Source organism: Nitrosospira sp. Nsp2, assembly GCF_003050965.1.
Lineage (GTDB): Bacteria > Pseudomonadota > Gammaproteobacteria > Burkholderiales > Nitrosomonadaceae > Nitrosospira.
In genome coordinates this window covers 519,044-576,714 of record NZ_QAOU01000002.1, presented here as the reverse complement: position 1 = coordinate 576,714, position 57,671 = coordinate 519,044, and the positions used below count along the sequence as shown (strand labels likewise).

The following is a 57,671-nucleotide window of genomic DNA, read 5'->3' as shown; positions in this document are numbered from 1 at the left end:
GAGTTCGAGATATCAGCCAGCGTTCCGACGGGGAATAAGGCCGCAAATAATGCTACCGCGGCGCCGGTTACCAGCGTGACGACATGTGGCGTGTGGAAACGCGGGTGTATGTGAGAGAAAACCGCAGGCATCAGTCCATCCCGCGACATGGTGAACAGGACCCGGGTTTGACCGTAAATCATCATGAGCACTACCGAAGGGAGGGCAATAATTGCCGCGGAGGCTACCCAGTTCCCTACCGTGGGGTATCCCACTTCGCGCAGCACGAACGCCAGGGGTTCCTTGGACAGGGATAGTTCGCCCCCGGGCTGAGAACCGACCGCCCCCACAGCGGCATAGGCGACTACCAGATAAATCAGTGTGCAAACCGTCAATGAGCCGATGAGACCGATCGGTACATTGCGGTTAGGATTTTTCGTTTCTTCCGCTGCGGTCGAGACGGCGTCAAAACCTACGTAAGCAAAAAAAATGGAAGCGGCTGCACCGAGCACCCCGACGCCGGAAAACGGCGTCCCCCAGCCATTGGGAAGCATAGGTTCGAAGTTGACGGAATTTACCGCCGGTAGGGCGAGGACGATAAATGCCGCGAGCGCGACAATTTTCACTATAACCAGAAGTGCAGTGAATTTGGCGCTTTTCCCGGTACCCGTGATTAGCAGCAATGTGACCAAAAGCGAGACCAGAAATGCCAGTATATTAAAGCCGCCTGCGGAGGTTGTGGCCGTGGTCGCGCCCGGGGTAGTATCCCCCGCCAAAAGAACCGTGTCGAAAGGCCCTGCGGTCAGGAACAAAGGCAGTCCATAGCCTATTTCGTGCAAAAACCCGTTGATGTAGCCGGACCATCCAACGGCGACCGCGGCGGCCGCGATCGCATACTCCAGAATGAGCGCCCAGCCTACCATCCAAGCGATCAGTTCGCCAAATACCGCATAGGAGTAGGTGTAGGCCGATCCCGCGACTGGCACCATTGCCGCAATCTCGGAGTATACAAGGGCTGTCAGCGCGCATACGAACCCAGAAATGACAAACGAGTACATCATTCCCGGGCCGGCCTTCTCTGCGGCGACCGAAGTCAATACAAAAATACCGGTACCGATGATCGCGCCGATCCCGAGCATGGTGAGGTCAAATGCGCCCAGTTGTCGCTTAAGCCCCTTTCTCTGCGCTAATTCAAGTATATGGTCGAGGGATTTGACGCGCTCAAACAGCATGTTTTCTCCAGTTATCGAGGCGTACGACTCGCCTTTTGTTTTTTTAGTCAAGCGCGACTGCTGTCTCACAAGGACGGTATTCTAAACCAGAGGAAACCACGGCGATAAAATGCTTTACCATCGGGTGCGCAAAAAATGGCCTAAACAGGGCGCCAACGGCTCAGAATGGCGGGGCTGTCGTCGTTTTATAGACGGGCGTATCGATTTGGTTTGGCTACTTTTTCTTCGACATCCTTGCGTACTCGGGCAGGGATGCGACTCGCCACAAATACCACGACGCTATCGTTCGATAGGGGCTGCACGGCAAGCCTGCTTTTTCCATCTCCTTGCGATTGGGAAGCGTATTCAGGGATTTCAGAAACCGGTATCCCTCGCGTACCCCAAAATCGTCTACGGGCAGAATATCCATGCGTCCCAATGTATGCATAAGAAACATTTCAACTGTCCATCGGCCGACGCCGGGCAGGACGATGAGCCGGGCAATCAGCTCATCGTCCTGCATTTGGCTGGCGACCTCAAGGGAGGGAACCAGCCCGCTCAGGGCGCCTTCCGCGATGTGCTGGACAGTGGCGATCTTTCGCGATGAGAAACCGCAACTGCGCAAATCTTCAGTTCTCGTCGCCAATATTTCGTCCGGGGACGGAAAGACTATTTCGGACTCACTGTCCGAATACAAGTCCAGGAACCTGGCGATGATAGCGTCCGCCGCTCGTGCGTGAAGTTGCTGGTAGGCGACAGCGCGGATTAAAGCCTCATACGGCTCACGTGCAGGTTTGGACCGATGCATGCAAGGGTCAACGTGTTTTATCAATCGCGACCAATCCTCGTCAACTGAGGAGAGGTGGCTCACGGCGTGCGGGTAGAGCTCAGCCAGATTTTCTGCGCCCATAATGAAGCGGCTTACTCCTCAAGCCGATGTGGATAGGGTAGGAGAAGTCATCAGCGGTACGTCCTGCTGGTTCGGATTTTACCAAAACTGAAGCCTGGTCACCCCAGCCGGGCATCAGGCGCCCCCTGCATCACCATCGAGCCCCAAGCCTCTGGTGCAGGGAGGGAGTGGTTTTGCATCAGATGTTTGAGACGGCAACGTTGAAGCGGGCAGGTGAGCGCTTCAGCCAAATTGACCATTGGGGGGGGCGGAGTCGGAGTAAGCAGGGCAGGCCCTGCTTTGTGGTTGGTCGCTACGGGGACGGCTTAGTGTGAGCTCGCTGAAGCTTTACCAGTGCTATGAGACGACCGGGCGATCCCGGCAAATGGCCCGACCACAACCGGGTCCCCAGGCCATATGCCAAAGTCCAATTACATACGACGCCGCAGGAATCTGATCCCTGCCACTCCGGCAATAAGAAGCGCTAACGTCCCGGGTTCAGGGACAGCACCAGAGGGGACGGACGCAAGACCGTATTGGAGATGATCAATTTCCCAGTCAGTGCTACTGAGTGAAGTAATGCGTATGGAACCGATCCCGCTGGCGCTGGTTACGCCAAAGAAACGGTCTTCAGCCGTTTGTCCTCCAAATAGTCCATCCCCGACAGCGGATGGACTTATAAATCCGAGAGAATTATTTGCGGCATCAAAGGCTTCGAAAGTGACAGTATCAAAACCGTCTTGCACGCTGGCAAACCCGACATCCGTCCACACCAGCCCGGCATGAGTGGGCAAGGCGCCCAGCAGTACGGCACTGAAGGTGAAGGTCAAGCTTGAACCGCCGTTTGAGTACCACGTATGGCCAGCCGTGCCCGAACCATCTACGGAGCCGTCATCTGCATCCACCGAGTCGGTCAAGGCAGCAGGCGACAAAACTATTCCAGCCGAAGCGATGACGCCCGGAGTGTTAAGCAAACTGTCCTCGAAGTCTTCGACGTGGAAATAGCTGAACGGGGTGCCGGCGAAAGGGCTATCGGCTGAGGAAAGATAGGGGGTGGGTCCTATCATCGCGCCATTCGCTGCCAACGGTCCCGCCATCATTATTGCGATCAGTGAAACGGTACTCAGGTTTTTCATATTATTGTTCTCCCCAAAGCGAAATTCACCTATATAAGGTATATAAGCATGTTCTGTGCCAAAGGATAAGAATCTGAATGGCTGCATGTTTTTTTTTCACTTGGCTCTGCGGCAGGCAGCCTGTAATTATTCTCGACACATCCGCTGCTTTTAAAAGGGCGCGAAAAGGGCTTATAAGCGAGAATATTTATCCTTGCGCGGCGGCAGATTCCAGCTTGGAGCCGCCGTGGAATCGGCATTTTCGCGGGAGTTGGATTCTCAATACCGGCAATCGGGGTGCTAAGATGAGGGGCCGAGTCGGGAGAACGGAATGATGATCGACATCAATACGAACCCGATATTTTTACGTAGCGGCAGTAAGCTCTTCCGAACGGCGAGTTCGCTGGCTTGCAGAAGCTGAAGACGCAAAGGGCCGAAAGTGGCAATCGCATTCCGGTCTATGGATTCCATGGGTTGACGCGGATTGAATCTTTCCGCAAGGTATCAACTTACGGTGTGCCAAGCATCGTTTGAAAAACTCGTGTGCGACTGATCGAGGCAGCGAAAAAGTCGGACCTTCTGCGCCTTATATCTGGACAAGGAGAATGACAATGACAATGACGCGTGTCAGGGCATGGGCCTCGCATGGGGCAAAGCAGAAACTCGAACCCATTGACTACGAAGCAGGTCCGCTAGGCCCGGAGGAGGTGGAGCTCCGGGTCGAATTCTGCGGCCTCTGCCATTCCGATCTTTCCATCCTTAACAATGATTGGGGGATGTCTCAGTATCCCGTCATACCTGGGCATGAGGCGGTAGGCCGGATCAGTGCCGTCGGCGATCAGGTCAAGGGTTTGCGGATCGGCCAGCGTGCCGGCTTGGGCTGGACCAGCGCGAGTTGCATGTATTGCCATCAATGCATGACCGGCAATCACCATCTCTGCGGTCAATCAGTCGCCACAATCGTCGGGCATCCCGGCGCCTTTGCGGAAAAGGTCCGTTCGCATTGGGCCTGGGCGGTTCCTCTGCCTGACGCGCTCGATATTTCATCTGCCGGTCCGTTGCTGTGTGGCGGCGTTACAGTGTTTGCGCCCTTCGCTACCTACGGAGTAAAGCCAACGGACCGGGTAGGCGTCGTTGGTATTGGCGGCCTTGGCCACCTGGCCCTGCAATTTGCAAATGCCTGGGGTTGCGAGGTGACTGCTTTTTCCTCGAACCCATCGAAGATGGAGGAAGTAAGAAAATTCGGGGCGCATCGGGTGGTGTCGAGCCGCGACCGTGCGGGCATCCTGAAAGCAGCAAATTCGCTTGATGTCCTGCTTGTCACCGCGAATGTTCCGTTGGACTGGAGCGCGTTTTTGCAGACGCTGAAGCCGAATGGCCGCATGCACCTCGTCGGCGCGGTGCTTGAGCCGATTCCGGTCGGGGCTTTCGATCTGATCTCCGGACAGAAAAGTATTTCAGGGTCGCCCACCGGAAGTCCAGCCGCCATGTCCTCCATGCTGGATTTCGCCTCCCGTCACCATATCGCCCCGCAGGTGGAGCACTTCCCGCTGAGCAAAGTGAACGATGCGATAGCCCATCTTGCAGCGGGCAAGGCGCGTTACCGCGTCGTCCTGGATGCTGATTTCACCTAAAGGTTGTCAACCTGCGGCGGGTGCGGTTGCCCCTTCAAGAGCTTCCTGAAGCTTTTTCTCCTGCTCGGGCGAGAGGGAGGTCCGCAGGACCTTCCCTTTAACGCCCGAGAGTTCCGCGAGAACCTTTTCCGGTTGCACCTTTCGTACGAGAATGAAAAGCGCGGACGAGCTGGGCGGAATGGTCTCGCCCAGTGATTTGATGAAATCATCATTGATCCCGTAGTCGACCAGAGAACCGGATAAAGCGCCTGCTCCTGCTCCGATCGCACCACCCAGAACAAATCCGGCCAACGGGTTCATGAATAGTAGGCCGACAAAGGTACCCCATAGACCGCCGGAAAGGAAACCAGTCGTTGCGCCGGCTGCGACAGTATTAATGCTTTGCTTGAGATGAACCTTGCCTGCCTCGTCGCGTACGACAACCACGGCATCTTCAATATCTATCAGATATTCCTTCTTTAACTTGCTCAGCCTCAGCAGGACCCGGTCGGCTTCTTCAGGATCGTTAAAGCCTAACACGATTAATTCGGACATGTTTCCTCCTCGTCGAAAATTGCTATTCAGTAGAAAATACATTGGCCCCATCCAGACGATTCTCACGTTTCTGCCGCTAATCTTATTTCTTTCCGGCTCCAAATCTGCGTGGCATGTTTGGAGCCGATGCTTCAGAAGTGCGGCTCGGTGTATGGTTGGAGTTGTTATAGAAGTTGCCCGCCCGTATCGTCCGTTCGGCACCGTACCTAACAGGAGCTTGAACAGCATCTGCCCCGATATGGAAATCCGCTGAGTGTGCGCACTAGTAGTCTGATCAGCGGGATCGAATCTGCTCCGTCAGCGGAATTGAATTTGAAAGCAAGACCCGGGGTGCGACAATTCGTGCATATTGATATATTGGTATTGGCCGCGATTGCTGCGACTTTTTAAAAGGAGCACATCATGAATATGCTAGCGAAAAAAGCACAGCTGCGTGCTGCGACGGTAAGTGATCCTCGCTGGGCCGACGTTGTCGCGCGTAACGCTGAAGCTGACGGCAAGTTTTATTTCGGAGTCAAGACCACAGGGGTCTACTGCCGTCCCGCTTGTGCTGCACGTTCGGCGCAACCCGAAAACGTCATTTTTTATGTTACCCCGGAGGAAGCCGAAAGGGCCGGTTTCAGACCTTGCAAGCGTTGCCAGCCGGACCGGGCTCCGCTTGTCGAGCAATACGCGGACAAGGTCACTCACGCTTGCCGCGTCATCGAAGAATGTGAAGCCATCCCATCCTTGGAAGAACTCGCAAAGAAGGTTGGCATGAGCGCCTATCATTTTCACCGTGTATTCAAGCACCTCACGGGGTTAACGCCGAGGCAGTACGCTGCCGCGCAGCGCGAGAAAAGAATGCGCAACCAACTTCGCCGGGGCGGCTCGGTGACAGGTGCTATTTTTGATGCCGGCTATAGCTCCAGCAGCCGTTTTTACGAACAGTCGGATAAAGTTCTGGGCATGGTCCCAAGCCATTATCGGGCGGGCGGCGTCAATACCGAAATCGGGTTTGCCATTGGCGAATGTTCTTTGGGGTCGATCCTGGTTGCTCAAAGTGATCGCGGCATTTGTGCCCTTCTGCTTGGCAGCGATCCCGGCAAACTGGCGCGCGATCTGCAGGATAGCTTTCCCCGCGCCACCCTGATCGGAGGAGATGCAGACTTCGAAGAGCTTGTCGCCACGGTCATCGGCTTTATTGAAGCGCCGGGTATTGGTCTGAATCTACCGCTGGATGTGCGTGGCACCGCTTTCCAGCAGCGGGTATGGCACGCCCTGCGCGAAATTCCCCCCGGCCAGACCGAAAGCTACGCTGATGTTGCCAAGCGCATTGGCGCTCCCGGCTCGGTACGGGCAGTAGGGCAGGCATGTGCGGCTAATAAGCTGGCCGTCGCGATTCCGTGTCATCGAGTCGTGCGTATCGACGGCGCACTGGCGGGCTATCGCTGGGGTGTCGAGCGCAAGCGGGTTCTGCTCGAGAAGGAGTCGGGCTCACGGCCGGAGGGCGAGGTGAGGTCTCGGGAATGACTGCCTTGACAAAGAGCAAGGCAGGAAAAAATAACCCTCATATGGGCAGTGCCCTCCGCGTAGGTGCACTGGATTGGCGCGCAGTCACGAACGAACTGGATACGCAGGGATGCGCGGTGATCGAAAAGCTGCTTGCTCCTGAGGAATGCGACGCACTGGCCGGGCTTTATCCGGAGGAGGACGTTTTTCGCAGCCGGGTCGTGATGGCTCGTCATGGGTTTGGCCGAGGTGAATACAAGTATTTCAAGTACCCGTTGCCCAGCATCATCGCGGAACTGCGGACCTTGATATACCCCCGGTTGGTGCCACTAGCCAATCGCTGGAATGAGGCAATGGGCAATGATGTGCGTTACCCGCCGGAGCACCGCGATTTCATCAAGCGCTGCCATGAGGCGGGCCAGCTACGTCCTACTCCGCTGATGTTGCAATATGAGCCCGGCGATTACAATTGTTTGCACCAGGATTTGTACGGGGTGCACGTATTCCCGATTCAACTGACTATACTGCTAGCAGAACCGGGTCGTGATTTCGCAGGTGGCGAGTTTGTGTTGACCGAGCAGCGCCCGCGCATGCAGTCGCGTCCGGAAGTTGTGCCGCTAAGGAAAGGGGATGCTGTTGTATTTGCGGTAAACCAGCGGCCGGTGCAAGGTGCGCGAGGGGTGTACAAGGTCAATCTGCGCCATGGCGTCAGTCGCCTCCGCTCCGGGCGACGTCATACTGTAGGGATAATTTTTCACGATGCCACATGAGAAGCGGTGGGCAAGATGATGACGCTGAACCTGTTTGAAGATCTGTCGCAGTGTCAGGCCCGCCGGGAAGAACTGTCCCGGGGTGCAGTTGTCTTGCGCGCTTTTGCGCTGCCGGATGAGGCAGAGATTTTAACAGCGCTGGGCGAAGTCGTCGCGGAGGCGCCGCTGCGTCACATGGTCACCCCCGGCGGTTTCCGTATGTCAGTCGCGCTGACAAATTGCGGTTCCTATGGCTGGGTGACCGATCACACCGGCTATCGTTACCAGCCGACCGATCCGGATAGTGGCAAGCCGTGGCCTCGCATGCCGGACGTGTTCCGCAAGCTTGCGCGGGACGCTGCCGCTACCGCCGGTTTTGAAAACTTCGAGCCCGATGCGTGCCTCGTCAATCTTTATGAGCCGGGGGCGAGGCTCTCATTGCATCAGGACAAGAACGAGCGCGACTTTAACGCGCCGATCGTCTCTGTTTCGCTAGGCCTCCCGGCAGTCTTCATGTGGGGCGGTTTACGACGGCAGGAAAGGCCGGCGCGGGTGCAATTGGCTCATGGTGATGTCATGGTATGGGGCGGGCCGGCAAGGTTATGTTTTCACGGCGTTCTACCGCTTGCGGACGGCTGCCATCATGCGACTGGCGGCCGCCGGATTAACTTGACCTTTCGCAAGGCAGCTTAAAGCTTGCCCTGGATGTACCAAAGGCGGGTGATTTTTATGCACACCGGCAACAGCTGAACCGGCTGGGGCTTTTCTGGAAATGCGGGGCGGATCATCGGGGGCTCACGCGAGCTCATATCCGTTCGTCACGTTGTAAACGGCCGACGCCGGTTCTCTGGAACAGTATTAGAAGTAGTATATGGAGAAAAGCGCAGGAATATGTCAGCCGATTCCTTAACCTGGAAATGTGCGCTACCGCACAGATCAGTGTTCAAGTTTGATGTAATCTTGCGGGGCCGCTTCCCGGAGCGGCAAGGAAAAAAAGCAAACCAACCCGACAAGGATCGCGAATGAAAAGGAGCATACTTTTATCAGTAGGTGCAATGGTGTTTGCGACCTCAGCACTCGCCGGCAAAGAAGAAAAAGTGCAATGGTCGGAACTGCCTGCCGCGGTACAGAAAACAATAACGGACAATGCCGAAGGGGGGAAAGTAGAGGAGATTGAGAAGGAAACGAAATCGAAAGACGGTAAAGCGATCACCGTTTATGAAGCCGAGGTGAAAAAACCCGACGGCAAGAAGGTTGAAATCAAAGTGGGGGAAGACGGCAAGCTCATCGAGCTCGAACGGGATTAGCACGAGTGAGCTTTTCCCGGAAATAATACCGTTCAGCGAATCAGATAGAACCAAGACACGTAGAGCATCTATGTACGATCGAGGACGGGGGTCCTGCCAGCAGAACCAGTTCGTATGAAGGATTTTAGTATTTTCTTCGTCTTTCGTTAACTGGCCAAGCGCCAGACCATACCCAACATTCCGCATGACAGCAGTACCGGAATGACCCCGACATTGAAGCGAAACATCACCACTACCGCTCCGATGATTAGCCCGATCGAGAGCCAATCGGCAGCGCCGGCCCAGCCCTGCGGCCAGACCACGTGATAGGCAAAAAATACGGCCAGGTTAAAGATGACGCCTACCACAGCCGCCGTTATTGCTTTTAACGGGGCGGTAAATGACAGTTTGCCGTGCGTCGTTTCAATAAAGGGCGCGCCCATAAAAATAAAGATAAAACTGGGCAAAAAGATAAAGAAAGTGACCACGGTCGTCCCTGTGAAAGCTGAAACAAAGCGGGCCTCCGGCCCCAACACCTGCGTTACCCATCCCCCGACAAACCCTACAAACGTGACGACCATGATGAGCGGACCAGGGGTCGTTTCGCCCAACGCGAGGCCGTCAATCATCTGCTCCGGGGTGAGCCATAGGTAATGCCCTACCGCTCCCTGATAAACGTAGGGCAGGGCCGCATAAGCGCCGCCGAAAGTCAGCAAGGCGGCTTTAGTGAAAAACCAGCCCATCTGAGTGAAGGCACCATTCCATCCATACAAGACCCACAATATTCCTATCGCGACCAGCCATATCACGAGGCCGGCGGCGACGGTTCGCCGCAATGCTGACCAGCTGAACAGTGCATGAGAGGGAATCGGACTTGTGTCGTCAATAAGTGCAGGCCGAGAGTGTTCCCTCGATCCCTCGTGCGACGTTCCTGTTTCGAAATGATGAGGCAGGACACGCCCGCCGCCATATCCGATGAGCCCGGCTGTCAGGATAATTAAGGGGAAGGGTATTTTGAGGATCGTGAGGGCGACAAAAGCGAATGCCGAAATTGACCAGAGCAGGTAATTGTTCAGCGTTCTGAAGCCTATGCGGTAGGCAGCGAGGAGACGATGGCGACAATGGCTGGCTTGATGCCATAAAGCACGCCAGCAACCGCCGGGACATGTCCGTATTTCAAATAAATCCACGTTAGCGCCACCAGAAGAAAAAATGACGGGAGCACAAAAAGCGCGCCCACGATGATTCCTCCCCAGTTGCGGTGCATGAGCCAGCCGATATAAGTAGCAAGTTGCTACGCTTCAGGGCCTGGCAAAACCATGCAAAAATTCAGCGCATGCAGGAAGCGCCCTTCAGAAATCCAGCCTTTTTGCTCGACCAGGTCGCGATGCATGATGGCAATCTGCCCGGCGGGCCCGCCGAAACTGATAAAGCCCAGCTTGAGCCAGTAAAGGGATGCCTGGCCGAGAGTAACAGATGAAAGGGTTACGGTATCGTGCATGAGTCACGTGCGGGCAGTTTGCAGCCGCACATCTATGGGGTTTCACACAAAACCCCTGCCGCTATTATTGCTTTTTGATCCTGGTTTAATTAAAATACGAACGATTATCATTCAGGTGTGGCTAGCCAAGTAGCTGCACAGACAGAAACAGTTATTTTTGAGTTGCCGCTCAGCTTTAACAAACGGCAACACCCCTATTTAGCCAGCCAGCCAGCCTGTTCCAGGCAAGCCAGCCAATTCATGTCCGACCTAACGGGAGAGCATTGGCTGTGAAAAATACAATTATAAAAAATAGTACGTCAAGCGTAGCCCTGATTCCAGAGGCGAACCGTCGAGACGGATTTCGAGGCGAAGAGGGCTGCTCCCCGCAGACACGCGATGGCTTTCGGCATTCCTATCTCGCAATGGCCGTGCGCGGCGCGCTTTTTTCCCTTGGATTAGCCGCGATGAGCCTGCCCCATGCCGTCCTGGCCCAGTCGGGCAGTGCGACCAGCGCGACGGTGCAGGCGTACAGCATTCCAGCAGGACCGATGGAAAGCGCTCTTAATGATTTTGCCAGACAAACGGGGTTGAAGTTGTCCTTTGACGCTGCCGAGATGAAAGGCATTGCCACGCAAGGGGTGACAGGCAATTTTACGGCCCAGGACGGGCTCAGCCGTTTATTGTCCGGCAGTGGCTTGGAAGCGGTTACTGAACCTGGCGGTTACGTTATCAGAAAGCCCACCGTGGCTGGCACCCAACCAGCGGTGTTGCCGGCGGTACAAGTTGCCGCCACCCCCATCACCGGGCCCACGGATGGCTATATGGCCACGAAAAGCTTCAGTGCAACCCGAACCGATACGCCGTTACGTGATGTGCCGCAATCGATCACTGTGGTAACCAAGGATTTGATCCGGGATCAAAACATGTTGAGCATGGGGGACGTGGTGCGCTACGTGCCTGGTGTCGGCATTTCGCAGGGAGAAGGCAACCGGGACGCAGTGATCTTCCGCGGCAACAATTCCACCGGCGATTTTTACGTCGATGGGTTGCGTGACGACGTTCAGTACTTCCGCGATCTTTACAATATTGAACGAGTGGACGTATTGAAGGGTGCCAACGGAATGATTTTCGGGCGTGGTGGTGGCGGCGGCGTCATCAATCGGGTAACCAAAGAGGCTGGCTGGACGCCGATCAACGAAATCGTAGCCCAGTACGGGTCGTTCAGCCAAAAGCGGATCGCCATCGACGTAGGGCGGCCAATCAATGATATCGCCGCGTTTCGCCTCAATGCCATGTACGAGCATTCCCACAGCTACCGTAATGGGGTAGAGATTGAACGCGGGGGCGTCAATCCAACGCTGACGATCAAGCCCACTGCTCAAACCAAGATCGTGTTGAGCGGGGAATACTTTATGGACAACCGCACAGCCGATCGAGGCATACCCTCTTTCGGTACCTCACCCGGGGTTGTCGATTCAGGTCGTCCCGTTAATACCCATTGGTCTACATTTTTCGGCAATCCGGCTAATAGCCCTGCCCGCGTTGACGTATGGGCGTTGAACTCGCTGATCGAGCACGCGTTCGATAACGGTCTTACCGTCCGCAACCGCACGCGCTATGCCAACTACGATAAGTTCTACCAGAACATATATGCTGGAGGGCAAGCGGTTGTTCAAGGTCCTACGCTAGAAGTACCGATCTCGGCTTATAACAACGCAACCCAGCGCGACAATATCTTCAACCAGACCGATTTTCTGTACACGCTGAATACAGGACCCTTGAAGCACGAGCTTATGGCGGGCGTGGAATACGGACGGCAGGTCACGGATAATTTTCGGAATACCGGTTTTTTTAACAACACGTCCACAAGTACGCCGGTTACTTTTTTAAATCCGATTACGCAGGTTCCCGTTACCTTCAGGCAAAACGCGACCGATGCCAATAACCACGGGGTGGTGGAAGTCGCAGCCGTATATTTGCAGGATCAGATCACCATTCTTCCGCAAGTTAAAGCCGTCCTCGGTATACGGTACGATAATTTCGACTTGAAATTCCGTAACAACCGTACCGGCGACGTGTTCCACACCAACGATAGTCTGGTTTCTCCCAGGGTTGGCTTGATTTACAAGCCGATAGAAGAGGTGTCGATATACGGCAACTACAGCCTGGCTTACGTCCCCCGCGCTGGCGACCAGCTTGCTTCGCTAAACTTGAGCAACGCAACCCTCAAACCGGAGCAATTCACGAACCTGGAGCTGGGCGCGAAGTGGGATATACGCCCTGATCTGGCCCTGACTGCAGCGCTGTACCAACTGGATCGCAGCAACGTAATCGCGCCGGTTCCTAATGATATTACCCGAACAATGCTAGTCGATGGCCAGCGCTCAAGAGGCGCCGAAGTGGGCTTGATGGGTCGCATCACTCCACAGTGGAGCGTGATGGGCGGGTACGCCTACACGGACGCCGAGATCACCCGCGCGATTACGGGCGCGCAAGCCGGATCCGTGGTTGCGCAGGTTCCCAAGCATACCGTCTCGATGTGGAACCGCTACGATTTCACGCCGTTTCTGGGACTAGGGCTGGGGGTCGTTCATCGCAGCAACATGTACGCCGCACTCGACAACACGGTACTACTCCCGGGCTTCACGCGAATGGATGCGGCGATGTTCTTGAGGGTGAGCAAGGTATTGCGGGTGCAGGCCAACATCGAAAATATCGCGAATGTCGACTATATTGCCTCCGCTAACAACAACAACAATATTACGCCAGGCGCCCCTCGCATCTATCGCCTGACAGTAATAGCAAACTTCTAGCCTCGAAAAAATTGCAATAGGAGCCGATTAGAAAGCCTCCGTTTTACCCGAGGCTTTCTCTTATCTGCATCTCCCAATGCACACAGAGAGCGCCGCTCCCCGGTGCTAAAAGTCATGCCTAGCAACACCTGCTGATTTTGCCGCCATACCGCGCCTCCTGCCGCTCCCGGAAAAACTCCGGATAAGACATGGCCGGACGGTCGGGATGCGCCTTTTTCATATGCTCAAGATAAGTGCTGTATTCCGGCATGCCGACCATCAGGCGGACGCTCTGACCGACGTAACGCACCCCTTGCCTAATCTTCCTCAAAATGTTCCTGCTCTCATCCATCATGTCCTTGACCCCCCCTCAACTGGCAGTAACTCGAATGGCGCTTCCTTCACGCTAGGGTTGCGCAAGGCGCGTGCCTGTAGCACTGCGGTGATCCCGAACACCAATATGCTGATCAGCACCAGCATGAACAGGCCCGCCAGCGACGCATTCACGTAATCGTTAAAAATGACCTGCTGCATCTGCTCGATCGACTTGGCGGGCGCCAGGACCTGGCCCTCTGCGATTGCCCCCTTGTATTTGTCGGCATGGGCCAGAAAGCCGATACGCGGATTGGCATCGAAAATCTTCTGCCAGGCAGCCGTGAGGGTGCAGACAATGACCCATGAGGCTGGAACGATGGTGATCCAGGCAAAACGGTCGCGCTTCATCTTGAACAGCACGGCCGTGCAAAGAATCAGGGCTACTCCGGCCAGCATCTGGTTGGAAATGCCGAACAAGGGCCAAAGCGTATTGATCCCCCCCAGGGGATCGACGACCCCCTGATAGAGAAAATAGCCCCAGCCCGCTACGCAAAGTCCGGTTGCGATCAGGCTCGCGCCCAGCGAGTCGGTACGCTTCATGGAGGGTATGAAGCTGCCCAGCAAATCCTGCAACATGAAGCGCCCGGCGCGCGTCCCCGCATCCACGGCGGTGAGGATGAAAAGCGCCTCGAACAAAATGGCGAAGTGATACCAGAAGGCCATCATCGTTCTGCCCCCGGCAAATTCCGACAGTATGTGTGCCATGCCCACGGCCAGCGTCGGCGCGCCCCCGGTACGGGAGATGATCGTATGTTCCCCCACATCCTTCGCCGTCTGGGTGACCATCTCGGGCGTAAGATAAAAGCCCCATTGCGAGATGGTTTGGGCAGCCGATTCCGGAGTGGTGCCGATGATCGCGGCCGGACTGTTCATCGCGAAGTACACCCCGGGTTCAAGCGTGGAGGCGGCAATAAGCGCCATGATGGCCACGAACGATTCCATCAACATCGCTCCGTAGCCGATGAAGCGGGCATCGCCCTCGTTTCTGATCATCTTTGGAGTGGTGCCCGAGGATATGAGGGAGTGGAATCCGGATATCGCACCGCAGGCAATGGTAATAAACAGGAAGGGAAACAGGCTTCCCGACCAGACCGGTCCCGAACCGTCCACAAACTGCGTGAAGGCAGGCATTTTCAATTCCGGAGAAATGAATATGACACCAATCGCCAAGCCCACAATGGTACCGATCTTAAGGAACGTGGACAAATAATCGCGCGGGGCGAGCAACAACCACACAGGCAGCACGGAGGCAATGAAACCGTACGCAATCAGAAGCCAGGTGAGCTGCTCGCCGGTGAGGGTGAAAAGCGCGGCCAGTTCGGGGATTTCCTGCACGTATTGGCCACCCACGATGGACAGCATCAACAGCACGAAGCCGATCAGTGAAACCTCGCCGATGGCTCCGGGACGAAAGTAACGTGCATACACGCCCATGAAGAGCGCCGTGGGGATGGTTGCGGCAACGGTGAATGTTCCCCAGGGCGACTCGGCCAATGCCTTGACCACGATCAGAGCCAATACCGCCAGAAGGATCAACATGATAAAGAAGGTGCCGAACAAGGCGATCATGCCCGGAATCTGCCCCAGTTCGGATTTGATCAGATCGCCAAGGGAACGCCCGTTGCGACGGGTGGAAATAAATAGAACAGTGAAATCCTGCACCGCGCCCGCAAACACCACGCCCACTAGAAGCCATAACATGCCGGGCATGTAACCCATCTGGGCGGCGAGTATTGGACCCACAAGCGGACCGGCTCCGGCAATTGCAGCGAAATGATGGCCGAACAATACATATTTGTTGGTCGGTACATAATCCAGGCCATCGTTGAACTTGTAAGCCGGGGTCATCCGAGTGGGATCCAGCCTCAATACCCGCCGGGCGATGAACTGACTGTAGAAGCGGTAGGCAATTGTGTAGACGCAGACGGTCGCGACCACGATCCAGATGGCGCCAACGGATTCGCCCTGCTGCAAGGCAATGACAGCGAACGCGAAGGCGCCAGTTGCCGCAAACGCTGCCCAGCCGAGTTTGGCGATCAGACTGCTCATTTTTTCTCCTAACGCAAAGTTTTCTATTGATGCGGTTATCTTTTATTGCAGACCTTCCCCGCTCAGCTTATTCGTAGCGAGTGGTGGCTTACAAACCTCAACGGAATGGCCGGCTGACGAAGGGCGAGCCGGCGAGTCCGAATCGCCAGGGCATATCGACAGCTTTCGAAATGCCGATGCGGGGTCCCGTTACGACTACTGCCGGCTCGGGTAATGGTAAAAGCTGAAATGGTGGCACGTCGATTGCTAAACCGCTGTGTGCCTGCGTGATGCCGAGTGCCTGAGACACACGCCCGGGTCCGGAACATAGCAGACGCACATCATCAAGTCCGCGCCTTGCCCGCATGGTATCAAGTCCTGACACCGGTTCGATTGCGCGGATTAAAACGCCAGCCCCATGCCCTTCCGCGCGGCAGACGAAGTTGAGGCACCAATGGATTCCATAGGAGCGGTAGACATATGCGCGGCAGGGCGCCCCAAACATTATCATGTTTCGTTTCGTAGGCCCCGCGAAGCTGTGCGAAGCCGGATCATCATGATCGTAGGCTTCGGTCTCGACAATACGTCCTCCCACCCCATCCACGAGCAATGTCGCGCCGATCAGACGCCGTGCCACCTCGACCGATGGCGCTGAAAAATCTATAAATGGCATCACAGTCCTCATGGCGGCAATATTATACAGAGCACTTGCAAAAACCAAGCCACGTCCGCTTGGCCAATCGACGCATGCTGATGGTTCGGCTGAGACCTTGATGTGCTTACCTTATCGGCGTGTATGTGCTACAACGGCACGGGGGATAGGGTTAACACTAATACACATATTCCAGATGCCGCTTAACGTATTTATTCGCTGGAGGGGAAAAGAAGGGGTGTCGGCGCCACTGCTGATGGTCGCGTCAACAATGCTATTTGCAACCATGGGCATGTGTGTAAAATTCGCCGCGGCGGAGTACAGTACGGGTGAGATCGTGTTTTACCGGGGTATGGTTGGCGCAGCAATGATGATCATGCTTACCCGGGCACGCCGCGGTTCGTTTCGCACCTCGATGCCAGCGATGCACTTCTGGAGGAGTCTGGCCGGAGTAAGCGCGTTGGGCCTCTGGTTTTATGCAATTGGAGAGTTGCCGCTTTCTACTGCCTTCACCCTGAATTACATGGCGCCTATCTGGATGGTGGTTTTACTTATCGGAGGTTCTGCATTGCGACGCGGCGCCACGGTGAGCACTCGTCTCATTTGGACCGCGCTTGTGGGTTTCGTGGGCGTGATGTGTATCCTGCAGCCCACTTTGCAAAGTGATCAGTTATGGGGGGCGCTGGCCGGCCTGCTTTCCGGTCTGCTCACCGCGCTGGCTTATATGCAGGTGGCCGCGCTTGGAAGAGCCGGCGAACCGGAAGAGCGCGTAGTATTTTATTTCTCTGTGGGAGGCATCGCCGGAGGGGCGGTGGGGGCGTCACTTTTCAGCGGATGGCATTCGCATACCGTGTCGGGTCTGGGATTGCTGCTGGCTGTAGGTTTGCTGGCGACACTTGCGCAGTTGTTGATGACTCGTGCTTATGCTACTGGCCGCATGCTTGTCAATGGCAGTCTGCAGTACCTGGGCATCGCCTGGTCCTACTTGTATGGCGTTCTGCTGTTCGATGACCCGGTTACAGTCGTGGCGCTGCTAGGCATGGGCTTGATTGCGGTGGCTGGCATCGCCGCGGTGCGGTTGCGCCCAACCGTTCTGGCTGCAAGCCGCATCAGCACGACCCCGTAACGATGACGGCAGCCGGGAACCTCATGACCTTCATGGTGGTACGATGGAAGGTCGTAGGTCATGGCGGCGATTCGACGTTGCCGTGAACCGCCGCATAGACCGAGCTATGCATCAGATCAGTTGGGCCCGATGGGTCCGCCTTGCTCGTCCTTCAGGTCCTTCATCGGTTTTCCTTCTTTATCTCGCGGAAAGTCCGGAACGTGGGACTCCCGGCTTGGCGAAGCTGCATCCTTGTTCCGTTCGTTCCTTTTTTGCTGGTCTACTTGCCCTTGATCCATTCCTGCCTTTCCTTCCTTAAGGCTCTCGCTTTCACTGGGCGTTTTGCCCGCTGAACCACTCTGACCAGCAGAACTGCCACTCTGAGCAGCGTTGCTGCCTTGCCCGGATGAGCTACCGCCATACTGGGCGTGCGCGATTCCCGCCATGCCAAAGATGGCGGCGCTGACCAGAGCTAATGCGGAGGCCATTGAGCGGTTTTTAACTGTAGTAGATTTCATGGCTGTTCCTTTTTGTTGATCCAGCGATATTGCTGTGTTTGAAAGGTTACGTTTTGGTTGCCAATTGTTCAGTGCGCTATCACACCAAGGTCATCCATTGGCCGCGGGAAGCCTGATGCAACTTCGCAGATGTCACAACGGCACCAGCAGCGAGGCATGGCTTATAGAAGCTGGCTCGGCATAAGGGACTTGCCATACTCTCCACCCGGCAAGCCCCGCCCGATCAGTGTCGGAAGCAGAACGATCAATATCTTCCCTTGATTCGCGGCCCGGTACCATTCGCGGCATCCTGGTCATACAGATCGACATCCACGCCGTTTTGATACGATCCTCCATACTGGCTGCTACTCGATCTGCGAGTGCTATCATCGCGTTGCGATCCGCTTGTGCCATAGCCCGACGTGTTCGAAGAGCCCGTGCCTTGCTGGGAAGAGTCACGACGTTGCTCTTCTTTCATGGGATCACGCTTATCTGAATCATAACCCTGGGCATTGGCCACGCCCGCGGCGCCAAAAATCATTGCTGCGACGATTGGAAAAATTTTCATAAACATTCCTTTTTTTTAATCCAGCAACAGTGCTGTGCCAGCTATATTAGGGTGCCGTGATCCATCGTTCAGTGCGGTAGCATACGAAACCGCAGAGCGTCGCCAGACGTTTCCGCATCGCGGATTTGCATCCCGGGGGTGCCCGGGTTATGCATATATCGTGTGGTAAAGAAGTGAGATGAATAAAAAACAGGGTGCTTACTACTGACTCAAGTAAACCAGCCTTCATCGAGATGCCAGATCTATTGCGATATAGCGCGTTGGCGGTATTTGCACTTATAGCCGCCGTTGTTAGCCCGGCTCATGCTTTCCGCGTCACCACGGAGGGAGGACCTAAAATTCAATCGGAGGGCGGCAATTTTGAGCTTGGACTCAATGCACGTGCGCATCTTGACGTGCATTGGTTCAATCAGGACAACGTAGATTCACGTTTTCCGCCGTTCGGCAGCCAAGTATTGGGAGCCGATGAAGGAAGCGGCTTCAACTGGCGCCGCACCTATACCACCTTCACCGGCCGGTTTTATCGCCTGAACTTCAAGTTCGAAAACGATTTTGCCGCAGGCGACTTTCCTCACACACTTCGCGAAACCTGGGTGTCGACCAAACTGGGCTCCGGTCTCGTCACGGTGGGTCAGTTCAAGCCCTACCGCGGCCTGGAAGAATTAACCAGTTCGAACGAGATCACCTTCATGGAGCGCCCCTCGACGTCGTCCACCGGCATATATAACGGGCGACAGTTCCTGATGGGGATGGGCTATAAAAACACCGTTGGGGACAAGTTTGGTTTTGGGGTGGATGTCATGAGCCTGGCCCATGCCGGATTGCCGATCGAGGGCCTGACTTATGGGGGTCGCGTGGTCTGGTTGCCTATCTCGGACGAGAATACGACGATGCATTTCGGGTTTTCCTTCAGCCGGGATCAGGCTAATGCCGAATCGCTTTCCGCGAGTGCGGTTGATATTTATGGCGGGCGTCAGGGAATTCGCAAATCTCTCGGTACCGCAGGCGTGGGCATGGGCTCTCCCGGCAACGCTACGCAAACGACTTTCGCCGCGGAAGCGGCCTATGCAATGGGTCCTGTGACCGTGCAGGGAGAGTATGCGAACGTTCGACTCGACAATACCCATCTGGTGGCAGGAGCGCAAAAAAACTCCACTGTGCAGGCCTATTATGTACAGGCAAGCTGGTTTGTTACGGGTGAGAGGGCACTGTACCGGAAAGACCGCGGGACGTTTGGCAAGCCGAAACCGATCAGTAAGTGGGGCGCGCTTGAGCTGGCCGTTCGGTACGATGTGGCGGAGAACACAACCCAGAGCCTGATTGCGGACCCTTGCCGCACTGCAACATCGAAATGTCAGGTGCAGGTCATCACCCTGGGCGCTAACTGGTATGTTCGGCCCGGTCTACGCTTCATGCTGAATTATTATGTGACTGAAGCATCAATCGGTAATGCGGGTGCGGGCGAAGTAAACCGGAAAGACGAGCCCTACGCGATTTCCTTTCGCACTCAACTGAGCTTTTAACCGGGATTGGAAACGGAGAACATTACTGGCGTGGACAAGAACCGGGACCTTTGCCGCTATCCTCCGGTGCGGCATGGCTACATACGCTCGATATACTCTCCACTATCGGTATTGATCTTGATTTTTTCCCCTTGAAGGACGAAGGGCGGAACCATGACGACAAGACCGGTCTCCATTGTGGCCGGTTTGTAGGAACTGGTGGCAGTGGCACCCTTGAGGTTGGGTTCAGTATCAGTGATGGCCAGCACTACGCTGGCGGGAAGCTGCACGCCAATGGCGCGATCGTTGTGAAAATTGACTTGAACATCAGTATTGGGCAACAGGTATTCGTACTGACCTTCGAGAAAGTCCTGCGAAAGGCTCAATTGTTCATAGTTCTCTTTATCCATGAAGATATAATTGTCGCCTTCCTGGTAGAGAAAAGTCATATCGCGTGGTTCGACAAAAGCCCGTTCCACTTTATCTTCTGTACGGATTCGCTGGTTCGTTTTGGTGCCCGCTTCGATATCCTTCATTTCCACTTGCATAAAGGCGCCGCCGCGGCCGCCCACATGGACGTGATAACATTTCAGTACGCGCCATATGCGTTTCTCCCATTCGATCAGGTTGCCGACGCGGATTTCGGTTGCAAGAACTTTAGCCATTATTTATCCACTGAATCAAGAATCGCGCATTTTACTACAGAATGTTATGGGTATCGCTATGCAAACCAGATTTTCCGTTGACTGCCGTCAGTGCCAACGGCTGGCGGGTTTTCTAGACGAGGTGAAGGCGCGCCACCCGGATTACTATGCCCGTCCCGTGCCAGCTTTTGGCGATGCTGCGCCCGAGCTTCTCATTATTGGTCTGGCGCCCGGGATGCACGGCGCGAACCGCACCGGAAGGCCATTCACCGGTGATTTCGCCGGTATATTGTTATATCAAACGCTTTATAAATTCGGGTTTGCGACTCATGAGGGTTCCGCTTCCGCAAACGACAATCTGCAGCTCATGCGTTGCCGCATTACCAACGCGGTTAAATGCCTGCCGCCAGGAAACAAGCCCGAACCGGACGAGATCCGGCAATGCAATCGGTATCTTGCTGAGGAGATTTCCGATTTTACGGCGAGCGGCGTTGCGTTACTCGCTCTTGGCGCGATCGCTCATCAGGCTGTGCTTATGGCGCTGGGACTCAAGCTCAAAAGCTTTCCATTCAGCCATGGCGCCATTCATGCCCTTTCTGCCGGGGGCACGGCTGATGATGCGAGGTCAGCGGGGTTAACGCTATATGACAGCTATCATTGCAGTCGCTACAATACCCAGACGCGGCGTCTGACGACTGACATGTTTGAGCAGGTATTTGAAAAAATTTGCGCCGATTCCGCTTCTCATCAGAACACTGGAGACTAACCGATGCCCTACGTCAACATCCGCATAGCAGGTTCGCTCAGCCGCGAGCAGAAGAAACAGATCGCCAAGGAAATTACCGATACGCTCGAACGCGTGGCACATAAACCCAAATCCTACACCTACATTGCTTTCGATGAGTTGCCGCACGAAAGTTGGGCTATCGCAGGGAAATTACTGGGCGAGGAGGACTGAGTTCGTTGCTGGCAGAGTCTGTTTTCGACCCGAAGCCATTTTGCTCGCGCCTTCCCTCCCAGCCGGGGGTTTATCGCATGATAAATTCGGCAGGGCAGGTGATTTATGTCGGCAAGGCCGTCGATCTCAAAAAGCGCGTTTCCTCATATTTTCAGAAAAACGGACTGGGGCCGCGCACGCAATTAATGGTTTCGCAAATTGTGGGCGTCGAAACCACCGTTACCCGTTCCGAAGCGGAGGCATTATTACTCGAAAATAATCTGATTAAAACGCTCACCCCGAAATATAACATCCTGTTTCGGGACGACAAGTCATACCCCTACGTTATTTTGAGTGGCAACCGGTTTCCGAGGCTCGGCTTTTATCGTGGTCCATTGGATAAGAAACATCGATACTTCGGCCCGTTCCCGAGTGCCGGAATAGTCAGGGAAAGCATCCAGCTCCTGCAGAAGGTTTTTCGCATCCGTACGTGCGAGGACAGCGTGTTCAGCAACCGTACACGGCCCTGTCTGCTCTATCAGATCAAGCGTTGCAGCGGTCCGTGCGTGAACCTGATCTCGGAGGAGGCCTATAGCGAAGACGTGCGAGATGCCGAGTTATTCTTGCAGGGCAAGCAGACGGAGGTGCTGGAAAGTCTTGCCGGAAAAATGCAGGCGGCAGCGAATTCACAGGAGTATGAGCAGGCCGCGTTGTTTCGTGACCAGATTCAGTCGCTGCGCAGGATTCGTGAGAAACAGTTTGTGGATAGCGGTAAAGCGCTCGACGCCGACGTCGTGGCCGCTGTGGCAGAGAGTGACGCCGGTGGAAGGATATGCGTTAATCTGGCCATGATCAGGGGAGGGCGGCATTTGGGGGACAAGAGTTTTTTTCCTCAGAATGCGGAGGGCTACGACCTCCCCGAGGTCGTGGAGGCTTTTCTCGCCCAGCATTATCTGAATCGCAGCGTACCGAATCTCATCATCGTCGGGGAAAAAATTCAGCGGGACACGCTTCAGGAGCTGATGGTGGAGCAATCCGGCCATAAGATCGTCATCAATGCGAACCCTATAGGGGACCGACGCATGTGGCTCGACATGGCCACGGAAAACGCCCGCCTGTCGCTGGAACAGATGCTGAGCCGGCAGGCCAGTCAGGAGGACCGGCTGCAAGCTTTGCAACAGGCGCTGGATATGACAGGGCTTGGGCGCATCGAATGTTTCGATATCAGCCACACCATGGGGGAGGCGACCATTGCATCCTGCGTGGTCTATGACAATTTCGCCATGCGCAATAGCGAATACCGCCGCTACAATATAGCTGGCATAACGCCGGGGGATGACTACGCCGCGATGCGCGATGTGCTCACGCGGCGTTATCAAAAAGTCGCGGAAGGCGAGGGGAGCCTCCCCGACCTGATTTTGATTGACGGCGGCAGGGGACAGGTCAATGCAGCTCATGAGGTGTTGGTCGAGCTTGGGCTGAATGACGCGAATCTGCTGGGCGTGGCGAAAGGCGAAGAACGAAAGCCTGGCATGGAGCAATTGGTTTTCCCGACAAAGGAAAAGCCGTTACAATTGTCAAAGGATCATGCCGGGCTGCATTTGATCCAGCAAATTCGCGATGAGGCCCATCGCTTCGCGATTTACGGTCATCGCGCCAAGCTCGGCAAGTCGCGCACCAGCTCTACCCTTGAACAGATCGCGGGTATCGGCGCCAAGCGCCGTCAAAGCCTTCTGCAAAGGTTCGGTGGCCTCAAGGGCGTACTCACGGCGAGCATTGACGAATTGCAGCAAGTGGATGGTATCAGCCGAGGGCTCGCGGAAAAAATTTACCGGGAGCTGCATTGAGTGATTCCCAGGCATGTGGCCTCGCTAGCCTCAAGCGTACGCAAGTTATGCAGCCAATCTTCATGCCAGTTCAGTAGCCAGTCTCGCACTCGATCCCGGTGTCCGGGCGCTGAGGTGCGGAGATATTGGCATCCACAGTTGATATGCGAGAATCTTGGATATGATGATGTGCTGTAACGAGGCAAGTTCCGCAGGCAATCAGAAGCGAAAGCCCGGAAGATGGAGTTATCCGCCCGTATCCTCGCTGGCATAGCCTGACTCTTATGCCTTTTAACCTTCCCAACATCCTTACCTGGATGCGTATCCTGGCAATCCCGCTGTTCGTAGGAATTTTTTATTTCCCACCGACCTGGCTTTCTCCGTCCAATCAGAACCTGATCGCCACCGTTATTTTCACCGGCGCGGCCATTACCGACTGGCTGGACGGTTACCTGGCAAGAGTACTTCGGCAGACCTCAGCTTTTGGCGCCTTTCTCGACCCGGTGGCGGATAAACTGATGGTGGCGGCGGCGTTGATCGTGCTTGTTTATTTGAGCAGGCTGGATGCGCTTATCGCGTTCATCATCATTGGGCGCGAGATCACAATTTCAGCCCTGCGCGAATGGATGGCTCAGATCGGCAAGGGTAAAAGCATGGCTGTTTCATTTTTAGGCAAGCTGAAAACGGTATCGCAGATGGCCGCGATCCCGCTGCTCTTGTATCACGAAAAAATAGGCGACAGCTTCAACCCGCAGGAAGTAGGGACGTGGCTGATTTATCTCGCGGCGGTACTGACGCTTTGGTCGATGGCTTACTATCTCAAGGTGGCCATTCCCCAAGCATTGAAACACGGCTGACAGGTTTAAACGTTTGCCTGGACTTTGTAAGCATTCTGGATATAAATTGCCATAACAGTTGCAGGGGGTCCCGGCGTTCCGCAGGCGCCTTTCTTGACAAAGATGCCAGCATCCTTATAATGCCAGGATTGTATTTCGCGGGAATAGCTCAGTGGTAGAGCACAACCTTGCCAAGGTTGGGGTCGCGAGTTCGAGCCTCGTTTCCCGCTCCAGTTACAGGGAAAATGGATCCTTTCGCATAAGGCCATCGTATGAAACAGATGCGCCTTTGCTGAAATCCGTTTTCCCTTTTTAGCTTTCAGTTTCGCGATTGCACTGCAACGGTGCAACCAGCCCATAGGGTTGTCGCAGCAATGGCGGGGTGGCAGAGTGGTTATGCAGCGGCCTGCAAAGCCGTGGACGCCGGTTCGATTCCGACCCCCGCCTCCATTTACGTATCCAAGTAGATCCAAGAACATCCTTAAGCCCGCGTAGTTGCGGGCTTTTTATTGCCTTGTTTGTCCAGTAAGGGGTATTATAAGCCGGTAGCATCCGGCTTTTGATAGGGTAACTCTTCGGGGTAACTCCTAATTCGGAAATCGAGTTACCCAATGTCCCTCACTAACACTGCAATCCTTAACGCCAAGCCTGGCCTAAAGCCTTTTAAGTTGGTTGACGAACGCGGTCTGTTCTTGCTCGTCACCCCTTCCGGCGGTAGATGGTGGCGCTTCCGCTACAAGTCCGATGGCAAGGAAAAGCTCCTATCCCTGGGGATATATCCTGACATTCTCCTTGCAAGCCGAACGCTGAAAGACGAAGAAACGGGTAAGACTCGAAAGATCAAGGGCGCGCGTGAATTGCGGAACAAGGCTCGTGAGCTGCTAGCACAAGGGGTCGATCCTGATGAGGATCGCAAGGCGCAAAAAGCCACGAAACAGACTAGGGCGGCACACAGCTTCGAAGTGGTAGCCCGAGAACGGTATGCGAAGTACGGCTCTTCGTGGTCCCAGGCCCATGGAGAACGCATTATTCGTCGTTTCGAGCGGGACGTTTTTCCGTGGATTGGAGGACATCCCGTTTCGGATGTTGCCTCTTCTGACTTGCTTAGCGTTATCCGCAGAATTGAAAGCCGCGGTGCCATAGAAGCGGCGGATCGAGCGCTCGCAAATTGAGGCCAAGTGTTCCGCTATGGGGTTGCAACAGGCAGGGCAAAGCGAGACCCTTCAGGTGACCTCCGTGGAGCACACTTTGCAGCGGTGACCGAGCCCAACCATGTAGCCGAATTGTTGCGAACGATCGACGGTTACCAAGGAACGTTCGTAGTTGCGTGCGCGCTATGCCTCGCACCCCTGGTATTTGTTCGTCCGGGGGAGCTGCGCAAAGCCCAGTGAAGGATATCGATCTCGATTGTGCGGAATGGCCGTACGTGGTTAGCAAGACGAATACTCCGCACATTGTTCCACTATCGACTCAAGCCCTATCTGCTCTTTTTAGATTTCGTTTCCTCGGGAGAAATTAAACCTGAGTTGAGATGAAGACGTGTTTTACCCATATTGTGTCAGGTAAGCAAATAGGAATGCCGGTCTTATATTTCCGGCTCTACTCGAAATTGCGATCAGAGCTTTTCATATTCCACCCGCTATCGCATACGATCAAGCTTCAAACAGCTGCGTTAGGGGCAGCGGTTCCAATTACTAAATGTCACTCACGCTACTAATCTAAGAACAATTTTGCCTGCTTCGCTGGCCATTGCCGCAGTCAGTCCGCATCTGCTTTGGCGTCTGATCACTGGAGCCCAGCACCGAATCGCGAATTCACCACTTGACCCTAGCCTGCGAACTCCCTCGCCATGCATGCGTACCATATCATCCGTTTGTTCCAAACACTGTCCTTCGTTGCACTACTTGCCGTCTTCATTGCGGGCTGCAGCAAAGGTGGAAAGCCGCCTGACACTGGCGCGCCACTGCCGGAGGTCAGCGTGGCGACGGTCGTGTCGAAACCGGTGTATCAATGGGATGAGTTCACGGGCCGTATTGCTGCAATCGATACGGTCGAGCTGCGTCCGCGCGTCTCGGGCTACATTGATCGTATCGCATTCAAGGAAGGCGACGAGGTCAAGGCCGGCGACCTCTTGTTCGTGATCGATCCGCGCCCATACCGCATCGCGCTCGACAGCGCGCAGGCGCAACTCGAACGCGCACATTCGTCGGCCCAGTTCGCCCATTTGCAGGAAAGACGGGCACAACCGCTAATCGACGAGCAGGCGATCTCGCGCCAGGAATACGATCAGCGCACAACCAATTTGACCCAGGGTAATGCCGATGTGCGCGCGGCTGAGGCCGCCGTTGCCACTGCCCGCCTCAATCTCGATTTCACCCAGGTGCGCTCGCCGGTCGCAGGACGCATCGGCCGCGCGCTGCTGACTGTCGGCAATCTTGCCCAGGCCGACGAGAGCGTGCTGACAACAGTGGTTTCGCAGGATCCGGTCTACGTCTATTTCCAGCCTGATGAGCAAACCTATCTGCGCTATGCGGAACTTGCGCGCAAGGGTGAACGTCCCGGCTCGGCGAACCCGGTGCGCGTCGGCCTCGCCAGCGATACGGGCTATCCTTACACTGGCACGGTGAACTTTGTCAGCAACCAGGTCGATCCGGCTACCGGCACGATCAGTGCGCGCGCAGTGGTGCCCAATCCCGACCGTGTGTTCACACCCGGCCTGTATGCGCGTGTGCAGCTTCAGGGCAGTGGTGAATTCCCCGCGATCCTGATCGACGACAAGGCGGTCATGACCGACCAGGATCGCAAGTACGTCTACGTACTCGGCCTGGAGAACAAGGCGATGCGCAAGGACATCACGCTCGGTGGAGTAATCGATGGTCTGCGCATCGTAAAGTCCGGACTCGAGCCGAATGACAAAATCATCGTGGCCGGTTTGCAGAAAATCCTCTTTCCCGGCGCACCGGTGAAGCCGAATGAAGTGCCGATGGCTGCACCGCCGGCGGTCGCCAGGACGAGGTGAGAAGACGCAGCAATGGACTTCTCCAAATTCTTTATCGACCGGCCAATCTTCGCGGCCGTGCTGTCGATCATTATCTTCGTTGCTGGCCTAATCGCGATCCCGTTGCTGCCTATCAGCGAATACCCAAACGTGGTGCCGCCGACGGTGATCGTGCGGGCGACCTATCCCGGCGCCAATCCCAAAGTGATCGCCGAAACCGTATCGACGCCACTTGAGGAGCAGATCAATGGTGTCGAGAACATGATGTACATGAAGTCGGTTGCCGGCACGGACGGGGTGCTGCAGATGACGATCACCTTCCGTCCGGGCGTCGATCCCGATGTTGCCCAGGTGCAGGTGCAGAATCGTGTCAGCCAGGCTCTGTCGCGCCTGCCCGCCGACGTGGTCAGGCTCGGCGTGACGACGCAGAAGCAATCGCCGAGCTTTCTGGTCCTGATCACCCTGATCTCGCCGGACAGGAAATATGATGCGCTTTACCTGCGCAACTACGCCAATATCAAGATCAAGGACCAACTCGCACGCCTGCCCGGCGTGGGTCAGGTTCAGCTGTTCGGCGGCGGCGACTACGCGATGCGCATATGGCTCGATCCGAACGAGGTCGCCGCCCGCAGCCTGACCGCCGGCGATGTGATGCTCGCTGTGCAGGAGCAGAACATCCAGGTTTCGGCCGGTCAGCTTGGTGCCGAGCCGATGAAAGGTGGTAGCGATTTCCTGATCCCGATCAATGCGCAAGGCCGCCTGCGCACAGTCGAGGAATTCGGCAATATCGTGCTCAAGGCAGGAGTGAACGGTGAAATCGTGCGTCTGGCCGATGTCGCGCGCATCGAACTTGGGGGAGCCGACTACACCTTGCGCGGCGAACTCGATAACCAGGATGCCGGAGTCATTGGCTTGTTCCAGGCGCCAGGTGCCAATTCCCTCATTGTGCGCGACGAGGTGATCGCGAAAATGGACGAACTGGCCAGGCAGTTTCCGCCCGGCATGACATGGCGATCGGACTACGACACCACGATCTTCGTGCGCGATTCGATCGACGCAGTGGTGCACACGCTGCTGGAAGCCGTGCTGCTGGTTGTCTTCGTCGTGATTCTGTTTCTGCAGACTTGGCGCGCCTCGATTATTCCATTGATTGCGGTGCCGGTCTCAGTGGTCGGCACATTCGCTGCGCTCTACGTGCTCGGCTTCTCGATCAATACGCTGACCCTGTTCGGCCTCGTGCTCGCGATCGGAATCGTTGTCGATGACGCGATCGTCGTGGTCGAGAACGTTGAGCGCAACATCGAGGAGGGCCGTACGCCGCTCGAAGCCGCGCATCAGGCCATGAAGGAGGTTTCGGGCCCGATTGTCGCGATCGCACTCGTGCTTTGCGCGGTATTCGTGCCAATGGCATTCCTAACCGGCGTGACCGGCCAGTTCTATAAGCAGTTCGCCGTGACGATCGCGATCTCGACAGTAATCTCGGCGGTCAACTCGCTGACCTTGTCTCCAGCGCTCGCAGCCAAACTGCTCCGTTCGCACGGCGCGCCGAAGGATGCGCTCGCACGCGGCATCGACCGCACCTTCGGTTGGTTATTCGGTCCGTTCAATCGTTTCTTCAAGGCCAGCTCTGACAAGTATCACAGCTCGGTGGCGCGTATCCTGAAGCGCCGCGGCAGCGTGTTCGCGGTCTATGCGCTGTTGTTGTTCGGCACCGGCATAATGTTCAATGTTGTGCCGCGTGGTTTCATCCCGACCCAAGACAAGCTCTATCTGATCGCCGGCGTGAAGCTGCCCGAGGGCGCCTCCCTCGAGCGTACTGACAAGGTCTTGAAAAAGGTGGTCGAAATCGCAAAGAACACAGAGGGCGTTGCCAATGTGCCGGGGATGATCGGCTTGAATCCAACGCAGTTCACCAACACGCCGAACTACGGTGTAGCCTTCCCCATCCTGAAACCTTTCAACGAGCGCCGCCGCAGCGCGAAGGAAATCGCCGACGAGATCCAGGAAAAGATTTCCCGCATCGAGGAAGGCATGGCCTTCATCCTGATGCCGCCGCCGATCGAGGGCATCGGCACGGGTGCCGGTTATTCGCTGTTTGTCGAGGATCGCACCGGTCTTGGCTACGGAGCGCTGCAGGGCGCGGTCGGCGCGCTGCAAGGTGCGGTGATGCAAGACCCAGCCATGGGCTTCCCTTTTTCGGGCTACCAGTCCAACGTGCCGCAGCTCGATGTCGACGTCGATCGCATGAAAGCCAAGGCACAAGGCGTGGCTCTCACCGACGTGTTTAGCACACTGCAGGTCTATCTCGGCTCGGCCTACGTCAACGACTTTAACCTGTTCGGCCGCACCTGGCGCGTTTATGCTCAGGGTGACGGGCCCTTCCGCAGGACGGTCGAGGACATCATCAATCTGAAGACGCGTAACGCGCGCGGCGATATGGTGCCGATCGGTTCGGTGGTAAAGATCCATGAGAGCTTTGGTCCTGATCCTGTACTGCGCTACAACGGCTATCCGGCCGCCGACTTCATCGGCGAAGCTGATCCAAAGCTGTTATCCTCGGCGCAAGCGATGAGCAGGATCGCGGAACTCGCTGGCTCCGTGCTTCCGAGCGGCATGAGCTTCGAGTGGACTGACTTGAGCTTCCAGCAAGCCACACAGGGCAACGCGGCGCTGCTCGTGTTTCCAGTCGCAATCCTGCTGGCCTTCCTCGTGCTCGCCGCGCTGTACGAAAGCTGGGTGCTGCCGCTCGCGGTGATCTTGATTGTGCCGATGTGCATGCTCTCGGCACTGGCGGGCGTAAAGCTCTTCGGCGGGGACAACAATACCTTTGTGCAGGTAGGTTTGGTGGTGCTGATGGGACTTGCATGCAAGAATGCAATTCTAATCGTTGAATTCGCGCGTGAATTGGAGTTTCAGGGCAAGGGTATCGTTGAGGCCGCGCTCGAAGCCTGCCGCCTGCGCCTGCGTCCGATCGTGATGACCTCGGTTGCGTTCATCGCCGGTACCATCCCGCTTGTTCTCTCCCAAGGGGCTGGGGCCGAAGTGCGCTCCGCTACCGGGATCACCGTGTTCGCCGGCATGATTGGCGTAACCCTGTTCGGCCTGTTCCTGACGCCGGTGTTCTACGTTGGCCTGCGCTTGTTGACAGGACGCAAGCTCGCTCAATACGGCACAGCTCGTTGAAGGTACAGAAATAAAGGGCGCGCATAGATTGAAGGTTACACGTCTGATCTTTGCAGCACAACGTAACAACACAATATCGTAACTCGAACATTTCTAATAAAAAAAAGTTGTAAGTTAACCCGCCTCCATTTAAGTATTTCAGGAAGTCTCAAGGCATCCTAACTTCCTGTAAATTTCCTAAACAAACCGAGCGTTAAGGATCGTTTTACTCCTAACGCATCTCATCCTGTTCCATTGCATTCCCGGAAAAAAATGGGGTATATCAAAGGGGCATATTCTTTTATGCCCCTTTGATATACCCCCACGTGGCTGTCGGACATAACGGGCCGACGAGCCAAACCGGATAAGCTTTTCAAGCTCTCCGGTGGCGGGGGAATGTATCTCGTGGTTCACCCCAATGGTTCTAAATATTGGCGGCTTAAATACCGGTTTGCGGGTCGTTGGCATGACATTTGAGATTTATGCCGGCAAGTATGCCGCGCCAGTAATGCACCTCGACCAATCCGGATTGTTGGATCGTTGGCTGTTACCCCTGCCGCCTTTCTGAGGCAGACCGACAAGGTATCCCGCGTAACGGACAAGAAATACGGCCCCCATTGGCGATCGAACTGACCATGGAGGAAGACGCCCCGAGCATCCGCGGCGAACTTCAACCCGGCCGACCCCAATTCATTCCTCGCGGTCGACTGGCCGCATTCGCTGAGTCCGGCTCGTTCTACGGCACTTACTCTGCCCCGTGGCAACCCAGGCCAAATTACGGCGAGGCCCGCGGACTATCAATTCAGGGGGACGATAGGATCATGCACGACACAAGGCAAGATTAACAGAATGATGGCGACGGTTGACGCGCCGGACATGGAGAGGCTATTACAGACTTGGTTATCGGCGCGAGCGGGACTGCGGTTCCATACACGAAAAAATTCACCCGCATCATCGTGGTGATGCCAGGCGCACTTCAGCCAGGCACAAGCGGCGCGGTGCGGCAGAGTAGGCAAATCAGATCCGTTGCATCCCGTTATCAGGCGTACAACGATGCGCATATACCCGTATCAGGGGCTAAGGTTGATGTGAGGATAGGGGGGTATTAAGTGTCGGAAACAAACTCATCCGAAAATGAAAGGCTGTGGGAGAAAAGGGCACGAGAACTTGCGCTGTTGCGTGAGGAGTTGGTTGAGGTGGCACGAGACCGGCGAGGATGAGAGCAGAAGATGATAACGGCCGCCCAGCATTAGCCCTTATGGCGGAAGCGCTGAGGTACGCGACCCATCGTACGGCTTTTGATCAGCTGTCAGACAGGTTTATGTACCGGTGCAGTTCGCGCTGGTGGTCCGGGACTATTAACTTTATAGAATCGTGAACCAGCACACAGACACAGCGTAAGCAGCTACCTAAGATATGGTCACGCCCCCGAAGAAGGGAGTTCTCTCGATGGGAGAACAATGTTCATAAGAGGGAGATTCCATATTCATTCACATTTTAGGAGGTAATATGGCTTCTAATCATGGCAAGGACAGCAACAATAAGGGTGATACAAGCAATCGCGGTTTTGCTTCGATGGACGCAGACAAGCAGCGGGAAATATCCAGCAAAGGCGGCAAAGCGGCACATGAAAGGGGTACCGCTCATGAGTTCGATTCCGAAGAGGCTCGGGAGGCGGGTAGGAAAGGTGGCGAGCACAGCCATGGGGGAGGTAAATCCGACGACCGCAGCAACGGAAGTAAGGAAGGCTCTTCCTCCGCAACACGGGGCGGTTCTCAGGAGCAGCACGCCAAGGCCGGCAGCCAAAGCCATAAAAGCAAGTAACAGATGAGACACGAAAGGGCCCTATCGGGCCCTTTCCTTCTTATTTCCCAAGAGCAAGACCGCCAAAAAATGCGGCTAACGCGGTAAACAAGGACCCACTGGCTCCCTCTTTCGATACTAGCAATTCATGCAACCTTGCGTTGCTCCGGCATTTTTTTATTCTAACCATCGCTTTGCTACCTCTGCCGCATTAGCTCGTTGATGATGAGCTGCCGCCGACCGAATCGAGCCCTACCCACCAAATGTATCGTTACGCCAACGAAGGCCATGGAAAATGACAGAGTCGCATATGACTGGGCATTAGACTATCAATGTGATGCCGCTTCACATGAAGAAGCGTCCGTCATCTTCGCCGCTAGATACCTGAAAGAGAATCCTCATCGAGTATCGATACAGAGAATTGCTGTTTTAGCATGAAGGCGCTCTAAGCCTTTCGCGGGTTGTGCTGCGGATCGAGGGTGTTGGTGCGTACAACCTGAGTCCGTATTGCCGAGATGTACTCTCTCATTCGTCTATACAGTAGAGTCGAGTTGTTGTACCCCTCAGTGCTAGCTTGGCTTTAAGCCTTGGCAGGGCTGATAACCCAGCTGATGGGCATTCATGGGCCCTCTCTGATCAATAGAGAATCATGGACGCAATTCGAGAGTGCGCTAACCTCGAGTGCTTGCGGCAGGCTTTGCTCCACTCCTTTATCCCTGCGCGGCAGGCAACGAAAAGCCCCTTGGTTTTTAGGCCAAGGGGCTTTTGCTTTCAAACGCTACCAGAAGCCCTACGGTACCCGAAGAAATTGCTCTGGAGACTATCGGGCCGGCAGGGTTACTTGTGCCAATGGTGGGATTTGTCCGTTGGAAAGCCGTGTATGTCACATCCGCTTCTCATCCTTGGCTTTGTCGTGATCCCTCTGGCTCTGTTTGATTCCTGCCGAGTCTTTTCCTTGTGGCACTCAGCGCACAATCCGACCGTGTTGCTCGGATCTTCTGTGCCGCCTTCGAACAATGGGGTAACGTGGTCCCTTTCCGTGGCAAGGGCAGATATTCCAGCTTCCGTATGAGATTGTTAGGTCGATTTGTTTTTCCGACGAGCCAGGGAGCCAAGCAAACCGAGCCCGCCAAGCAGCATTGCGTAGCTTTCAGGTTCGGGGACCAGTGTCAAGAAGCCGCGAATTTCTCCGCCCTGGAAGACGGTCGAGTGAATGTTCACGTACGAACTGCCGCTATCCAGCCCTGCCACCAACGCATTAAAAGCGCCAGAAACGGTGTTCCCATTGTTAGAGATAAATGCCGGGTTGTAGCTTGACAGAAGCGTCATATCAAATGTGTGATCATAAACACCTGACGTCACACCGGACGGGAAACCGGTAAATGTGGGTACGGTGGTAGCAACGCCCGCAGTGCCGGCTGGCGCAGTGGTGCAACAATGAATATGGGACGCCGTGGTATTTCCAAGCAGCTCGCTGAAAGTTTCCTGCACTCGCATGGTCACGAGATCCATATCCATCGTGACGGTTGCCGTGCCGATTGCTGGAGAACTGTTTGGCGGAGCTTCCGCAGACCCGCTTAGTACTGCTGTGTATACTGACTCATGAGCTGCCGCTGGCATCGAGACCGCCGCAAACAGAAATCCTGCAGCTAACGGACTGTTTTTCATATTATTTTCCTCTATATTCAGGGATTTCAGGCACTGCGGTACGCCGCTAACGAGTCGATCAATTATTTGACAGAACTCAGTCTAGGATAGTACATGTCAGAGTCAGTTTTTCAATAGACCATATGGATTCCCCGGATGAGCGCGCCCGGCGTTACTGCTCGTATTGTTCGGAAGCGACGTATCGAAAAGCCGCTCCAAGTTACAATATAGCGAAGGGGAAACCTAAACTCTGGTGGCCGTAGAGGCCTTGTCCGTTCCAACCGTTGGGAACATAAGAGGGTCGCCTCCACCCAACCGGTAGCATAGCATCATCCGCCTGGGGGCATATTGGAGGTATAAATTCGTTCGCTCTTTCGGACATCCAATATCCATGAGCTTTACATCCATTCAGAGCGCCCCGTCTTTCAGAGCGCCCCGTCTTTGAGTGATCCCATTTCATCCTCAGCACATCAGATGGTTTTTGTTTGTGCACAAAGGCGACTTGTCTCCGACAGTAGAGATCATGTGCACTTTGCGGTCCGTGAGGATGAAGCGGGATCCCGCCTTTCAATGACTTGATGGATAGGTTATATTATTTTTCAACTGCGATAAGAAAGTCGGTCTGTTAGCCTTAGAAGTCTGAATGGGGAGATCTCGTCCCGACGTTGAGAGCGTGCGCTGGCGGATTATATAGTCTATAGGCTGGGTTGAAGTGTGATCCCGAAGCGCTCCTCGAATACCGATTCACCCTCTCTGAGTACGCTATATCTCGCTTCGTACCGGCCTTGAGGCCAACCTGTGACGGGGCGCTTTCTCCCGATCTGCGTTAAAAATTGTGCCTTCGGACGATCGAGCGGTTTCAGATTGCTTTGGACAAGGATGGAGCCGTTTGGATCTCGCAGAACCAACTTCGGTATATCACCGCCCTCAAGACCAATCATTCTGACCTGCGCCACCAACGCAGGACTGTCCGCGGTAAACGCAAAATTCTCCAGGCTACCATTCTCGACATCATCCATGGAGAGGATTCGGTCGGCAAAGCCTAGATTAAGCAGAATGCGTGTTCGATACGCTACTACTTTCGCCGTGACGTCATCCCAAAGGGATTGTTCAGAACCGCATTGTCCCGACTGGGCATTGGGAGAAAATGGATCGACGATTTTCCGGTTATGCCAGACGGATAGATGCAGGTGTGGAAACTCGGTGGCGCCCGAAAGTCCAACTTTTCCGAGTACCTGACCGCGTTTAACATGCTGGCCCTTGGAGATGGAGACACTGCCGTTAGCTAAATGGCAATACTGCGTTTCCCATCCATCGGGATGTCGTAGCAAAACGCCGTTTCCGCATTCCCGGCCAGCGACTGCTGCTTTGCTGATCACTCGGATTGATATGTCTTTCTCGCCGTCTCTGACTCCTGTGACTTCGCCATCAGCGACTGCGAGGACAGCCACGCCTGCTCGCATCACGGTCATCGAAGGTAAGCGGAAATCAGTACCATCATGCCCGTCATAGGTTAGGGTACCGCAAGAAAAATCACGGTAGCCGGAGGATGGGTCGTGATCCACATAGTTCTGGACGAAGCAGTTTTTGCCAACTTCACAACCGATGGGTAGCGAAAGGGTTAATGACTCATCAGCCCAACCTGCAGAGAAATTAAGAAGGAAGATGACGAAAATTAGAATTGGCGGATTCGGCGTTCTTTTTCCAATTCGCCGACCCTGCTGTGGGTAGTGATCAGTTAACACAGGATCCGAAGCCAATCATTCGACAGTATCTTGAGCACCTTGCAGGCGCTGGACGCCGCAGCATGCATGCGGGTCATGTCCGTAAAATCCTGCCCTCTATCCATTACCGATTTTTCTCCAGCATCGCAAAAATACCCATCCCCAGCAGCATGGCCCCGACAAAGACGATGCCCTTGGCGCTCCCGCTTCCAAGCAGCACCAGGGCAGGTCCAGGACATATGCCAGCCATTCCCCAGCCAATGCCAAATGCAAGGCTGCCGAGAACGAGCCTCCTGTCTATCACCCGCGAGTCAGGAATCTGCATCTTTGCGCCTAGATAGCTGCGATGGCGCGCCCGGGCAACGGCGAATGCCAGCGAAGCAACCCCTGCCGCCCCTCCCATGACGAGTGCAAGAGAGGGATCCCATGCACCCTCAACATCAAGGAACGCCAGAACCTTTGCAGGGTTGGCCATCCCAGCAAGGATCAGCCCCAGGCCAAAAATCAGGCCGGACAACAGCGCTATCAGATTGATCATCCAGTTTCTCCCTTATGATGGAAGTACATGCCTAATGACGTAAACCGCCAGCATGCCTACCCCCAGGAAAATGAGTGTTGCTGCAACCGAGCGCGGCGACCCGCGCGAGATTCCGCAAACTCCGTGCCCGCTGGTGCAACCCGAACCATAGCGGGTGCCGATTCCGACAATCAGTCCCGCCACTGCCAATACGGCATAGCTGGCGTCAACCCGGATTAGCGGCAGCTCCCGGAAAAACTGCCAGACCAGGGGTGCAGCAACAAGGCCGGAAAGAAAGGCGATACGCCATCCTGCATCGTCCCTGCCAGCAGTGAACAACCCCCCGACAATGCCGGAAATCCCTGCGATCCTTCCGTTAAGGAGAATCAGCAGCGCAGCTGCAAAACCGATCATCCCGCCGCCAATGAGCGCAGACCACGGGGTAAACTGACTCCAGTCAATGAACATTGGTGCTCCCTTCAGCAGGAAAGATTCGATAGCGTATGAAGAAAAGGCGAAACCGCCGGCCCTTCGCTGTTAAAGATAGTATAAATAATAATGGCAATTTTTAACCCTCTCGACTTGAGTTCGGAGAAAATCAATCTCTACCCTATGACCGTGTTTTTCCGCACAGAAGACAGACACGGATAAAAGCAAGATGGCTGGTGTCACCTAGCAGGCGGTCAGAACATTCGCGGGATCAATCTCCAAGGAGCAAAAACATGTTACATGCCGAAGACTCAACCAGCGCAGATCGCGTTCGCCGCTCAACAGCGCCAGAGGTGAACCGCGAAATAGATCACCGAACAAATAACAACATCCGGCATTACGCTAACAGCAGCGAGGAAGCCATTCGTGGAAGAATAGAAGAACTTGACCGAGAGTGGGACATCGAGCGCGCACTTGAAGTCAATGCGTCCACACTGGCCTTGACGGGCCTTCTGCTTGGGGTGACGGTCAACCGGAGATGGCTCCTGTTACCGGGGTTTGTGTTGTCATTCCTGTTACAGCACGGACTGCAGGGATGGTGTCCGCCTTTACCCATGTTGCGCCGGATGGGTGTGCGTACTCGAGGTGAAATCGACCGGGAAAAATATGAGCTGAAAGCGTTGCTTGACGCAAGGTAACTCTGCCAAAAAAAAGCGACTTGGAATGAGGCAGGGAATGGCAGAATACAGCAGGCCGATTGATAAGCTATTCATTTTTTATTGGTTGGGATAAAAAAACGATGATGCTAGATTTTCTCCTTTGATTATTTCTGGAGGAAATGAAAATGTCGCTCAATACTTCCCGCTTTGCTGTTGGTATATTTATAGCGCTGGTGAGCCTGACCGCCCGATGGCTATACCAGATTTGAATGCTGAGTTTGCCTCTCACTGCAAAGACCCGGACGGGGCTCAAAGTCGAGCAGGCCCGGAGCAAAAGTCGGGGAAGGAGGTACATTATGCTTTGATGGGCTCGATGTTCCTCCCCTTTTGCTGTCCTACAATGTGAACAAGCTGTGGAACTGATCGGGTTTGCGCGATATGCGCGGCTGTAGACTACTGTTTGGAGCATGCGCCAACCAAAACCGAACATGAGAAGCGCCAGGTTAATGGTTCAAGAAACAACATCAATGGTGGTAAGAGTGGCTTTTATCAGTATTGTGAAATAATGAAAAAAACTTATTCAGCCTCAAGCATTATGGAAGCGCAGATCATGCTCGATATGCTCGACCACAATTGTATCTCGGCGAAATTATTTAACGAGCATGCCCAGGGGGGACTGGGGGATATTCCGTTTACCCACGCTTATCCAGAGGTGTGGGTTATTCGGGACAGTGATTTTGAGCGGGGGCAAGGCGTCGTTAATGAATTTGAAAAAACCCCGGTCGAGACCCGAGTGGTATTCTGCCGCGCATGCCATGAGGAAAATCCGTTTAATTTTCAGCTTTGCTGGCAGTGCGGCGCGGGGCTTGAACTGCCATCATCGCGTGAAGGAAGGGTTTAATGATCACCGTGGCGTTGAGCGGAGTGCGGCCCTGTGCTCACGCTGCCGTCCGGCATAACGATCGGTTCTTGACTCTTGTCGCATCATTAGTGATTCTTCCGGGTTCTGTTTTCTGATGAGACACGTAGCTCCCCGACCCCGGCCCGCAGCGCCTCAACGTCGAGTTCATGTTCGAGACGATGGAGCACCTCATCGCTGATTACGCCTTCATTCCGAAACCTGATTGCGGTCAGTCGCTCAGCCGTGAGGGTCTCGTGCCGCAATCGCCGGAATGCCTCTGCGGCCTCCGGCGTCCATTCAGGGTCAACAGTTTGGCTTAGGGCGGAGCGCCTCAGGCGGCTGCGATAATGGTCCCGCATCCGTTCGATTTGTTCCGGCACGGGCCAGTTTTCGCTTGCTATGTCATCCAGTCGAGCAAGGGCGGCCGATGCTGCCTGTTCCCGCGCCTGCCTCTCCTCATCCGTATGACCTCGATCTTCCCTTACTTTCAACGCGCGGATCAACAGAGGAAGCGACAGGCCTTGCAATACCAGCGTCACGAAAATCACCATGAAGGCGATGAGAATGATTTCCGCACGAAACGGAAATGGAGTTCCGGCGGCAGTTGTCAGCGGCAGGGCCATCGCCGAAGCGAGTGACACGATCCCGCGCATGCCGGCCCAGCCGATGATGAACAAATTAGACCAGGGCGGTATCGGATCGTGCGCGCGCAAGCGCGGACTCACCAGTCGGGGCACCCAGGCGGCGGCCGGCACCCACACCAGGCGCACGACGATGGCTGTCACACTCACCAGGGCGCCTACCAGAATGAGGACGTTAAGCTCGCCAGATGGGACAGCGTCACGAAGGGCGCCGAGCTGCAGGCCGATAAGAATGAAAATGACGCCGTTGAGCACGAACACGAGGAACTCCCAAACCGCCCGCGCCTGGATTCGAGTAGACGGCGCAACGGCCGTGCTTAAATGCCGGCGGAGATAGAAACCTCCTGCCACGCAGGCCAACACGGCTGAGCCGTGTGCCTGCTCGGCCAAGACCCAGGCAATATATGGAGCCAGGAGCGTGATGGCGATCTCGCTGAAGCTGTCCTTGACCAAGACTAAAATCCAGCGACTTACGAAGCTCACTGTAAGCCCGATCGCGATCCCAACGGCCCCTGCCAGAACGAAGGCCAGCAGTGTGTCGCTTAACACGAAGGCACCGCTGACCGCCGCTGCGATTGCTGCGCGGTAGAGCACCAGCGCAGTCGCATCATTCACGAGACTCTCGCCCTCCAGTATTGTGAGGACGCGGTGAGGAAGGTGCAGCTGTTTTCCTATCGCGGTCGCCGAGACGGCATCCGGAGGAGAAACAATGGCCCCCAGCGCAATGGCTCCTGCCCACCCGAGTCCTGGCAGCGCAGCATGGGCGACAACCGCGACCGCTGCAGTCGTGACGAGCACCAGACCAACGGCGTGTAAGGTGATCGGGCGAAGATTTGCGCGAAAATCCCGCCACGAAGTGAAGTACGCAGCTGCCCATAGGATAGGCGGGAGAAAGACCAGGAATACCAGGTCCGGCTCAAGATGGATCGTCGGTAGGCCCGGGATAAAGCCTAGAGCCAAGCCCCCGATTACCAGCAGTATGGGATAGGGAATGACCAGCTTGCGCGCGATTGTCGTCAGGGCGAGCACAGCCATCAGCAGTAGAATGACGGTCTCAAGTTGTTGGAGACTGCTCATTATCTGTTGGGGCGAACCGTCAAGTAAGCGCTAGCACGACTGTTTGAAGAAAGCGGCGTCGGTAACCGACGCTTCGCCACCCCCTGGATGAAGTCGGTGGAAGCGGCCACATCACGCTCGATGTATTCCTCGGCAACAAAGGGCACGTTCTTAATCATCTATTCGCCATCCTCATCTGGACCTGCATCTTCGTAATCACTACGGCCTAGACCGCCACTTTTTCTTCGCCTTCTGAGCCTCCGCACTCAACCGGGGAATGTCCTCGCGAGTCGCTGTGCGCTATGTACGCCGCTTGCTCAACGGTGTTTTAACCTCCGTCCTCGCCGGCTGCTAAGTTACAAGCAATCGTGCCCGCCGACAGTTCCTCGCCTTGGACCCGCTCCTGCTTTATATCGTGGGCCCCTCTTGTCGCGGTGGCGGGTCGTTATACCTTTCTCATCGAGCATTATGGCAGAACACTCAAAATTCCCACCCGGATCCCCACCCTCACTAACGAATCCTCAACATTGAGGGGGCGGGGTAAATTGCTGAAACCTTTATAAATTGCCCTTCCAGTTATCTCCACTACAGTCTTATGCGTTACTCAGCCAGTAAGACATACTTCTTTTATGGATCACTATTGTCAGATGAGATTTGTACAAGTCGCAGCAAGCATCTGACCGAATAAACCCGCTCAAACTCATCCTCTTGCGCCCGCTCGCCGGTCTCCTCCGTCCTTAAATTCCGAATACCCGCACTGAATCTCTGGTTTACCTCCATACAACGACCCAAGTAAATCCAAGAACCTCCATAGTTCCGCGTAACTGCGGGTTTTTCCATTACCGTGAGACCGCGACTCTTAACATTAGTCGCACTACTTCTGAACCGGGGACGACTGGACCTTGGTGCAGCGCCACCAGCTTCCTGAAGCGGTGCGTCTGCAGTTCGTCGCCTCCGGCTGTCCGATTGTGCTCAAGCGTACACAGGAATTAACGAGCTAGAGGTAGAATTCCTCCGAAAGAAAAAAACAGGAGGGTATATGGTTCAGCGAGTAGCGCTAGTTACAGGAGCATCTAGCGGGATCGGTCGAGCAACCACAGAGCTTCTCGCCGCGAATGGTTATTATGTCTTCGCCAGCGGGCGGCGGATGGGCAGGCTTGAAGAGTTACGTTCCAATCATATTGAGCCCATCGAGCTGGATGTTACCGATGAAGTTGCGATACGTGAGTTAGTAGATCATGTCATCTTAAGCCGCGGACAGATCGACGTATTGGTGAATAACGCAGGCTTCGGTCAATTAGGCACTATAGAATGCGTCTCGATGGAAGCTGCTCGCAGGCAGCTGGACGTGAATGTGTTCGGATATGCTCGTTTCATGCAAGCAGTGTTGCCGCAAATGCGAAAGCAGAAGTCGGGGCACATCGTAAATATAACGTCAGTAATGGGGAGGATATCCACCCCGGGCTTTGGCTGGTACGCGGCTTCGAAGCACGCGGTTGAAGCCTTGACCGAGGCCGTACGCGGTGAAGTAATGGAATTTGGGATTAAAGTTGTGCTCATTGCTCCAGGGCTTATCAAGACCGAGTTCGTGCCAAAGCAACTCGAGCTATTGAAGACAGTAGCGCATCCCCCGGCTTATCAGAAAATCCTTAAAGGTCTTCATCACCTTCTCGCAAATGAACCCAGATCCCCTGGTCCGAACATCATTGCACAAGCTGTACTCGATTCTGTGACGGACTCAAATCCTCCGGTCCGACATGCATTACCTCTTGATTCAAAAGTGTCCGTAGCAGCCCGATGGCTATTTGGCGCTAGACTTTTTGCTCGCGCTGTCCGGCATCAGATGAAATTGAAGTTCTGAACTTCGGATGAATTTGACTGATGGCACATCTCAAAAACGGCTATTAAGGATGAGGCTGGCGGAGCGTTATCTTCCTTGCAATATGGTTGCCCTCAACCGTGCTTGCCGCACCACCATTACTTCGATGCGAGATCAACGAAAGCGGCGAGAGCTACATTGCGGAGTTTTTCCCAACGTCTGATCCATACACTGTTGTAGCAAAAGTAGCAAAAGATATCGGCGGAAGATTTCGATTTAAAGTTGTAACGATGCATTCGGAACCAAACCCACGTATAAGCCTTTCAACCTCGCTGATGGCGGGGAATGTATCTCATACTGCATCCCAAGGGTTCCAGGGATTGGCGGCTTAATGCCCAAAACTTTGGTGGGCGAAATTCCCACTGGGCGCTTGATATTCTTAATGTGAGCAGCGCTTATGTTGCGACGCCCTATGTGCCTGCCGTCCCTGAACCTGAAACATACGCAATGTTTATGGCAGGGTTGGGAGTGATGGCATGGCGGCTTCGCCGTGCGAAGAGAAAAAACCCGTTATAACGTTAAGCAAGTCCGCAACCCGCTTCGGCGGGTTTTTTATTTCCGAGCTCTACCCTTTGCCCATTCGCGTACGCTTTTCCTTTGCCGAAGATCGGTTCTCGTGCGACCTAATTTTAATCCAATCAAACCTCCGCCCACGAAAGCTATCACCGCCATTAGTATCCATTCCATAGGCCCTCCCATAATGTTGAATCCGATGATAGCCCTTTCGAATATCTAAATCCAATCTTTAGAATCCTTGATAGTAAGCTCAGCAGTGGACAGTATGCCGGGCGAATTTAACATCCAGCACTACCTGTAAGATTTGACAGCTACTTTGAGGCGCTATTCCGTTATCTAATGTCATACCTTGCGGCACATAGCGGTATTTGGCCTTGCCCACTGACAAGTCTCCGTCGAAGCTCATGATTTCCGAAGTCAGCCGATGTACCTTGGCGACTTGCTCACCGCACCGGTACTCATGAATATATTAATCACCAACAATACCCTCGCAACCTTGGGAGGTAGTGAGTGGGTGGTGGTTGAACTCGCAAGGGCCTTATCTTCTCGAGGACATCAGGTTGCGGCATGCAGTTCGCAAATAGCCGAAGCGGGAACGATGCTAAAAGGGATGTCGATCCCAGTCATTCCTGATCCATTTGATTCTCCATTCAAGCCTGATGTAATTCATGGCCAGCATCATTTAGATACGGTGCGTGCCCTGTGTGCTTTTCCTGATGTCCCGGCCATCTATCATTGCCATGGATATCTACCCTGGGTTGAAGATCCGCCGGTTCATCCACGAATCCGGTATTACGTTGGGATGTCCTCAGTGGTTTCGGAACGTATTCGCTTCTCACTGGGTTTATCTGATCGAGACGTCATGACGATTCCAAATTGGGTTGACCTTGATCGGTTTCGTTTTGTACGTGATCCGAGGCATAAACCTCGGAAGGCCTTGCTTTACTTGAGGAGTTTTGATCGCCATAGCTGGCACGCATCCCAGCTCTGCCAAGCCTTTGAATGGATGGGTATAAAGCTGGATCTTTGGATGCCGCAGCGAGAGACACGTGCGCCTGAGGTCGTGCTACCCCAGTACGACATTGTGCTTGCTTCCGGCCGATCAGCAATTGAGGCGATGGCTTCTGGATGTGCTGTCTTGCCAATTAGCCCTTCCGCCTGCCTTGACCTTGTTGATCTAACCAACTTTGATTTCTTCCAAAGTCAAAATTTTTCGCCAAGACTGAGCACAGGCCAGTTTAATGCTGAATCCATAGTTCGCGCTGTTTCTTCGTACAATCCTGAGCACGTCAAAGCTGTAACCGAGGCCGTCAGGAGCAGATGCACGCTTAGCGCGGCGACCGACGCTCTGGAATCTTTGTATCTAAGGACAGTTGAGGGGTTCAGTGATCAATATCCTCTTCCTTCGGCGAGATTTACTAATGAGCTGCATGCTATGGCTAACTATATTCAATCCCTGATGCCAATGGTGAGGGACCGTGAGCGGTTGCTTTTGGAGAATAACCATATTCAACAGGTAATCGCCGTGCAGGAGCAGACGATAACAGCGCTCCATAGATCCAACTCAATGCGCATAACCAAACCAATACGAGTAATAAGCAATTTGCTAAGACGTCTTAGGAGTACTAAGCCCAACCCAGGGGAGTCTTTAGGGAGCTGAGAGAATGAAAGGGCATCGAATAGGCTTCATCCGGCAGCAGTGTCTACAAAAATCCAGTACCGGCAGCGTGAATCAAGGGGTAGCCAAGTGACGGCTTGGGGCCCGCAACCGGTGTCATCCGGTGTTCTCGCCTGCAATACTGATGAAATATCCCATAGCGGGGGTTTAAACAAGAATGAAACTGCGGCGATGAGGGTTAGGTCGAACCATCCACGATTTCGCGTGAAGGAGACGTGTGGTAGCGTACGGTTTCTATTTCATATATTACATAGACTGTTATCTCAACCCTGTTATATAAAGGAGCCGCCATGAAACATCTTTTTTCCTCAAAAAGTAAGAAGCTTCAGGCGATAATTCTTATCAACGCCTTGATTCTGGGTTTCACAGGTATGGTTCATGCTCAGTCGCAAAATCCTAAAGGTGAAAACACGCAAAAACCGGTGATAACCGAAGAAAAGCCTGCGAATAAGAACGGTGCAACGAACGAAGGGAGAATAACGGGAAAGAAGCAATCGAAGCAGGAGCCGGGAAAGGACACAGGGAATTATAAAGGTGCTCAGCCGCCTCAAGGCGGTCGGTTAGGTCAAGGTCCAGACCATCCCGATTGAGCCCAGTACCAAGTCTGATCCCGAAATAAAAACCCTCGCATTACACAGTTGGGCATTTGCCGCCCCAGGCGCCCTAGTGATCATTAGGGATCGAAACCCCGAATATGACTGGACGCCCGGCACTTACCGGTCGAATCAATAGGTCGAATCAATAGCGTTTCATTGGCGAGTATATGCAAACGGCAAAATGCCCGTTGGCAATGCGAACCGCCACCTGCGTGAATGCTTCGGCAGGCGAATCCATCTTCGTCCCCAAATACGGCCGCTCTCGGTCAGCGGCTCATATAAAAGATATTATCCGCAGCTTCGAATGCGACGTTTTGCCGTGGGTAGGCGGGCCTCAGATTAGCCACGATACCGCACCGTATTGTTTTAGTAATGCGCCGGATTGAAGGGATGCGCTAGAAACGGCACGTTGGGCAGTGGCAAACCGCGAGTCAGGTCCTCCGATATGTGATAGCGATAGCGGCCCAGATAGAAAGACCTGAAAGGCATAACCCACATACCGTATATCTATATAACTGGTTAACCATATAACTTGATATCAGCGGGGCGAGCTCGGGGGCAAATTACCACTCGGGTCACGGGCCTTATGGTCGTGATTCCAAGGCCCTGGCAAAATATAATGGTGCCTATTATTTTCTACGACCTGGTGCAGCATATCGTGGCGGGAACTTTGCACCGGATAATGACTAAAAGAGCAAACCTCGACGGTTGAATTAGCGAAGCATAACTCTTTAACAGAATAATAGAGCTAGCAAGATAGGATCACAGGTCAACTCGAGCAGGAGGCCGTGGAGTATGTTAAAAACCTGCAAGATTCAGGAGAAAAAAATGCATTCACTGTACAACGCTGACATCTACCCGGATGAGATCCGGCAAATGATATTGGAATCGGGCCAGATTGGGATCGAGATCGCAAACCGGTGGATGATGGGGTGGCCGAAGAGAGTCGTGAACCTCCTGATCCAGGACATGTACGAGGACGTGTTTCAGCATCAGCTTCTTCAGGAACAGGATGTGATAGCCAGAGCATCCAACCTCAGCCATCTGGCGCCGATCGAGATCGTCGTGATGTCGGGGCTGAGTCTGGAGCCCCCGGAAGTGTAGAAGATACCGCCATCGTGGAACCTGCAACCTTTTCATCTCCGCTCCGCGCCGTACTTCCAGGCATTCGCCCTCTCGTAAGATCCCGCATCAAGAGTACTCTCGGGAAGTAGGATGGGAAAAACTTGTCCACACTACTGGGTTCACGCAAGGGAATTGATTCAGGGACGCGCGCCTCGGACACCGAGAATAAGTGGTTCCGCGTAAGGCAACGTCGGGCCTGCAAAGCCGGGGTCGCGGATGATTCGAACCCCTTTCCGTATAACTATCCTGGCAAATCAAATAACGTTCTGACGCCCGCGCAATTGGGAATTTTTTATCGTCTATTCGTTCAACCAGAGCTATTACTGTTTTCCCACGGGGGTGCGCTCGCATCTTTGGGACATCTGCTGCAAGGGCATATCGGTTCGTTGCCGCGCGGTGTCCGCGAATTTCCCGGTGTTCTTGGGGCAGGGGAATGGGCCGCGTTCTCTATGCGTTATCGTCTTGGGGACTTAAATCATGCGTAAGCGCTGCGAGCGCCTCTTCGTGCACGTAAGGCAGCAGCGACTCGCAACACCAGAAAATGGGGAAACTTTTGTGGGTGAGGGCTCCTGCTCTCGTGCTTGTCTAAAGGACATAATCCGTCATCTCGTGCTCGATTTTGCGGCTCAAAGTTTTTATTATGAATCGATTGCCCTGTCCCCAGTGCAACGATATAAGCATCAGTTCCAGTTCTTCAGCTTTTCGATCAAGCTGATATTCAACGATGCCGATCCTTCACCACCAAGGCTTAACTGCCGGCCATTTGATCACCCAAATCAGGGTTGAGTGGAGCGATGCCCACGCTGGGTCCCGTGCTAGCTGCCCAAAGCACCATCGACTCGGGAAAGCCCACGAGGGATTCTTCATGTACGTAGGTATTCGATGCTCCAGAATGCGTTCGGGCGACAAGCGGAAGATGTGAGACAACATTTTTCATACGCTCTATGTGGCCTTCCTTGGTTCGTATGTAAACAGCATATGACGGCATGACTGCACTCCTGTGGTGGTAACTTCAAGTGGCAAGTGTATTGAAGATGTGTTGCAGGACTTTTACCACTAATCGGATATTCATGCATCCAACGGAATAGTCCATTATCCTTTTCACCTCTATCTGCCTTGTTGGCGCAGCGGGGTCACATGAGGCTGGAAGGGAGCGGGTCCGCTCGGGCCGGGGTTGACAGCGATAGGGAATGACGCGCTGTGAATGAGATTACTCAAATCAACGGTTCGGGCGACCTGGAGATTTGGAAACCGGGTGACCAAGCTGTTAGCTTCAGAATTTAGGGCGGGGTGCGACACAAGCGGATTCAGGGGCTTCGGCTAATTATCTCCTAAAACCGTGGATGGAGGACATGCAGAGTCGTATCAATGAGCGCCTCCAGGTCGTTCTTTAAATTCTGCTCCACCATCCAACTTTTTCTCCGCTCCGTTTTGGCACCTCTCACCCCGCCAATCGCACAGGCTCCTCATTATGTTTGCTTCCGAACAGAGCGAAGTGTTTCCGCCCACTAGCATTCAGGCATTCTCTGGCTTTTAACTCTAATAATGGAGATAGAAAATCCGAGACATATAGGGAATCTTAAGTAAATTGCATGTCTCGGGAAATTATTGAAATAATCCATGATAGGAGATTTATGATGGCGACAAATAGAGAAAAAACTGGCGAAGAGCGGGGTGGTGGAGGTGGCGGGACGAGTAAGCGCGGCTTCGCCTCTATGGATGCAGAAAGACAGCGTCAAATAGCCAGCCAAGGCGGAAAGGCCGCTCATGAAAAGGGCACGGCTCACGAGTTTGACTCAGCGGAAGCGCGCGAGGCCGGCCGGAAAGGTGGAAAGGCCGCTCATGAAAAGGGCACGGCTCACGAGTTTGATTCAGCGGAAGCGCGCGAGGCCGGCCGGAAAGGCGGAAAGGCCGCGCATGAGAAGGGCACGGCTCACGAGTTTGACTCGGAAGAGGCCCGCGAAGCGGGCAAAAAAGGCGGGGAGGCCCGGGGCAAGGCTGCCTCACGTGATGATGAAACGAAATCCTCTTCTTCATCGCGGGGTCGTTCATCCACACAGCACGCCAAAGCGGGTAGCCAAAGCTATAAAAACCATTAATAGTTCGGTGTACGGAGGGGGGGAATTTCCCCCTTTTTTGTTTGTTTATTTAGTTAGGTCAAGTTTTTCTATCAGTGCCTTGGCGTCAAACGGTGCCTTGACTTTGATATCGTTGTCAAAATAGCAGTAGACATCTCTGGGGCATTGTTTTGGTTTAAATCCCGTCGAGATGAGATGCGCATCATCCGGCTGAAAACCGGCACGCCAGGCCTCGATCCGCGCTGCCCAGCGATTCAATGCCTCATCGGTATAGCCGCTTGCATAAAGTTCCTTATCGCCATGCAAGCGAAGGTAGAGAAAATCAGCGGTGACATCCTCGCGGTAAGGCCATTTGCCTGCAGTATCGGCAACGACTAATGCAACGTTATGCTCGTGCAGCATTTGTACAAACGATTCGTCGATAAAGCTCTCGTGCCGAATTTCGACCGCGTGGCGCAACGGTCGCGGCGCGTCGATCGCGAGCCGTACCCGCCCCACCATGCGGGCCTCGCGATGGCGGGCAAGGCTCAGCGCCTGTTCCGTATCCTGAGGTAAAAGCTCAAGGAATTGCTTCATTCTTTCTGGATCAAAACGAAAGCTTGGCGGGAATTGCCACAGGATGGGGCCAAGTTTCTCTCTGAGGTTGAATAAGCCGGATGCGAAGAAATTGGCGAGCGGCGCATCAATATCGCGCAGGCGGCGTATATGGGTTATATACCGCGCCCCTTTTACGCTGAAAATAAAGCCGGTCGGTGTTTGTTCGTACCAGTGCTGAAAACTTTCAGGTGTTTGCAGAGAGTAGAACGTACCGTTAATCTCTATGGTGGGAAATTCTCTAGATGCGTATTCCAGCTCCCTGTGCTGGGGAAGACCAGGAGGATAAAAAACACCGCGCCACGGAGGATAGCGCCAACCGGAAATTCCGACAAATGCTGAGCTCATCGGGCATCACCTCCGTGCCGGCGGCAGTTCTTCCCCGTCCTTGCCATAGGCAGGCGGCAGGTAGATATTCAGGGTTCGGAGCAGATCATCGCCGTTGTTGCGGATTTCGTGCTCATCGCACCGTTCAATCAGCATGAGCGTACCCTCGCCCAGGGAATAGCGTTTCCCATTTACGGTTGCGATACCGGTCCCGGAGACCACATAGAGCCACTGGTCTGCCCCCCGATGGCGGTTTTCCGGGCCCCCTTCCGCCTGCCCGGGCGGCAGGACCATCTCCGTGGCCTGCGAAAAACGATTACCCGGGATGACGCGAAACCCACTTTCGAACTGAAGATTCTTTCGTTTCATTGCATCTCCTTTCCCAGCGCGACTAAAAAAAATTAAGCAGCGCCGGGAAAATAATGCCCGCCGGGTTGGAAGAAGTCGGTTACTTACCGCACAGGCCTATTCGTCGAGCATCTGGCAGTTGCCAAGCACGACGGGCAAGCGCTGCTGGATATCCGCATGGAACAACATCACCGCAAGAAGGGCCTTGCGAGCTTGAGATCGTCAAGAAAGCGTTCGTATTCGTCGTCTTTGTCCTGCTCCGGCACGCGCAACAGGAATGATGGATGCACGGTAATCAGCAACGATACCCCCCGCGCATATTCAGTCACTTTTCCCCGGCTAGCCATGATAGGGGCAGGGCGGCCAAGCACTGAACGTACCGCCGTAGCCCCCATGGCTACGATGAGGCTCGGGGTGACCAGCTCGATTTCCCTTTTCAGCCAGCCATGGCAGGCGGCGATTTCCGCATCCACTGGTTTCTTGTGCATTCGGCGCTTGCCGCGAAGCTCGAACTTAAAATGTTTTACCGCGTTGGTTATATAAACACGGTCGCGCGGAATGCCAGCCGCCGTCAGCGCTCGAGTCAGAAGTTGACCGGCGGGACCGACGAACGGGTGCCCTGTAACATCTTCCTGGTCCCCAGGCTGCTCGCCTACAAGCATCACCGGAGCGCCGGAAGGCCCTTCGCCGAAGACCGTCTGAGTGGCATGCTCCCATAGCGGGCAAGCCTGGCAACCCATCGCAGCGTCTCGCAACGCTTCAATCGTATTCCCGGCATACTCCGCGGGGTTGGGGGCATATCCGGATGTAGCTTTCATGTCGGTTGAGCCTTCCAGCTCAGCGGCAAGGATCAGAAACTGCTTACCGCTTCGCGGTCAACTTTTCAATTTTGCTTTCGCCCGTGGCGACTTGAGGGGGGCTCTCTGAGATCAGTTCGAACCAGAATACGCTACCGGTGCCGACAGTACTTTCCACCCCGATCTGGCCCCCCATCAATTCGACCAGTTGTTTGGTCACGACTAGTCCAATGCCTGTGCCTTCGACGGAGCCACTCTCTTGCCCGAGCCGATTGAACTGTTGAAAAAGCTGCGTCATCTTGTCCGGCGTAAGGCCGGGCCCCGTGTCCCGTATGCTTATACGGACGCGGTCCGCCCCACCCTGACAACTCACTTCGACTGTGCCACCCTCACGGTTATATTTGATGGCATTCGACAAGAGGTTGATCAGCACCTGCTTAACCCGGGTACGATCGGCCCTGACAAACCGATGCACATCCAGTGGCGGAAAGATCAGCTTTATGCCGCGTTCTTGTGCTTGCGGCTCGATCATGGTCCTGCATTCGAGCATGACATCGGTCATGGACATCGGTTCAGGCGAAACCACCAGCTTGCCCGATTCGATTGTGGCGAGATCGAGTATCTTGTTGATCAGCTCCAGCAAATACCATCCCGCGGAGTTAATCTCCTTGAGCATGGTCATCTGGTTGAAGGTCGGCGGCGGCGAGCTTGACTCGAGCAACTGAGCGAACCCAAGCATGACATTGAGCGGGGAACGCAATTCATGGCTCATGCTGGAAAGAAACTCGGATTTCGCGAGATTTGCTTTTTCCGCTTCGGTTTTGGCTTTGGTCAGCTCCGCTTCGATCAGCTTGCGTTCGGCGATATCGCATCGCAGTTCGTCATTCAACTTCGCCAGCTCATCCGTACGTCGCGCCACCAGTTCCTCGAGGCGAAAGCGGTGTTGCCGCAGTTCCTCTTCAGATTGCTTGCTTTCGGTGATGTCGACCAGAATACCCTGGAGAAACAGCGACCGTCCCGATTCGTCCCGCACTACGCTGGCTTCGTCTCGAAACCACAGGACTTTTCCGTCGGCTGTAAGCAGACGGTATTCACAGCGCAATGGAGCGCCTGTTTCCTGGCTCTTCGCCCGCTCCTCAAGCGTGCGTTCCCGGTCGTCCGAGTGAGTTTGCGCAAGCAGGATATCCGGATTGTCGAGCCATTTTTCCGAAGGAAACCCGAGGGTTTCGATGCGGGAGCTGACGTAGAGGAACCGATTGGTGCCATCAAGCGCGGCGATATATACGATCGCCGGTATGGTTTCGACCAAAGAGCGGTATTTAGCCTCGGCCTGCGCGAGTTTCTCTTCTGCATTTTTTTTTTCGAGCAGGACCTTCCGTTCTCCCAGCACGCGCTGGATGACGGCGGGCAGCAATTCCAGATATTGCTGCTCCATGTCCTTGATCAGATAATCGCGTGCCCCTCGCTTCATCGCTTCCACGGCGATTGTGGCGTTGTCCGTTCCGGTCAGCATCATAACGGGAATGGAAATATCGCCCGTGTCGTCAGCGAGCGCGGCCAGGAACTCGAGACCGTTCAAGTCCGGCAGGTGATAGTCGAGCAGGACGCAGTCCGGCCTTTGCTCATGGGCGAGTTGCAACCCCTCGTGACCGGATTCGGCTTCGGAAAGCACGAATTCATAGTCCGGATCCCGAGCAAGCACTCGCCGGCAAGCCATGCGATCTACCGCATCGTCCTCGACCAAAAGTACACGGATCAGCGGCTTAGTCATGGAAAAAATTTGCTATAGCGAAAATCAGATCGTCCCCCGCGGAATTTTCGTTATGGCATTTCGCTGATGGTCCAATAAGCATCGATTGAACGCATCACTTCGACGAATTGCCGGTAATCGACGGGCTTTGCCATATAGCCCGCTACCCCCATGTTGAAACTGTTCAACTTGTCCTGCTGCTCTTCGGACGTGGTCAGCACAACTACCGGAATGCGCCTGAATTGCTCATCCTGTTTAACCACGTGGAGGAACTCGATTCCGTTCATGATAGGCATGTTGAGATCAAGCAAAATAATGCATGGTTTTTCGCTTTCCCGATCCCGCAGGTAGGCTAGCGCCTCCTCGCCGTTTTCGACGTTCACCAGCGGGTTCGTTACGTGAATCTCCTTGAGCGCGCGAATTACGGTCATGGTATCCACTTGATCATCTTCCACCAGGAGAATGGGCTTGTTGGTTATTTTCACTTCGCTTTTCCTATATTAGATTGGAATTGGTGCGGTTTTAGGCAGGGTGAAGAAAAACGTGCTGCCTTCCCCCGGCCGGGATTCGAGCCAGATCCGGCCGCCGTAAATTTCCACGATTTTTTTAACTAAAGCCAGCCCAACCCCGGTACTTTCGATTCGATCACGAGGCGCCAGCGTCTGAAATAGCTGGAAAATCTTGTCGTAATGGCGTGACTCGATCCCAGGCCCATTATCACTAACGCTGAATTTCCACTGGTTGCCCTCGTCGTTGCAAGCGATGCGAATTTCGCCCCTAGGCTTGTCCATATATTTTATGGCATTCGAAAGCAGATTCTGGAATATCTGCTGAACACGAGTCGGCTCCGCTACTATGGTGGGCATGGGCGCTTCAATCTCTATGGTAACATTCTCCGGTGGAGCGATGAGTTCGATTACCTCACGAATCACGCGTCCCACGTCCATTGCCACGGGCGCTTCTTTAACTCGCCCCACGCGGGAATATTGCAAAATACCGTCGATGAGATTTCCCATGCGGTGAACCCTGCTGACAAGGAGACGGAGGTGTTCCTTGCCCTGGTCATCCAATTTATCCGCATAATCCGTCGCAAGCCAGTCGGCCAATGCGCCAATAGCGCGGAGGGGCGCCTTCAGGTCATGTGACACCACGTAGGCAAAGCTTTTCAACTCTTCGTTAGCGCTTTCCAGTTCGTTCATCAAACGCGCTTTTTGTTCTTCTGCGAGCTTGCGCTGGCTGATGTCGCGCATGATGATGACGAACATGTGAGCTTCCTCGGCGTGCATTTCGACCACGGCGAGATCGAGGGGGAACGTGGCGCCATTCTTGCGCTGCCCGGCCACTTCCGAGGGGGCGCCGAATGCTCTCGACCGCCTCGCCAGGAAAGCTTTGAGATGTTCAGCATCCCCGTCCTGGCTGTGTTCCTGCTGGGGAAGGAGCAGGCTGATATTTTGCCCCATGATTTCCTTTGCCGTATAGCCAAAAATCAGCTCCGCTGCGGGATTAAACGTTTTAATCACGCCATATTGATTTACCGACGCAATGCCGTCGATCATATTGTTCAGCAAGGCACGGGTGTGCGCCTCGCTTGCGCGGACCTGGCCGATGGTATCCACCAGGCTGTCCCGCATTTCCTTGAGGGCTTGCATAAGCTGGCCGACTTCGTCGTTCGAGCGAACGTCGATTTCTTGAGTCAGATTCCCGGCTGCAACCGCTCGTGCGATCTTCACGACATTCTCCAGCGGCTTGGAAATGGCGCGGGTGAATACCCGGCTTATCAGCACAGTCAGTAGCAGTGCAATGATTATTGAAGCAACGAGAATATTGGTAATAGTCGAGTAACGGTTCTGTTCCCGGTTGTATTCGCGCCCAGCCTCATCGAGCTGTAGCATGACGAGTGCTTCGATACTTGCGCCGACCGGCCTATACAGCGGCCGAATTTTTTCGACTAGAAGCCGGTGTGCTTCTCCGATTTTATTTGCCCGTAGAGCGACAGCTGCTGGAACTATCCCCTCATGAAGAAAGATCTCACGGTCGGCTTGAAACTTCAAAGCCAGCTTTCGCTCCTCGTCGGTTAGGTGGGTGAGCATGTACCGTTCCCACGTTCGGTTTATTCTTTCAATGTTCTTCTCTACGAGAGCCGTTTTCTCTTCAACGATCTCGGGGGTCGGCAAAAGCAAGGCAGATGTTATAGCCAAGCGGTTTTGCAGCAGGAGCGATTCGATATACCCCACCTGTTTGAGCGGAATCGCGCGATCGTGGTAGACGGTTTCCAGCCCACCGATAGCATTGCTCATACCGAAGAGACCGAGCATCTGGCTACCCAGCAGAAAAGCAACCAGGATAGACAGGATGAAAACGAGCCGGGTTCGGATGGTCAGGTTTTTAAACATACACGCGTGAGAAAATTTCCAACTCCATTTTGTGGTAGTTTCACTCAGTGAGGCTCATCATTGCCAATATTACCCCTGCGAGCAGAAGTGAAAAAGGATTCTTTGACCTAATTTCAATCGCACACAATAAATAAGAACGCGGTTATTACCACACGGCAGTCCGAGAGACCGCACGAGAGATGGCATTTTTGCGGAGTCCAGGGGATATGCTTTGGAGAACTCATGGAGCCAGCGCCGGCGAAGCCCCGCTGCTGTAGCCACGCTTTCGAAGCCGTTAATGAGCCTGGATCATACGGGCAGCATAGCGGCAGCGGGGAGTGCCCACGGTGTCCAAATGGTCTATTGAAAAACCGCCTCGGAAATGTACTATCCTGTATTGAGTCCTGTTCAATAATTCATCGATGACTCGTTAGTGGAATACTGCTGTCCCGGCAATTCCTAAATATAAAGGAGGATAATCATGAAATACAGTTCTTTGGTCGCAGGATTTCTATTTGCGGCGCTCGCTCTGCCAGCGGCCGCTCAGTCAGTATACACAACCGTACTAAGGGGATCTGCGGAAGAACCGGCGAATGAATCTCCAGCAACCGGTACCGCGACCGTCACGGTCGATACCACGAACTTCACGATGCGGGTTGAGGAAACGTTTAGCGGCCTGGTTGCAGGGAATACTGCTTCCCATATTCATTGTTGCACAGCTACTCCTCTTGCTGGAAACGTAGGTGTAGCTACCACCACGCCCACATTTACCGGTTTCCCCACGGGCACGACGTCAGGCGTTTATGATCATACGTTTGACATGACGGACCCTTCCAGCTACAACCCGTCATTCATCACTGACCATGGCGGCACCGCGTCGGGCGCATTCGATGCGCTGGTGGCAGGGTTAAATAGTGGGAGCGCTTACGCGAACATCCATTCCAGCACATTTCAGGCTGGCGAGATTCGCGGTTTCCTGACGCTGGTGCCCGAACCCGAAAGCTACGCGATGCTGCTTGCCGGGCTTGGAATCATCAGCATCCTGGCGCGCCGCCGCAGAGTTTGAATATCAGTTGACTTTATAAGTAGACTTTATGTACAGCAAAGGGAGCGTTTTTTTCGCCCCCTTTGTTTTCAGGATGCGTGCTCTGGATATGTCTCCGTTCGCGGCAACCTGTCAAGCTCCCATCGTATCATCCATATCGGCTAACGGCCGGGCGGCTTCCCGTAACGCGTCCAAGGCTTCGTTCCAGAACACCGGCTTGTATTGAGCCAACCGGCCTACTGTATGCAATGGAATGAGCACATCCTGTCCTTCGCCTTCATAACTAATCCATAACGCCTCGAAATTAAGTCCCGGCACCTGAAATACCCGTAGCTCAGCTTCCTGATCCCCTTTGCCGATTGTGGCAAGAACTTCGGATAGCCCTCGGGAAAACAAATCCAGCCGCCGCTTTGCTGCCGACATTTGCAGAACGCGAGGTTCTGCTTCTTCAGTGACATCATAAAAGGCCTGGGGCGTGCCTTCCACAGTTTCAAAAACCCGTAGCGCCACAGGATCCGGGGCAGCCTCCCGTTGTCCTAGTAGTGAGTCCAGCCCTAGCGAATACACGCGATGAGCCATACCCAATGCCGCGCGTTCTTCATCGGCCGCGTCTCGACTTGCCCGCGCTTCTGCCGACTCCGAAGCCGAAATTTTTCCCTGTTTCAGCTGCAATAGTGGACGGGCTTCCCAGATACGGCGAAGAATTGGCTCTACCGGGATCAGATATTTTATTGGCATTTTAAAATAGCTCTTGGTGAAATAGGTATGCGTCCAGGTTCCGCTTCCCTGGTAGTTGCTGGCAAAATCCGATACTGTCATATGACTCTTGCCATATATCGGGTCGTCGATATCGAAGTATTCCAGATCGAGAATGCGGCTGTAACCGTGAATCACAATGAAATGGCCTCCGCCGCCGTTCCAGCCAATTCTCGCGCCTACGGGCCTGCATGCATCGATTTCCGCTTTTACCTGCTGAAAGCTTCCTTGCCCCAGCGTGCTTACGAAGTTATTGGTACGCGTGAGGGCCCTGTCGAGATACCAAGGGACATTACATGGGGCTGGGACAGGGCTATTGCAGCAATCGCTATGACCAAGCTCTCCGTTCGCCACTCGGCATTGAGTCCACGTGCTCCACCACCAATAGAAATGAGATACGCTTGCTGACGCTGCAGCCCAACACCAGTTAGACGCAGTCTGCGTCTGCATGTTGAACGCGAGCTGTTTTGACGAGAAAAGCTTTCCCCAGATGGTAAGTTCTTTCAAAAGAGAGCTGTAGGGGCGGCTGGTAGCGTGGATGTATTCAGACAGGTTCATCGGTCTTTCCCTTCAAGCTGTTGATCTTGTTCTGGCCTTAGTACAATCGTGCGATTTTCTTTATAGCTTAAAGAGTATAAAACACAAGTTTGACAGGTTTTGAATTGGGGGTGGTAAACATGTTCTGAACCTCAGCTTCGGAAAGTTCAAGGTTGCCTGTCTGTCAATTCTGTTGAAAAACCTGTTTATAGCATGCTTGAAAAACAATTTGATACCGGGCTGAACGTCAGTCTGAGCGGATGCCATCCGTAGCCGCTTTCATTTTGAGGATAGTTGTCACCTCTACTGGTGTCGTTATTATTAAATGTTGAGCGTCCACTTTGAGAAGAATAAACACCAATTCTGCGTCCGTATGGGCGCACAATATTTCACCCATTCACGCTAGATGATGCTTTCAATTTTGGCTTTAACTCTCAAGAAAACCATCACGCTGTTCGTGCTGATGGGGCCTGTTTCCATGATCCCCGTCTTTCTCGCCGCTACGGAGGGTTTTGATCTACGCAGCAAGGGCCGCTTTGCCAGGACTATTGGGTTGAGCGTCACCATGGCGTTGCTGGTGGCGACATTTCTGGGGATGCCTATTTTAGGATTGCTCGGCATATCGCTGGGAGCGATGCAAGTTGGCGGAGGAGTCATTGTCTTATTGCTGGCAATAGCAATGGTTCTTGGGAAGGAATCAACCTTCAAGGGATCGCCCAGTATCGCTAATGAAGACGGGGTTCGAGAAGCGGCAATTGTCCCTTTAGCTGTACCACTGCTGGCCGGTCCGGCCGCATTCAGCTATGTCATGGGAAACAGCGCATGGCAGACCTATGTCGATTTGATTCATGTGGTGGTGCCTATCCTTATCGTAGGTATCGTATGCTGGATAACTTTTTACATGGCTAGTCAGGCGGAAAAGAAGATTCGGCAATCCACTATGGATGTAGTACAGCGCGTTGGAGGATTTATCCTTGCGGCGATAGCCGTAGAAATGATGGCCACTGGGTTACGTGCACTGTTTCCGATGCTTGCTCCAGCCTAGTGTGAAAATTCTTCTCAGAGAAAGATTGGATAACCAGGAAGTGGCGAGAACGGAAATTTACCATTACTAAAAAATGGATTGGTACAACGTCGACAGCGGTATTTTGAGGAGTAACTTCGGGGGTAACTCCTGTCAAAAAACTGTGCTTGCTACTATTCAGATGACATATACTCGGTTGAACCCTCAAGCAGAACAGTGATTGCTACTGATTAAGCATTGGGGTTGTCACGGCAATCACCGTTGGCATTTTCGAAATGAGCGCAAGTATTTTTTTATGAGTGCCCCTCCTGAAGCATCGCAGCGGGCGTGGGAACGACTTTGAATCCGCTGGTCGCCAGTTTGAATCTGGAGGGCCTACCAACAACTCGAGAGATTAGGTCAGGATCTAGTGACCGGCCGCCCTTGTTTCGTTGCTACCATATTGACACTTTATTCTCCACGAGCGTATGCGGTAAGGCGGCGATTTGCGCCCCGTGGTGACGTTGGAGCAGGACACTAGAAATTGAAGCGGAAGTGGCACTCGTTGAGGCTCTAGCACAAGTGATTTTACCTACCCCC

The 57,671-nt window shown here is 54.3% G+C and carries 54 protein-coding genes, 2 tRNA genes and 1 pseudogene (1 of these 57 cut by a window edge); 30 read left to right on the top strand and 27 right to left on the bottom strand.

The annotated features are described in order from the left end of the window. From C8R31_RS06850 to C8R31_RS16035, 4 genes are all read right to left on the bottom strand, one after another. Window positions 1-1,262: the 5' portion of an amino acid permease gene (locus C8R31_RS06850; RefSeq protein ID WP_258192603.1), read on the bottom strand. It extends 262 nt beyond the left edge of the window; only the first 1,262 of its 1,524 coding nucleotides appear in the window; its start codon is at window positions 1,260-1,262; its stop codon lies off the left edge, out of view. 163 nt (window positions 1,263-1,425) lie between these two features. Continuing rightward, window positions 1,426-2,100: a DNA-3-methyladenine glycosylase gene (locus C8R31_RS06845; RefSeq protein ID WP_107693276.1), complete on the bottom strand. Its 675-nt coding sequence runs from the start codon at window positions 2,098-2,100 to the stop codon at window positions 1,426-1,428. Between the two features lie 410 nt (window positions 2,101-2,510). Further along, window positions 2,511-3,215 (bottom strand): PEP-CTERM sorting domain-containing protein, encoded by a 705-nt coding sequence (locus C8R31_RS06840; RefSeq protein ID WP_219907465.1) that lies wholly within the window; start codon window positions 3,213-3,215, stop codon window positions 2,511-2,513. Between the two features lie 279 nt (window positions 3,216-3,494). Then, window positions 3,495-3,665: a hypothetical protein gene (locus tag C8R31_RS16035; RefSeq protein ID WP_181320481.1), complete on the bottom strand. Its 171-nt coding sequence runs from the start codon at window positions 3,663-3,665 to the stop codon at window positions 3,495-3,497. Between the two features lie 140 nt (window positions 3,666-3,805). On the opposite strand from C8R31_RS16035, the gene C8R31_RS06835 reads away from it, so the two are divergent. Beyond that, on the top strand, window positions 3,806-4,828 hold the full coding sequence (locus tag C8R31_RS06835) for an NAD(P)-dependent alcohol dehydrogenase (RefSeq protein ID WP_258192602.1): 1,023 nt from the start codon (window positions 3,806-3,808) through the stop codon (window positions 4,826-4,828). Between the two features lie 6 nt (window positions 4,829-4,834). Here C8R31_RS06835 and C8R31_RS06830 read toward each other — a convergent pair whose 3' ends face one another. Continuing rightward, window positions 4,835-5,362 (bottom strand): DUF1269 domain-containing protein, encoded by a 528-nt coding sequence (locus C8R31_RS06830; protein ID WP_107693275.1) that lies wholly within the window; start codon window positions 5,360-5,362, stop codon window positions 4,835-4,837. Window positions 5,363-5,764: 402 nt separating this feature from the next. Here C8R31_RS06830 and ada point away from each other — a divergent pair, with 402 nt between their 5' ends. The 4 genes from ada (at window position 5,765) to C8R31_RS06810 (ending at window position 8,909) form a co-directional block, all read left to right on the top strand. Further along, window positions 5,765-6,874: a bifunctional DNA-binding transcriptional regulator/O6-methylguanine-DNA methyltransferase Ada gene (gene ada, locus C8R31_RS06825; RefSeq protein WP_107693274.1), complete on the top strand. Its 1,110-nt coding sequence runs from the start codon at window positions 5,765-5,767 to the stop codon at window positions 6,872-6,874. After that, window positions 6,871-7,623: a 2OG-Fe(II) oxygenase gene (locus C8R31_RS06820; RefSeq protein ID WP_107693273.1), complete on the top strand. Its 753-nt coding sequence runs from the start codon at window positions 6,871-6,873 to the stop codon at window positions 7,621-7,623. Before ada ends, C8R31_RS06820 begins: the two co-directional genes overlap by 4 nt. Window positions 7,624-7,647: 24 nt before the next feature. After that, window positions 7,648-8,295: a DNA oxidative demethylase AlkB gene (alkB, locus tag C8R31_RS06815; protein WP_258192618.1), complete on the top strand. Its 648-nt coding sequence runs from the start codon at window positions 7,648-7,650 to the stop codon at window positions 8,293-8,295. A gap of 329 nt (window positions 8,296-8,624) precedes the next feature. Further along, the gene (locus C8R31_RS06810; RefSeq protein WP_107693272.1) at window positions 8,625-8,909 is read left to right on the top strand and encodes a PepSY domain-containing protein; all 285 of its coding nucleotides are present in this window, start codon (window positions 8,625-8,627) and stop codon (window positions 8,907-8,909) included. 146 nt (window positions 8,910-9,055) lie between these two features. Here the strand turns inward: C8R31_RS06810 and chrA are convergent. Then, window positions 9,056-10,389: pseudogene (gene chrA, locus C8R31_RS06805) on the bottom strand (chromate efflux transporter). Window positions 10,390-10,658: 269 nt separating this feature from the next. Here chrA and C8R31_RS06800 point away from each other — a divergent pair. Further along, window positions 10,659-13,184: a TonB-dependent siderophore receptor gene (locus tag C8R31_RS06800; RefSeq protein ID WP_258192601.1), complete on the top strand. Its 2,526-nt coding sequence runs from the start codon at window positions 10,659-10,661 to the stop codon at window positions 13,182-13,184. A 118-nt stretch (window positions 13,185-13,302) separates the two neighbouring features. On the opposite strand, the gene C8R31_RS06795 is transcribed toward C8R31_RS06800, so the two are convergent. The 3 genes from C8R31_RS06795 to C8R31_RS06785 form a co-directional block, all read right to left on the bottom strand. After that, a complete protein-coding gene (locus C8R31_RS06795; RefSeq protein ID WP_258192617.1) occupies window positions 13,303-13,515 on the bottom strand; it encodes a YbdD/YjiX family protein in 213 nt (70 codons plus the stop codon). Then, window positions 13,515-15,587, bottom strand: coding sequence for a carbon starvation CstA family protein (locus C8R31_RS06790; RefSeq protein WP_107693270.1), 2,073 nt, complete (start codon window positions 15,585-15,587; stop codon window positions 13,515-13,517). Before C8R31_RS06790 ends, C8R31_RS06795 begins: the two co-directional genes overlap by 1 nt. A 97-nt stretch (window positions 15,588-15,684) precedes the next feature. Next, the gene (locus C8R31_RS06785; RefSeq protein WP_258192600.1) at window positions 15,685-16,239 is read right to left on the bottom strand and encodes a DNA-3-methyladenine glycosylase; all 555 of its coding nucleotides are present in this window, start codon (window positions 16,237-16,239) and stop codon (window positions 15,685-15,687) included. A gap of 217 nt (window positions 16,240-16,456) precedes the next feature. Here C8R31_RS06785 and C8R31_RS06780 point away from each other — a divergent pair, with 217 nt between their 5' ends. Continuing rightward, window positions 16,457-17,344 (top strand): DMT family transporter, encoded by an 888-nt coding sequence (locus C8R31_RS06780; RefSeq protein ID WP_258192599.1) that lies wholly within the window; start codon window positions 16,457-16,459, stop codon window positions 17,342-17,344. A 116-nt stretch (window positions 17,345-17,460) separates the two neighbouring features. Here C8R31_RS06780 and C8R31_RS06775 read toward each other — a convergent pair whose 3' ends face one another. Together C8R31_RS06775 and C8R31_RS06770 are read right to left on the bottom strand one after the other, a co-directional pair. Continuing rightward, window positions 17,461-17,841: a hypothetical protein gene (locus tag C8R31_RS06775; protein ID WP_107693268.1), complete on the bottom strand. Its 381-nt coding sequence runs from the start codon at window positions 17,839-17,841 to the stop codon at window positions 17,461-17,463. A gap of 244 nt (window positions 17,842-18,085) precedes the next feature. Continuing rightward, window positions 18,086-18,388, bottom strand: coding sequence for a hypothetical protein (locus C8R31_RS06770; RefSeq protein ID WP_107693267.1), 303 nt, complete (start codon window positions 18,386-18,388; stop codon window positions 18,086-18,088). A gap of 233 nt (window positions 18,389-18,621) precedes the next feature. Between C8R31_RS06770 and C8R31_RS06765 the strand changes: the two genes are divergently transcribed. After that, window positions 18,622-19,911 (top strand): OprO/OprP family phosphate-selective porin, encoded by a 1,290-nt coding sequence (locus C8R31_RS06765; protein WP_107693266.1) that lies wholly within the window; start codon window positions 18,622-18,624, stop codon window positions 19,909-19,911. 77 nt (window positions 19,912-19,988) lie between these two features. Here the strand turns inward: C8R31_RS06765 and efp are convergent, their stop codons facing one another. Then, complete coding sequence (gene efp / locus C8R31_RS06760; protein ID WP_107693265.1) at window positions 19,989-20,555, bottom strand: elongation factor P; 567 nt, start codon at window positions 20,553-20,555, stop codon at window positions 19,989-19,991. 58 nt (window positions 20,556-20,613) lie between these two features. On the opposite strand from efp, the gene C8R31_RS06755 reads away from it, so the two are divergent. The 11 genes from C8R31_RS06755 to C8R31_RS06700 all read left to right on the top strand — a co-directional run bounded on the left by C8R31_RS06755 (window position 20,614) and on the right by C8R31_RS06700 (window position 32,117). Further along, window positions 20,614-21,300, top strand: a complete 687-nt coding sequence (locus C8R31_RS06755) for a uracil-DNA glycosylase (protein WP_107693501.1) — start codon at window positions 20,614-20,616, stop codon at window positions 21,298-21,300. A 3-nt stretch (window positions 21,301-21,303) separates the two neighbouring features. Beyond that, window positions 21,304-21,492 carry a 4-oxalocrotonate tautomerase family protein gene (locus tag C8R31_RS06750; RefSeq protein WP_107693264.1) on the top strand — a complete coding sequence of 63 codons (189 nt, stop codon included), beginning with the start codon at window positions 21,304-21,306 and terminating at the stop codon, window positions 21,490-21,492. An 8-nt stretch (window positions 21,493-21,500) separates the two neighbouring features. Beyond that, complete coding sequence (gene uvrC / locus C8R31_RS06745) at window positions 21,501-23,318, top strand: excinuclease ABC subunit UvrC (protein WP_181320497.1); 1,818 nt, start codon at window positions 21,501-21,503, stop codon at window positions 23,316-23,318. Between the two features lie 263 nt (window positions 23,319-23,581). After that, window positions 23,582-24,154 carry a CDP-diacylglycerol--glycerol-3-phosphate 3-phosphatidyltransferase gene (gene pgsA, locus C8R31_RS06740; RefSeq protein ID WP_107693262.1) on the top strand — a complete coding sequence of 191 codons (573 nt, stop codon included), beginning with the start codon at window positions 23,582-23,584 and terminating at the stop codon, window positions 24,152-24,154. A gap of 137 nt (window positions 24,155-24,291) precedes the next feature. Next, window positions 24,292-24,366, top strand: a tRNA-Gly gene (locus tag C8R31_RS06735). 143 nt (window positions 24,367-24,509) lie between these two features. Further along, window positions 24,510-24,583 (top strand) — tRNA-Cys (locus tag C8R31_RS06730). A 161-nt stretch (window positions 24,584-24,744) separates the two neighbouring features. Then, window positions 24,745-25,305 carry an integrase arm-type DNA-binding domain-containing protein gene (locus tag C8R31_RS16515; RefSeq protein ID WP_258192598.1) on the top strand — a complete coding sequence of 187 codons (561 nt, stop codon included), beginning with the start codon at window positions 24,745-24,747 and terminating at the stop codon, window positions 25,303-25,305. Between the two features lie 677 nt (window positions 25,306-25,982). After that, the gene (locus tag C8R31_RS06720) at window positions 25,983-27,152 is read left to right on the top strand and encodes an efflux RND transporter periplasmic adaptor subunit (protein ID WP_107693261.1); all 1,170 of its coding nucleotides are present in this window, start codon (window positions 25,983-25,985) and stop codon (window positions 27,150-27,152) included. A gap of 12 nt (window positions 27,153-27,164) precedes the next feature. Continuing rightward, a complete protein-coding gene (locus tag C8R31_RS06715; RefSeq protein WP_107693260.1) occupies window positions 27,165-30,314 on the top strand; it encodes an efflux RND transporter permease subunit in 3,150 nt (1,049 codons plus the stop codon). A 397-nt stretch (window positions 30,315-30,711) separates the two neighbouring features. Beyond that, a complete protein-coding gene (locus C8R31_RS16030) occupies window positions 30,712-30,861 on the top strand; it encodes a hypothetical protein (RefSeq protein ID WP_181320479.1) in 150 nt (49 codons plus the stop codon). 941 nt (window positions 30,862-31,802) lie between these two features. Further along, entirely contained in the window at window positions 31,803-32,117 is a 315-nt protein-coding gene (locus tag C8R31_RS06700) for a KGG domain-containing protein (RefSeq protein ID WP_107693257.1), read from the top strand. Between the two features lie 816 nt (window positions 32,118-32,933). On the opposite strand, the gene C8R31_RS16755 is transcribed toward C8R31_RS06700, so the two are convergent. The 5 genes from C8R31_RS16755 to C8R31_RS06675 all read right to left on the bottom strand — a co-directional run bounded on the left by C8R31_RS16755 (window position 32,934) and on the right by C8R31_RS06675 (window position 36,452). Next, on the bottom strand, window positions 32,934-33,152 hold the full coding sequence (locus C8R31_RS16755) for an HNH endonuclease signature motif containing protein (protein ID WP_107693256.1): 219 nt from the start codon (window positions 33,150-33,152) through the stop codon (window positions 32,934-32,936). Between the two features lie 21 nt (window positions 33,153-33,173). Next, on the bottom strand, window positions 33,174-33,764 hold the full coding sequence (locus C8R31_RS06690) for a CHRD domain-containing protein (protein ID WP_107693255.1): 591 nt from the start codon (window positions 33,762-33,764) through the stop codon (window positions 33,174-33,176). 674 nt (window positions 33,765-34,438) lie between these two features. Further along, a complete protein-coding gene (locus C8R31_RS06685; RefSeq protein ID WP_219907464.1) occupies window positions 34,439-35,488 on the bottom strand; it encodes a M23 family metallopeptidase in 1,050 nt (349 codons plus the stop codon). 103 nt (window positions 35,489-35,591) lie between these two features. Further along, window positions 35,592-36,005 (bottom strand): DUF6691 family protein, encoded by a 414-nt coding sequence (locus C8R31_RS06680; protein ID WP_107693254.1) that lies wholly within the window; start codon window positions 36,003-36,005, stop codon window positions 35,592-35,594. 12 nt (window positions 36,006-36,017) lie between these two features. Next, window positions 36,018-36,452: a YeeE/YedE family protein gene (locus C8R31_RS06675; protein WP_107693253.1), complete on the bottom strand. Its 435-nt coding sequence runs from the start codon at window positions 36,450-36,452 to the stop codon at window positions 36,018-36,020. A gap of 254 nt (window positions 36,453-36,706) precedes the next feature. Between C8R31_RS06675 and C8R31_RS06670 the strand changes: the two genes are divergently transcribed. After that, window positions 36,707-37,111 (top strand): hypothetical protein, encoded by a 405-nt coding sequence (locus tag C8R31_RS06670; protein ID WP_107693252.1) that lies wholly within the window; start codon window positions 36,707-36,709, stop codon window positions 37,109-37,111. Between the two features lie 421 nt (window positions 37,112-37,532). Further along, window positions 37,533-37,973 (top strand): DUF2007 domain-containing protein, encoded by a 441-nt coding sequence (locus C8R31_RS06665; protein ID WP_258192596.1) that lies wholly within the window; start codon window positions 37,533-37,535, stop codon window positions 37,971-37,973. Between the two features lie 86 nt (window positions 37,974-38,059). On the opposite strand, the gene C8R31_RS06660 is transcribed toward C8R31_RS06665, so the two are convergent. Together C8R31_RS06660 and C8R31_RS16025 are read right to left on the bottom strand one after the other, a co-directional pair. Continuing rightward, the gene (locus tag C8R31_RS06660) at window positions 38,060-39,691 is read right to left on the bottom strand and encodes a Na+/H+ antiporter (protein ID WP_107693251.1); all 1,632 of its coding nucleotides are present in this window, start codon (window positions 39,689-39,691) and stop codon (window positions 38,060-38,062) included. Then, entirely contained in the window at window positions 39,691-39,849 is a 159-nt protein-coding gene (locus C8R31_RS16025) for a hypothetical protein (protein ID WP_181320475.1), read from the bottom strand. Before C8R31_RS16025 ends, C8R31_RS06660 begins: the two co-directional genes overlap by 1 nt. A gap of 860 nt (window positions 39,850-40,709) precedes the next feature. On the opposite strand from C8R31_RS16025, the gene C8R31_RS06655 reads away from it, so the two are divergent. From C8R31_RS06655 to C8R31_RS06630, 6 genes are all read left to right on the top strand, one after another. Continuing rightward, entirely contained in the window at window positions 40,710-41,531 is an 822-nt protein-coding gene (locus C8R31_RS06655; protein ID WP_107693250.1) for an SDR family NAD(P)-dependent oxidoreductase, read from the top strand. A gap of 303 nt (window positions 41,532-41,834) precedes the next feature. Next, window positions 41,835-42,065, top strand: a complete 231-nt coding sequence (locus C8R31_RS06650; protein ID WP_107693249.1) for a PEP-CTERM sorting domain-containing protein — start codon at window positions 41,835-41,837, stop codon at window positions 42,063-42,065. A gap of 460 nt (window positions 42,066-42,525) precedes the next feature. Further along, a complete protein-coding gene (locus tag C8R31_RS06645; RefSeq protein WP_181320473.1) occupies window positions 42,526-43,725 on the top strand; it encodes a glycosyltransferase in 1,200 nt (399 codons plus the stop codon). Window positions 43,726-44,033: 308 nt separating this feature from the next. Continuing rightward, entirely contained in the window at window positions 44,034-44,333 is a 300-nt protein-coding gene (locus C8R31_RS06640) for a hypothetical protein (protein ID WP_107693247.1), read from the top strand. An 834-nt stretch (window positions 44,334-45,167) separates the two neighbouring features. Further along, the gene (locus C8R31_RS06635; protein WP_146164572.1) at window positions 45,168-45,443 is read left to right on the top strand and encodes a hypothetical protein; all 276 of its coding nucleotides are present in this window, start codon (window positions 45,168-45,170) and stop codon (window positions 45,441-45,443) included. Window positions 45,444-45,565: 122 nt separating this feature from the next. Continuing rightward, window positions 45,566-45,949 carry a hypothetical protein gene (locus C8R31_RS06630; protein ID WP_107693245.1) on the top strand — a complete coding sequence of 128 codons (384 nt, stop codon included), beginning with the start codon at window positions 45,566-45,568 and terminating at the stop codon, window positions 45,947-45,949. Window positions 45,950-46,212: 263 nt separating this feature from the next. Here the strand turns inward: C8R31_RS06630 and C8R31_RS06625 are convergent, their stop codons facing one another. Further along, complete coding sequence (locus C8R31_RS06625; protein ID WP_107693244.1) at window positions 46,213-46,452, bottom strand: hypothetical protein; 240 nt, start codon at window positions 46,450-46,452, stop codon at window positions 46,213-46,215. 646 nt (window positions 46,453-47,098) lie between these two features. Here C8R31_RS06625 and C8R31_RS06620 point away from each other — a divergent pair. Continuing rightward, window positions 47,099-47,563: a KGG domain-containing protein gene (locus C8R31_RS06620; protein ID WP_258192595.1), complete on the top strand. Its 465-nt coding sequence runs from the start codon at window positions 47,099-47,101 to the stop codon at window positions 47,561-47,563. A 45-nt stretch (window positions 47,564-47,608) separates the two neighbouring features. Here C8R31_RS06620 and C8R31_RS06615 read toward each other — a convergent pair whose 3' ends face one another. The 6 genes from C8R31_RS06615 to C8R31_RS06590 form a co-directional block, all read right to left on the bottom strand. Then, on the bottom strand, window positions 47,609-48,484 hold the full coding sequence (locus C8R31_RS06615; protein ID WP_107693242.1) for a DUF72 domain-containing protein: 876 nt from the start codon (window positions 48,482-48,484) through the stop codon (window positions 47,609-47,611). Between the two features lie 6 nt (window positions 48,485-48,490). Then, window positions 48,491-48,832: a cupin domain-containing protein gene (locus C8R31_RS06610; protein ID WP_107693241.1), complete on the bottom strand. Its 342-nt coding sequence runs from the start codon at window positions 48,830-48,832 to the stop codon at window positions 48,491-48,493. Window positions 48,833-48,999: 167 nt separating this feature from the next. Beyond that, complete coding sequence (locus C8R31_RS06605) at window positions 49,000-49,629, bottom strand: UdgX family uracil-DNA binding protein (RefSeq protein ID WP_107693240.1); 630 nt, start codon at window positions 49,627-49,629, stop codon at window positions 49,000-49,002. A gap of 43 nt (window positions 49,630-49,672) precedes the next feature. Further along, window positions 49,673-51,379 carry an ATP-binding protein gene (locus C8R31_RS06600; protein ID WP_107693239.1) on the bottom strand — a complete coding sequence of 569 codons (1,707 nt, stop codon included), beginning with the start codon at window positions 51,377-51,379 and terminating at the stop codon, window positions 49,673-49,675. A 50-nt stretch (window positions 51,380-51,429) separates the two neighbouring features. Continuing rightward, complete coding sequence (locus C8R31_RS06595) at window positions 51,430-51,843, bottom strand: response regulator (protein ID WP_107693238.1); 414 nt, start codon at window positions 51,841-51,843, stop codon at window positions 51,430-51,432. Between the two features lie 15 nt (window positions 51,844-51,858). Further along, window positions 51,859-53,751 carry a Tar ligand binding domain-containing protein gene (locus C8R31_RS06590; RefSeq protein ID WP_107693237.1) on the bottom strand — a complete coding sequence of 631 codons (1,893 nt, stop codon included), beginning with the start codon at window positions 53,749-53,751 and terminating at the stop codon, window positions 51,859-51,861. Window positions 53,752-54,211: 460 nt separating this feature from the next. Here C8R31_RS06590 and C8R31_RS06585 point away from each other — a divergent pair, with 460 nt between their 5' ends. Further along, window positions 54,212-54,796 (top strand): CHRD domain-containing protein, encoded by a 585-nt coding sequence (locus tag C8R31_RS06585; RefSeq protein WP_181320472.1) that lies wholly within the window; start codon window positions 54,212-54,214, stop codon window positions 54,794-54,796. Window positions 54,797-54,907: 111 nt separating this feature from the next. Here C8R31_RS06585 and C8R31_RS06580 read toward each other — a convergent pair whose 3' ends face one another. Then, window positions 54,908-56,089, bottom strand: coding sequence for a papain-like cysteine protease family protein (locus C8R31_RS06580; protein ID WP_107693235.1), 1,182 nt, complete (start codon window positions 56,087-56,089; stop codon window positions 54,908-54,910). 400 nt (window positions 56,090-56,489) lie between these two features. Here C8R31_RS06580 and C8R31_RS06575 point away from each other — a divergent pair, with 400 nt between their 5' ends. Then, window positions 56,490-57,113: a MarC family protein gene (locus tag C8R31_RS06575; RefSeq protein WP_181320469.1), complete on the top strand. Its 624-nt coding sequence runs from the start codon at window positions 56,490-56,492 to the stop codon at window positions 57,111-57,113. The last annotated feature ends 558 nt before the right edge of the window (window positions 57,114-57,671 follow it).

Coding starts and splice junctions, on each gene's coding strand:
- C8R31_RS06845 (WP_107693276.1), bottom strand. CDS start 2,100: ATGGGCGCAGAAAATCTGGCTGAGCTCTACCCGCACGCCGTGAGCCAC.
- C8R31_RS06840 (WP_219907465.1), bottom strand. CDS start 3,215: ATGAAAAACCTGAGTACCGTTTCACTGATCGCAATAATGATGGCGGGA.
- C8R31_RS16035 (WP_181320481.1), bottom strand. CDS start 3,665: ATGGAATCCATAGACCGGAATGCGATTGCCACTTTCGGCCCTTTGCGT.
- C8R31_RS06835 (WP_258192602.1), top strand. CDS start 3,806: ATGACAATGACGCGTGTCAGGGCATGGGCCTCGCATGGGGCAAAGCAG.
- C8R31_RS06830 (WP_107693275.1), bottom strand. CDS start 5,362: ATGTCCGAATTAATCGTGTTAGGCTTTAACGATCCTGAAGAAGCCGAC.
- ada (WP_107693274.1), top strand. CDS start 5,765: ATGAATATGCTAGCGAAAAAAGCACAGCTGCGTGCTGCGACGGTAAGT.
- C8R31_RS06820 (WP_107693273.1), top strand. CDS start 6,871: ATGACTGCCTTGACAAAGAGCAAGGCAGGAAAAAATAACCCTCATATG.
- C8R31_RS06810 (WP_107693272.1), top strand. CDS start 8,625: ATGAAAAGGAGCATACTTTTATCAGTAGGTGCAATGGTGTTTGCGACC.
- C8R31_RS06795 (WP_258192617.1), bottom strand. CDS start 13,515: ATGGATGAGAGCAGGAACATTTTGAGGAAGATTAGGCAAGGGGTGCGT.
- C8R31_RS06790 (WP_107693270.1), bottom strand. CDS start 15,587: ATGAGCAGTCTGATCGCCAAACTCGGCTGGGCAGCGTTTGCGGCAACT.
- C8R31_RS06785 (WP_258192600.1), bottom strand. CDS start 16,239: ATGCCATTTATAGATTTTTCAGCGCCATCGGTCGAGGTGGCACGGCGT.
- C8R31_RS06775 (WP_107693268.1), bottom strand. CDS start 17,841: ATGAAATCTACTACAGTTAAAAACCGCTCAATGGCCTCCGCATTAGCT.
- C8R31_RS06770 (WP_107693267.1), bottom strand. CDS start 18,388: ATGAAAATTTTTCCAATCGTCGCAGCAATGATTTTTGGCGCCGCGGGC.
- C8R31_RS06765 (WP_107693266.1), top strand. CDS start 18,622: ATGCCAGATCTATTGCGATATAGCGCGTTGGCGGTATTTGCACTTATA.
- efp (WP_107693265.1), bottom strand. CDS start 20,555: ATGGCTAAAGTTCTTGCAACCGAAATCCGCGTCGGCAACCTGATCGAA.
- C8R31_RS06755 (WP_107693501.1), top strand. CDS start 20,614: ATGCAAACCAGATTTTCCGTTGACTGCCGTCAGTGCCAACGGCTGGCG.
- C8R31_RS06750 (WP_107693264.1), top strand. CDS start 21,304: ATGCCCTACGTCAACATCCGCATAGCAGGTTCGCTCAGCCGCGAGCAG.
- pgsA (WP_107693262.1), top strand. CDS start 23,582: ATGCCTTTTAACCTTCCCAACATCCTTACCTGGATGCGTATCCTGGCA.
- C8R31_RS16515 (WP_258192598.1), top strand. CDS start 24,745: ATGTCCCTCACTAACACTGCAATCCTTAACGCCAAGCCTGGCCTAAAG.
- C8R31_RS06720 (WP_107693261.1), top strand. CDS start 25,983: ATGCATGCGTACCATATCATCCGTTTGTTCCAAACACTGTCCTTCGTT.
- C8R31_RS06715 (WP_107693260.1), top strand. CDS start 27,165: ATGGACTTCTCCAAATTCTTTATCGACCGGCCAATCTTCGCGGCCGTG.
- C8R31_RS16030 (WP_181320479.1), top strand. CDS start 30,712: ATGGTTCTAAATATTGGCGGCTTAAATACCGGTTTGCGGGTCGTTGGC.
- C8R31_RS06700 (WP_107693257.1), top strand. CDS start 31,803: ATGGCTTCTAATCATGGCAAGGACAGCAACAATAAGGGTGATACAAGC.
- C8R31_RS06690 (WP_107693255.1), bottom strand. CDS start 33,764: ATGAAAAACAGTCCGTTAGCTGCAGGATTTCTGTTTGCGGCGGTCTCG.
- C8R31_RS06680 (WP_107693254.1), bottom strand. CDS start 36,005: ATGATCAATCTGATAGCGCTGTTGTCCGGCCTGATTTTTGGCCTGGGG.
- C8R31_RS06675 (WP_107693253.1), bottom strand. CDS start 36,452: ATGTTCATTGACTGGAGTCAGTTTACCCCGTGGTCTGCGCTCATTGGC.
- C8R31_RS06670 (WP_107693252.1), top strand. CDS start 36,707: ATGTTACATGCCGAAGACTCAACCAGCGCAGATCGCGTTCGCCGCTCA.
- C8R31_RS06660 (WP_107693251.1), bottom strand. CDS start 39,691: ATGAGCAGTCTCCAACAACTTGAGACCGTCATTCTACTGCTGATGGCT.
- C8R31_RS16025 (WP_181320475.1), bottom strand. CDS start 39,849: ATGATTAAGAACGTGCCCTTTGTTGCCGAGGAATACATCGAGCGTGAT.
- C8R31_RS06655 (WP_107693250.1), top strand. CDS start 40,710: ATGGTTCAGCGAGTAGCGCTAGTTACAGGAGCATCTAGCGGGATCGGT.
- C8R31_RS06650 (WP_107693249.1), top strand. CDS start 41,835: ATGTATCTCATACTGCATCCCAAGGGTTCCAGGGATTGGCGGCTTAAT.
- C8R31_RS06645 (WP_181320473.1), top strand. CDS start 42,526: ATGAATATATTAATCACCAACAATACCCTCGCAACCTTGGGAGGTAGT.
- C8R31_RS06640 (WP_107693247.1), top strand. CDS start 44,034: ATGAAACATCTTTTTTCCTCAAAAAGTAAGAAGCTTCAGGCGATAATT.
- C8R31_RS06635 (WP_146164572.1), top strand. CDS start 45,168: ATGCATTCACTGTACAACGCTGACATCTACCCGGATGAGATCCGGCAA.
- C8R31_RS06625 (WP_107693244.1), bottom strand. CDS start 46,452: ATGCCGTCATATGCTGTTTACATACGAACCAAGGAAGGCCACATAGAG.
- C8R31_RS06620 (WP_258192595.1), top strand. CDS start 47,099: ATGATGGCGACAAATAGAGAAAAAACTGGCGAAGAGCGGGGTGGTGGA.
- C8R31_RS06615 (WP_107693242.1), bottom strand. CDS start 48,484: ATGAGCTCAGCATTTGTCGGAATTTCCGGTTGGCGCTATCCTCCGTGG.
- C8R31_RS06610 (WP_107693241.1), bottom strand. CDS start 48,832: ATGAAACGAAAGAATCTTCAGTTCGAAAGTGGGTTTCGCGTCATCCCG.
- C8R31_RS06605 (WP_107693240.1), bottom strand. CDS start 49,629: ATGAAAGCTACATCCGGATATGCCCCCAACCCCGCGGAGTATGCCGGG.
- C8R31_RS06600 (WP_107693239.1), bottom strand. CDS start 51,379: ATGACTAAGCCGCTGATCCGTGTACTTTTGGTCGAGGACGATGCGGTA.
- C8R31_RS06590 (WP_107693237.1), bottom strand. CDS start 53,751: ATGTTTAAAAACCTGACCATCCGAACCCGGCTCGTTTTCATCCTGTCT.
- C8R31_RS06585 (WP_181320472.1), top strand. CDS start 54,212: ATGAAATACAGTTCTTTGGTCGCAGGATTTCTATTTGCGGCGCTCGCT.
- C8R31_RS06580 (WP_107693235.1), bottom strand. CDS start 56,089: ATGAACCTGTCTGAATACATCCACGCTACCAGCCGCCCCTACAGCTCT.